Annotated in this window: 59 protein-coding genes, 1 pseudogene and 1 riboswitch (1 of these 61 only partly in view); of the genes and pseudogenes, 12 read left to right on the forward strand and 48 right to left on the reverse strand. The window is 38.9% G+C overall.

What is annotated here, in order from left to right; translation table 11 throughout:
• The 9 genes from AC1TO6_RS14120 to AC1TO6_RS14160 all read right to left on the reverse strand — a co-directional run.
• Positions 1-268, reverse strand: partial view of a methionine ABC transporter permease gene (locus AC1TO6_RS14120; RefSeq protein ID WP_482102257.1) — the 5' portion only. 401 nt of this gene lie to the left of the window's left edge; the window shows 268 of its 669 coding nt (coding positions 1-268); the start codon lies at positions 266-268; its stop codon lies beyond the left edge, outside the window.
• Entirely contained in the window at positions 261-1,286 is a 1,026-nt protein-coding gene (locus AC1TO6_RS14125; RefSeq protein ID WP_482102258.1) for a methionine ABC transporter ATP-binding protein, read from the reverse strand. Before AC1TO6_RS14125 ends, AC1TO6_RS14120 begins: the two co-directional genes overlap by 8 nt.
• Positions 1,287-1,668: 382 nt before the next feature.
• A riboswitch (SAM riboswitch) is annotated at positions 1,669-1,779 on the reverse strand.
• Positions 1,780-1,833: 54 nt separating this feature from the next.
• Positions 1,834-2,133, reverse strand: coding sequence for a thioredoxin family protein (locus AC1TO6_RS14130; RefSeq protein ID WP_482102259.1), 300 nt, complete (start codon positions 2,131-2,133; stop codon positions 1,834-1,836).
• A gap of 14 nt (positions 2,134-2,147) precedes the next feature.
• On the reverse strand, positions 2,148-2,489 hold the full coding sequence (locus tag AC1TO6_RS14135; RefSeq protein ID WP_482102260.1) for a toprim domain-containing protein: 342 nt from the start codon (positions 2,487-2,489) through the stop codon (positions 2,148-2,150).
• A 207-nt stretch (positions 2,490-2,696) separates the two neighbouring features.
• A complete protein-coding gene (gcvH, locus tag AC1TO6_RS14140; protein ID WP_482102261.1) occupies positions 2,697-3,080 on the reverse strand; it encodes a glycine cleavage system protein GcvH in 384 nt (127 codons plus the stop codon).
• A 74-nt stretch (positions 3,081-3,154) separates the two neighbouring features.
• Entirely contained in the window at positions 3,155-3,514 is a 360-nt protein-coding gene (locus tag AC1TO6_RS14145) for an arsenate reductase family protein (RefSeq protein WP_482102262.1), read from the reverse strand.
• Between the two features lie 811 nt (positions 3,515-4,325).
• Positions 4,326-6,113, reverse strand: coding sequence for an acyl-CoA dehydrogenase family protein (locus AC1TO6_RS14150; RefSeq protein WP_482102263.1), 1,788 nt, complete (start codon positions 6,111-6,113; stop codon positions 4,326-4,328).
• Positions 6,114-6,371: 258 nt separating this feature from the next.
• Positions 6,372-7,547 (reverse strand): acetyl-CoA C-acetyltransferase, encoded by a 1,176-nt coding sequence (locus tag AC1TO6_RS14155; protein WP_482102264.1) that lies wholly within the window; start codon positions 7,545-7,547, stop codon positions 6,372-6,374.
• Between the two features lie 35 nt (positions 7,548-7,582).
• On the reverse strand, positions 7,583-9,967 hold the full coding sequence (locus AC1TO6_RS14160) for a 3-hydroxyacyl-CoA dehydrogenase/enoyl-CoA hydratase family protein (protein WP_482102265.1): 2,385 nt from the start codon (positions 9,965-9,967) through the stop codon (positions 7,583-7,585).
• A 224-nt stretch (positions 9,968-10,191) separates the two neighbouring features.
• On the opposite strand from AC1TO6_RS14160, the gene AC1TO6_RS14165 reads away from it, so the two are divergent.
• The 3 genes from AC1TO6_RS14165 (at position 10,192) to AC1TO6_RS14175 (ending at position 11,897) form a co-directional block, all read left to right on the forward strand.
• Entirely contained in the window at positions 10,192-10,512 is a 321-nt protein-coding gene (locus tag AC1TO6_RS14165) for a thioredoxin family protein (protein WP_482102266.1), read from the forward strand.
• Between the two features lie 112 nt (positions 10,513-10,624).
• Complete coding sequence (locus AC1TO6_RS14170; protein ID WP_482102267.1) at positions 10,625-11,089, forward strand: STAS domain-containing protein; 465 nt, start codon at positions 10,625-10,627, stop codon at positions 11,087-11,089.
• Between the two features lie 295 nt (positions 11,090-11,384).
• A complete protein-coding gene (locus AC1TO6_RS14175; RefSeq protein ID WP_482102268.1) occupies positions 11,385-11,897 on the forward strand; it encodes a cysteine peptidase family C39 domain-containing protein in 513 nt (170 codons plus the stop codon).
• Positions 11,898-12,541: 644 nt separating this feature from the next.
• Here AC1TO6_RS14175 and AC1TO6_RS14180 read toward each other — a convergent pair.
• Positions 12,542-13,429, reverse strand: coding sequence for a 5'-3' exonuclease (locus AC1TO6_RS14180; protein WP_482102269.1), 888 nt, complete (start codon positions 13,427-13,429; stop codon positions 12,542-12,544).
• A 118-nt stretch (positions 13,430-13,547) separates the two neighbouring features.
• On the opposite strand from AC1TO6_RS14180, the gene AC1TO6_RS14185 reads away from it, so the two are divergent.
• Positions 13,548-14,786, forward strand: a complete 1,239-nt coding sequence (locus tag AC1TO6_RS14185; protein ID WP_482102270.1) for an NAD(P)/FAD-dependent oxidoreductase — start codon at positions 13,548-13,550, stop codon at positions 14,784-14,786.
• 33 nt (positions 14,787-14,819) lie between these two features.
• Here AC1TO6_RS14185 and hutH read toward each other — a convergent pair whose 3' ends face one another.
• A complete protein-coding gene (gene hutH / locus AC1TO6_RS14190; RefSeq protein WP_482102271.1) occupies positions 14,820-16,298 on the reverse strand; it encodes a histidine ammonia-lyase in 1,479 nt (492 codons plus the stop codon).
• A gap of 292 nt (positions 16,299-16,590) precedes the next feature.
• On the opposite strand from hutH, the gene AC1TO6_RS14195 reads away from it, so the two are divergent.
• On the forward strand, positions 16,591-17,310 hold the full coding sequence (locus AC1TO6_RS14195; protein ID WP_482102272.1) for a hypothetical protein: 720 nt from the start codon (positions 16,591-16,593) through the stop codon (positions 17,308-17,310).
• Positions 17,311-17,524: 214 nt separating this feature from the next.
• The gene (locus tag AC1TO6_RS14200) at positions 17,525-19,042 is read left to right on the forward strand and encodes a glycine betaine uptake BCCT transporter (protein WP_482102358.1); all 1,518 of its coding nucleotides are present in this window, start codon (positions 17,525-17,527) and stop codon (positions 19,040-19,042) included.
• Between the two features lie 195 nt (positions 19,043-19,237).
• On the opposite strand, the gene AC1TO6_RS14205 is transcribed toward AC1TO6_RS14200, so the two are convergent.
• From AC1TO6_RS14205 to AC1TO6_RS14250, 10 genes are all read right to left on the reverse strand, one after another.
• Positions 19,238-20,227: a polysaccharide deacetylase family protein gene (locus tag AC1TO6_RS14205; RefSeq protein ID WP_482102273.1), complete on the reverse strand. Its 990-nt coding sequence runs from the start codon at positions 20,225-20,227 to the stop codon at positions 19,238-19,240.
• A complete protein-coding gene (locus AC1TO6_RS14210; RefSeq protein ID WP_482102274.1) occupies positions 20,224-20,967 on the reverse strand; it encodes a hypothetical protein in 744 nt (247 codons plus the stop codon). The genes AC1TO6_RS14205 and AC1TO6_RS14210 overlap by 4 nt, the downstream gene beginning before the upstream one ends.
• 42 nt (positions 20,968-21,009) lie before the next feature.
• Positions 21,010-22,683 (reverse strand): GNAT family N-acetyltransferase, encoded by a 1,674-nt coding sequence (locus tag AC1TO6_RS14215; RefSeq protein ID WP_482102275.1) that lies wholly within the window; start codon positions 22,681-22,683, stop codon positions 21,010-21,012.
• 270 nt (positions 22,684-22,953) lie between these two features.
• On the reverse strand, positions 22,954-24,420 hold the full coding sequence (locus tag AC1TO6_RS14220) for a lipopolysaccharide biosynthesis protein (protein ID WP_482102276.1): 1,467 nt from the start codon (positions 24,418-24,420) through the stop codon (positions 22,954-22,956).
• A gap of 114 nt (positions 24,421-24,534) precedes the next feature.
• Positions 24,535-25,344 (reverse strand): glycosyltransferase, encoded by an 810-nt coding sequence (locus tag AC1TO6_RS14225; RefSeq protein WP_482102277.1) that lies wholly within the window; start codon positions 25,342-25,344, stop codon positions 24,535-24,537.
• A gap of 88 nt (positions 25,345-25,432) precedes the next feature.
• Positions 25,433-26,368, reverse strand: coding sequence for an NAD-dependent epimerase/dehydratase family protein (locus tag AC1TO6_RS14230; RefSeq protein WP_482102278.1), 936 nt, complete (start codon positions 26,366-26,368; stop codon positions 25,433-25,435).
• Positions 26,365-27,498, reverse strand: a complete 1,134-nt coding sequence (locus AC1TO6_RS14235) for a glycosyltransferase family 4 protein (protein WP_482102279.1) — start codon at positions 27,496-27,498, stop codon at positions 26,365-26,367. The genes AC1TO6_RS14230 and AC1TO6_RS14235 overlap by 4 nt, the downstream gene beginning before the upstream one ends.
• Before the next feature lie 14 nt (positions 27,499-27,512).
• On the reverse strand, positions 27,513-28,694 hold the full coding sequence (locus AC1TO6_RS14240) for an O-antigen ligase family protein (protein ID WP_482102280.1): 1,182 nt from the start codon (positions 28,692-28,694) through the stop codon (positions 27,513-27,515).
• 79 nt (positions 28,695-28,773) lie between these two features.
• Entirely contained in the window at positions 28,774-30,114 is a 1,341-nt protein-coding gene (locus tag AC1TO6_RS14245) for a tyrosine-protein kinase domain-containing protein (RefSeq protein ID WP_482102281.1), read from the reverse strand.
• Positions 30,115-30,154: 40 nt separating this feature from the next.
• Complete coding sequence (locus AC1TO6_RS14250) at positions 30,155-30,862, reverse strand: sugar transferase (RefSeq protein ID WP_482102282.1); 708 nt, start codon at positions 30,860-30,862, stop codon at positions 30,155-30,157.
• Positions 30,863-31,104: 242 nt separating this feature from the next.
• Here AC1TO6_RS14250 and AC1TO6_RS14255 point away from each other — a divergent pair, with 242 nt between their 5' ends.
• Positions 31,105-31,803 carry a ZIP family metal transporter gene (locus AC1TO6_RS14255; protein WP_482102359.1) on the forward strand — a complete coding sequence of 233 codons (699 nt, stop codon included), beginning with the start codon at positions 31,105-31,107 and terminating at the stop codon, positions 31,801-31,803.
• 190 nt (positions 31,804-31,993) lie between these two features.
• Here AC1TO6_RS14255 and AC1TO6_RS14260 read toward each other — a convergent pair whose 3' ends face one another.
• From AC1TO6_RS14260 to AC1TO6_RS14360, 21 genes are all read right to left on the reverse strand, one after another.
• Entirely contained in the window at positions 31,994-32,491 is a 498-nt protein-coding gene (locus tag AC1TO6_RS14260; protein ID WP_482102283.1) for an LURP-one-related/scramblase family protein, read from the reverse strand.
• Between the two features lie 125 nt (positions 32,492-32,616).
• Positions 32,617-33,084: an immunoglobulin domain-containing family protein gene (locus tag AC1TO6_RS14265; protein ID WP_482102284.1), complete on the reverse strand. Its 468-nt coding sequence runs from the start codon at positions 33,082-33,084 to the stop codon at positions 32,617-32,619.
• 656 nt (positions 33,085-33,740) lie between these two features.
• On the reverse strand, positions 33,741-34,154 hold the full coding sequence (locus AC1TO6_RS14270; protein ID WP_482102285.1) for a DUF4275 family protein: 414 nt from the start codon (positions 34,152-34,154) through the stop codon (positions 33,741-33,743).
• 139 nt (positions 34,155-34,293) lie between these two features.
• Complete coding sequence (locus AC1TO6_RS14275) at positions 34,294-35,001, reverse strand: FAD-dependent oxidoreductase (RefSeq protein WP_482102286.1); 708 nt, start codon at positions 34,999-35,001, stop codon at positions 34,294-34,296.
• A gap of 123 nt (positions 35,002-35,124) precedes the next feature.
• Positions 35,125-35,535, reverse strand: a complete 411-nt coding sequence (locus AC1TO6_RS14280; RefSeq protein ID WP_482102287.1) for an SRPBCC family protein — start codon at positions 35,533-35,535, stop codon at positions 35,125-35,127.
• 3 nt (positions 35,536-35,538) lie between these two features.
• Positions 35,539-35,862, reverse strand: coding sequence for an ArsR/SmtB family transcription factor (locus AC1TO6_RS14285; protein WP_482102288.1), 324 nt, complete (start codon positions 35,860-35,862; stop codon positions 35,539-35,541).
• A 624-nt stretch (positions 35,863-36,486) separates the two neighbouring features.
• Positions 36,487-36,900, reverse strand: coding sequence for a DUF4181 domain-containing protein (locus tag AC1TO6_RS14290; protein ID WP_482102289.1), 414 nt, complete (start codon positions 36,898-36,900; stop codon positions 36,487-36,489).
• Between the two features lie 160 nt (positions 36,901-37,060).
• Entirely contained in the window at positions 37,061-37,360 is a 300-nt protein-coding gene (locus AC1TO6_RS14295) for a hypothetical protein (protein ID WP_482102290.1), read from the reverse strand.
• A gap of 98 nt (positions 37,361-37,458) precedes the next feature.
• Positions 37,459-37,638 (reverse strand): hypothetical protein, encoded by a 180-nt coding sequence (locus AC1TO6_RS14300; RefSeq protein ID WP_482102291.1) that lies wholly within the window; start codon positions 37,636-37,638, stop codon positions 37,459-37,461.
• Positions 37,639-37,773: 135 nt separating this feature from the next.
• Positions 37,774-38,142, reverse strand: coding sequence for a DUF4181 domain-containing protein (locus tag AC1TO6_RS14305; protein ID WP_482102292.1), 369 nt, complete (start codon positions 38,140-38,142; stop codon positions 37,774-37,776).
• A gap of 533 nt (positions 38,143-38,675) precedes the next feature.
• Complete coding sequence (locus AC1TO6_RS14310) at positions 38,676-39,599, reverse strand: hypothetical protein (RefSeq protein ID WP_482102293.1); 924 nt, start codon at positions 39,597-39,599, stop codon at positions 38,676-38,678.
• 137 nt (positions 39,600-39,736) lie between these two features.
• Entirely contained in the window at positions 39,737-39,880 is a 144-nt protein-coding gene (locus AC1TO6_RS14315; protein WP_482102294.1) for a hypothetical protein, read from the reverse strand.
• Between the two features lie 305 nt (positions 39,881-40,185).
• Positions 40,186-41,406 (reverse strand): hypothetical protein, encoded by a 1,221-nt coding sequence (locus AC1TO6_RS14320; protein WP_482102295.1) that lies wholly within the window; start codon positions 41,404-41,406, stop codon positions 40,186-40,188.
• A 13-nt stretch (positions 41,407-41,419) separates the two neighbouring features.
• Complete coding sequence (locus AC1TO6_RS14325) at positions 41,420-42,253, reverse strand: hypothetical protein (RefSeq protein WP_482102296.1); 834 nt, start codon at positions 42,251-42,253, stop codon at positions 41,420-41,422.
• The gene (locus AC1TO6_RS14330) at positions 42,250-42,939 is read right to left on the reverse strand and encodes an ATP-binding cassette domain-containing protein (protein ID WP_482102297.1); all 690 of its coding nucleotides are present in this window, start codon (positions 42,937-42,939) and stop codon (positions 42,250-42,252) included. The genes AC1TO6_RS14325 and AC1TO6_RS14330 overlap by 4 nt, the downstream gene beginning before the upstream one ends.
• 2 nt (positions 42,940-42,941) lie before the next feature.
• Positions 42,942-43,325, reverse strand: a complete 384-nt coding sequence (locus tag AC1TO6_RS14335) for a GntR family transcriptional regulator (protein WP_482102298.1) — start codon at positions 43,323-43,325, stop codon at positions 42,942-42,944.
• Between the two features lie 491 nt (positions 43,326-43,816).
• On the reverse strand, positions 43,817-44,326 hold the full coding sequence (locus tag AC1TO6_RS14340) for a YfiT family bacillithiol transferase (protein ID WP_482102299.1): 510 nt from the start codon (positions 44,324-44,326) through the stop codon (positions 43,817-43,819).
• Positions 44,327-44,565: 239 nt separating this feature from the next.
• Complete coding sequence (locus tag AC1TO6_RS14345; protein ID WP_482102300.1) at positions 44,566-45,207, reverse strand: HD domain-containing protein; 642 nt, start codon at positions 45,205-45,207, stop codon at positions 44,566-44,568.
• A 550-nt stretch (positions 45,208-45,757) separates the two neighbouring features.
• On the reverse strand, positions 45,758-46,156 hold the full coding sequence (locus AC1TO6_RS14350; protein WP_482102301.1) for a VOC family protein: 399 nt from the start codon (positions 46,154-46,156) through the stop codon (positions 45,758-45,760).
• Between the two features lie 186 nt (positions 46,157-46,342).
• Complete coding sequence (locus tag AC1TO6_RS14355; RefSeq protein WP_482102302.1) at positions 46,343-46,840, reverse strand: SRPBCC family protein; 498 nt, start codon at positions 46,838-46,840, stop codon at positions 46,343-46,345.
• A 20-nt stretch (positions 46,841-46,860) separates the two neighbouring features.
• A complete protein-coding gene (locus tag AC1TO6_RS14360) occupies positions 46,861-47,226 on the reverse strand; it encodes an ArsR/SmtB family transcription factor (protein ID WP_482102303.1) in 366 nt (121 codons plus the stop codon).
• Positions 47,227-47,595: 369 nt separating this feature from the next.
• Here AC1TO6_RS14360 and AC1TO6_RS14365 point away from each other — a divergent pair, with 369 nt between their 5' ends.
• Together AC1TO6_RS14365 and AC1TO6_RS14370 are read left to right on the forward strand one after the other, a co-directional pair.
• Entirely contained in the window at positions 47,596-48,573 is a 978-nt protein-coding gene (locus AC1TO6_RS14365) for a tRNA dihydrouridine synthase (protein WP_482102304.1), read from the forward strand.
• 150 nt (positions 48,574-48,723) lie between these two features.
• On the forward strand, positions 48,724-49,101 hold the full coding sequence (locus AC1TO6_RS14370; RefSeq protein ID WP_482102305.1) for an SLAP domain-containing protein: 378 nt from the start codon (positions 48,724-48,726) through the stop codon (positions 49,099-49,101).
• Positions 49,102-49,602: 501 nt separating this feature from the next.
• Here the strand turns inward: AC1TO6_RS14370 and AC1TO6_RS14375 are convergent.
• From AC1TO6_RS14375 to AC1TO6_RS14385, 3 genes are all read right to left on the reverse strand, one after another.
• Positions 49,603-50,115 carry a DinB family protein gene (locus tag AC1TO6_RS14375; protein ID WP_482102306.1) on the reverse strand — a complete coding sequence of 171 codons (513 nt, stop codon included), beginning with the start codon at positions 50,113-50,115 and terminating at the stop codon, positions 49,603-49,605.
• Positions 50,116-50,668: 553 nt separating this feature from the next.
• Positions 50,669-51,160: a hypothetical protein gene (locus AC1TO6_RS14380; RefSeq protein WP_482102307.1), complete on the reverse strand. Its 492-nt coding sequence runs from the start codon at positions 51,158-51,160 to the stop codon at positions 50,669-50,671.
• 1,025 nt (positions 51,161-52,185) lie between these two features.
• Positions 52,186-52,437 carry a hypothetical protein gene (locus tag AC1TO6_RS14385; protein ID WP_482102308.1) on the reverse strand — a complete coding sequence of 84 codons (252 nt, stop codon included), beginning with the start codon at positions 52,435-52,437 and terminating at the stop codon, positions 52,186-52,188.
• Positions 52,438-52,630: 193 nt separating this feature from the next.
• Between AC1TO6_RS14385 and AC1TO6_RS14390 the strand changes: the two are divergent.
• Positions 52,631-52,708 (forward strand): annotated as a pseudogene (locus AC1TO6_RS14390) (IS3 family transposase); the annotation flags it as partial.
• 142 nt (positions 52,709-52,850) lie between these two features.
• Here AC1TO6_RS14390 and AC1TO6_RS14395 read toward each other — a convergent pair.
• Positions 52,851-53,213 (reverse strand): winged helix-turn-helix transcriptional regulator, encoded by a 363-nt coding sequence (locus AC1TO6_RS14395; protein WP_482102309.1) that lies wholly within the window; start codon positions 53,211-53,213, stop codon positions 52,851-52,853.
• 224 nt (positions 53,214-53,437) lie between these two features.
• On the opposite strand from AC1TO6_RS14395, the gene AC1TO6_RS14400 reads away from it, so the two are divergent.
• Positions 53,438-54,277 carry a pirin family protein gene (locus AC1TO6_RS14400; protein ID WP_482102360.1) on the forward strand — a complete coding sequence of 280 codons (840 nt, stop codon included), beginning with the start codon at positions 53,438-53,440 and terminating at the stop codon, positions 54,275-54,277.
• A gap of 37 nt (positions 54,278-54,314) precedes the next feature.
• A complete protein-coding gene (locus AC1TO6_RS14405; protein WP_482102310.1) occupies positions 54,315-55,487 on the forward strand; it encodes an MFS transporter in 1,173 nt (390 codons plus the stop codon).
• Positions 55,488-55,819: 332 nt separating this feature from the next.
• On the opposite strand, the gene AC1TO6_RS14410 is transcribed toward AC1TO6_RS14405, so the two are convergent.
• On the reverse strand, positions 55,820-56,269 hold the full coding sequence (locus tag AC1TO6_RS14410; RefSeq protein WP_482102311.1) for an SRPBCC family protein: 450 nt from the start codon (positions 56,267-56,269) through the stop codon (positions 55,820-55,822).
• A 278-nt stretch (positions 56,270-56,547) separates the two neighbouring features.
• Positions 56,548-57,513 (reverse strand): aromatic acid exporter family protein, encoded by a 966-nt coding sequence (locus tag AC1TO6_RS14415; protein WP_482102312.1) that lies wholly within the window; start codon positions 57,511-57,513, stop codon positions 56,548-56,550.
• Positions 57,514-57,671 lie beyond the last annotated feature (158 nt).

Genomic DNA, 57,671 nt, shown 5'->3' on the forward strand with positions numbered 1-57,671 from the left:
TGCCAAGAAGAAATTTCGTAAACGGAATAAGCAATATGATTAATATGATAAACGGAATTGATCTAAAAATATTGACGAATGCCCCTGAAATAACATTGACCAACTTATTCGACCACAGTTGTCCGGGACTTGTTAGGAAGAGTATGATTCCGAGTCCGAGTCCAATAATCAATGTGAACAGTGTTGAAATTGCTGTCATATAGAGCGTTTCTGCTGTCGCTTCCCACATCTTAGTCCAATCAACATTCGGAAAAAGGTTTTCAATCATTACCGATCACCTCTGTCTGAACATCATTTTCATTGAGGTATTGAATTGCTTCCTCAATAATTGTTGAATCTCCAAGGAGCTGGAGGATAAGTGAGCCATATGCTCCACCATGTGTATGGGAAATGTTTCCTTGGACGATATTGACACCCACATCGTATTTCCGAATGAGACTTGCGAGCACAGGTTGTTCCGTCTGCTCACCAACGAACACAAGCTTGATAAGTGTACCTGTTGGAAATTCATCCTTAATATGCGCCATTGCCTGCTTCGCTTCCGCGGGCTCCGTCACTTGAGAAACAAATCGCTTCGTAATGGCCTCTTTTGGCGATTGGAACACATCGAGTACGTCCCCCATCTCGACAACTTTCCCAGCTTCCATGACTGCAACCCTATGGCAGATTTTCCGGATTACGTGCATTTCATGTGTGATGAGAACAATCGTCAGTCCAAGCCTTTCATTAATACCAGTCAGAAGATCCAGTATCGAATCCGTCGTTTCCGGATCAAGAGCAGAAGTCGCCTCGTCGCAAAGTAGGACTTCAGGGTCGTTTGCAAGTGCACGAGCTATCCCTACACGCTGTTTCTGACCGCCCGACAATTCTGATGGATATGCATTTTCTCGACCAGTCAAACCAACCAGTTCAATCAGTTCCGCCACTTTCTTTTCGCGCTCGGCTTTTCGCACACCCGCGATTTCAAGAGGGAATGCAATATTGTCTTTCACCGTCCGCGACCACAGCAAGTTGAAATGTTGAAAAATCATACTCACTTTCTGCCGCGCTTCCCTCAACGCTTTGCCTTTGATAGCCGACATTTCCAAACCGCCGATATTCACACTTCCTGAAGTAGGCATTTCTAGACCGTTCAACAGTCGAATCAAAGTACTTTTTCCAGCGCCACTATAACCGATCACACCGAAAATTTCACCATCAGCTATTTCGAGTGATACATTTTCAACCGCTGTAATACTGCCGGGTCCTTCACCGAACCGTTTATTAATATCCGTTAATTGAATCATTGATTTCACCTCTGAAATTTTGTCTATGTAAATTAAAATTAAGAATTCTTTCGTTGTCTTATGCCTGTCGGGGGCCGGCAGGATGCAGGTCATGCAACCGTTGCGACAGGACGTCGCGAACTTAGGTTGCGTTCCTTTAGCGGCGCCTTCTGCTTTTCTGGTGTCTAGCTACAGGCGCCAGCCCCTCGGGTCATAAGCCATACCGGCTGTGCGGCAAAGTGCGCCGCTTCGCCAGCATGTCTTATGCCTGTCGGGCCTAACCGGCGCCTTCCGCTTTTCATGTGTCTAGCTGCAGGCGCCTTCCGCTTTTCTGTACAAAAAAAACCTTCCTGCAGACGGGCAGAAAGGCTTTACGTTATCATAAAATAAACGTTTGTCCAATCTCTCATCTCTCAAAGTATGCTATGCACTTTGTGTGATTTGGCACCATTTCACTTTCGTGACGGTTGCCGGGCTTCGTAGGGCACTATCCCTCCACCTCTCTTAATAAGAGCGACTTATTCAATTGTTGGTTAAGTCGTATTATATCAAATTCCTGTCTTGATTGTCAATCAATCAATTCCAACAGATACGGGACTGACTGAAAAGCATAGACTTTATGTTGTAAAACGCCATCCTTCTGTATCAACAAGCAAGGAACGCTTTCAATTTCATAGTCAATTGCCATAGATTGCACATAGTTCAAATCCGCTTTCCCGATTGGCATTTCCGGTTTCATGACAGAAATGACGTTCATCATTTTAGAAGCGACTGCACATGTACCACACATCGGTGTATATAAATAAAACGCAGAATCGGGTGAGTCCTTCAAAGTTGCCTCCCACTGTTCGCGTGTCCAATTTTCCATTTATCTTACATCCTTTAAAGTAAAAATTCGGGTCGGATTTTGAATTCCGCATCTTGTAGTATTTCAGCTAACACTTTATACGGGGTCGTCTCCACTTCCCGGTACTCTTTTTCTGTATATAGATGGATTGCTGCTGGAAATTCTCTTTTAAATAATATACGCGTTTTTTCACCATCTTCATCAGCATCGACAAAAACATACAGGTCCTGTTCTTCATAGGGCGCAAGCAACTCTTCAAGCCGATATGGGCTTACTGTACCGTTCGTACAAATGATTTTGACTGACTCCGCAAGTATACGCGCTAATCTTTTTCTATCCGAACCGCCCTCTACTATGATGATTTTTTCATCCGACAAGAGAGTTCCTCCTTCGCAAATCGACAGTAAGATGCAAAAAACGCCGGAATTATTCCGGCGCTCAGTTAAATCAAATACGCCTCGGCGTATTTGCGCCCAGATTTTGAATTGAGCTTGCTCAATTCACTCCTTTCAAAATCTGTAGCATCCGCCGGAGGCTTGAAATTTATTCAGCAAGGTTTTGAACTACTGCTGAATAATTTTCAATTATTCTCCGATTGTCATTTTATCATACGCTTCTGCAGACATAAGTTCGTCCAACTCAGAAGTGTTAGAAGGTTCAACGACGACCATCCATGCATTTTCATACGGTGATTCATTGACGAATTCAGGGCTGTCTTCTAGTCCTTCGTTCACTTCAAGTACTTTACCGCTGATTGGAGCATATAATTCAGATACTGTTTTAACCGACTCAACGCTTCCGAAAGGCTCGTCCGCTTTGATTTCATCGCCAACAGATGGAAGTTCAACGAATACGATATCTCCAAGTTCAGATTGTGCAAAGTGTGTAATACCGATGCGGTAATTACCGTTTTCTTCCTTTACCCATTCGTGTTCTTCAGAATAACGCAGATCTTTTGGTGTGCTCATTTATACCCCTCCAAATAAATAGTTTCATTCTCTTCAATTCTGTCATATTTCTCTGATAAAGACAAGACTGTAACTTAATTGCCCCAGACTTTATTAAATTCTTCTTCCTTGAAACCGACAGTTACTTTTCCTTCTCCATAAACAATCGGTCTTTTGATGAGCATACCGTCTGATGATAGCAAACTAATTTTTTCTTCATCGGACATTGTAGGCAGTTTGTCTTTCAAATTAAGCTCTCTATATTTCATGCCGCTGACATTGAAAAACTTTTTCAATTCCAAATCAGAAGCTGCAATCATCTTTCCAAGTTCCTCTTCTGACGGAGGAGCTTCCGCAATGTTCACTTCTTGAAAGTCCAAGTTATTCGTTTCAAGCCACTTTTTCGCTTTTCTACACGTCCCGCATTTCGGGTAACCGTAGTAAATTAATCCCATACCGCAACGCCTCCATTTTTCACAGTATAACAGAAAAAACTACCTGGCATATATAGACAGCAGGATCTCAGTGTGAAATCTGCAATTTTACTTCATTAATATGTCACGTCTGTTGAATAACCATATACTTGCATAAAAAGCAGATGAGAAGGGCTGGAATACTGCCATTTTCACTGGATAATTTTCGGCCCGCTTTCGGCGAATTAATTACGACCCTTTTACCGAGGAATAGTTTTGGCTAGAAGTGACTCCGTCACTTCTAGCCACACCCTTTGGGGTAATATTCTTGTGATTAATTGCCTGTCGCGTTCCTACAAAATTCAAGTGAAAAAAGTGGTTGCTTTGGAAGAAAAGAATAGATGATCTTCTATAAGAGTGTAAGTGCCCGAAGATGCAATTTCGGTCACTCTAGCACCTTGTACATTGAATTCTTCACTAACTTTCAGCAAAGATTATGTGATGTTCTATTAGAAATTGACACTTCCTTTATATAGTAATAGGGATCCAATAGTAGAAGGTTTGAGCGGCCAAAATTGTATCTTTGGCCGCTTCTCTCCAAGTAAGAAGCGAGCTATTCTTTCGTCCCGAAACACTTCGGCACTTCTTGTATTTGTGTCTTTGGAGAGCGACGGATGAACAACCACCATAAGATTACCAAAATGATAAATAGGGATGCGACGAAGTCGCATCCCTATTTATTAAGACATCTCGGTAATGGTATAGAGGTCTTTCAATCCTAAGCGATTCAAAGACAACCATACTCGTAGTGCCCAGTGTGATTAAGTTATTTATCGGTTAATCGGTAGGAATGTTAAACGATAAACTTCTCTGCTTCGATTAGCTTAACTGAAGCTTCGCGTTTTTTAGCGATGATATTATAAGGATTTGAACGTGTTAATTTACGCAATGCAGAAATCATCATACGCTGGTTATCTCCGTCTACTGCTGCCAGAATCGTTTCTTTCGCATCTCGCTCGATGTCTTGAAAAGCTTCTTGACAGAAAATTTGTGTGTAAAGGATTTTTTGTTGAGACTTCTCTTCACCTACGCGTGCAATCGCTTTTTCCGATCGGAGAAGCGCGGATTCCATGGCAAAGATATTATTAGCGATGTCCGCAATGTTGACTAGCACCTCTTGCTCGGCTTCAAGCTTCGTGCCGAAACGCTGTGCAGCTAGACCTGCCGCAAGTAAACCAATCTTTTTAGCATTTTTAACGAGTACTTTCTCTTGTGCAAGTACTTCATCACCAATTTCCTCAGGCATCATCATAAGAAGTTCTTCTTGAAGCGCTTGTGCTTGTTGAAGCAATGGTAGTTCGCCTTTCATCGCTTTTTTCAGGAACGTCCCCGGAACAAGTAGACGGTTGATTTCATTAGTTCCTTCAAAAATACGGTTGATGCGTGAATCGCGGTAAATACGCTCTACTTCGTATTCTGCCATAAAGCCGTATCCACCGTGGAGTTGAACCGCTTCGTCGACAATGTAATCCAACACTTCGGACCCGACGACTTTGTTGATGGAACATTCGATTGCATATTCCGCAATTGCCGCTGCAATCGCTTTTCCATCTTTTTGCTCAGCAGGGCTCAACTGGCTTTGTCGCTCTTCAAAGTAGCCAACCGTACGGTAAATCAAACTTTCTGCTGCATATAGCCTGGATGCCATCGTCGCCAGTTTTTGTTTAGTCAAGTTGAATGAAGAAATTGGTGTTTTGAATTGCTGGCGCTGGTTCGTATAAGTAATTGCAAGTTCAAGCGCACGTTTAGATCCACCAATTGTGCCAACTCCCAATTTGTACCGTCCGATATTCAAGATATTGAACGCGATAATATGACCGCGACCGATTTCACCTAATAAGTTTTCTACAGGTACTTCAGCATCTTGTAAAATTAATGTACGTGTTGATGAAGATTTGATACCCATCTTTTTCTCTTCAGCTCCGACAGATACACCTGGGAATTCTTTTTCGACGATAAATGCAGAGAACTTATCGCCATCGATTTTCGCGTAAACAACAAATATATCTGCGAATCCGGCATTCGTAATCCACTGTTTTTCACCATTTAAGATGTAGTGTGTTCCAGCAGCATTCAATTTTGCATTTGTTTTCGCACCCAATGCGTCAGAACCAGAACCTGGCTCAGTCAGTGCATATGCAGAGATTTTGTCACCTGATACAGAGTTTTCCAAATACTTTTTCTTCTGTTCTTCATTTCCGAAAAGTACGATTGGTAATGTTCCGATACCAACATGTGCGCCATGAGTAATCGAGAATCCGCCTGCTACAGACATCTTTTCTGAGATAAGTGCAGACGCGATTTTGTCGAGTCCAAGACCACCGTATTCTTCTGGTACATCCGCTCCTAGAAGTCCTAGATCCCCCGCAGATTTAAGTAGTCTTACAGAGTGCTCGAATTCATGGTTTTCAAGATTTTCCACGACAGGTGTAACTTCATTTTTCACGTAGTCTTCTGCTGTTTTTGCAATCATTTTCTGTTCATCAGTAAAGTCTTCAGGGGTAAATACACGGTTTGCCTCAATGTCTTCTGTTAGGAAAGCTCCGCCTTTTATCAGTTCGTTCGTTTTTAATTCAGTCAATTTAGTTTCCTCCTTTTTTTCTTGAAAGATTGTCAGTTTTCATTGTCTAGCTCCGAGCGCCAGCCCCTCGGGGTCACAAGTCATTTCGCTAGAGAGGCTGAGGTGCGCCTCTTAGCAAACTGTCTTGTGCCTGTCGGGGCTAGACGGCGCCCTCCGCTTTTCTATTTGTCTAGCTCCGAGCGCCAGCCCCTCGGGCCTACAGGATGTAGGTCATGCAGTCGTTGCGACAGGACGTCGCGACCTTAGACTGCGTTCCTTCTATATAAGTTCAAATACGCCCGCTGCGCCCATTCCGCCGCCGATACACATTGTAACGACGCCGAACTGTTTACCTTGTCGTTTTAATTCACTCATCATGCGTATTGTTAATATCGTTCCTGTTGCGCCAAGTGGATGCCCAAGGGAGATTGCTCCGCCGTTGAAATTTACTTTATCGATATCAAGGCCTAAATGGCGAATAACTTGAAGTGATTGAGACGCAAACGCTTCATTCAACTCCCAGACATCGATATCTTCAATTGAAAGTCCTGCCAGTTTAAGCGCTTTTGGTATTGCCACGATCGGGCCGATGCCCATCACTTCAGGAGGCACGCCGCCCACTGCAAATGACAAGAACTTCGCGATTGGTTTCAAGCCTTGTGCTTCAGCCACTTCACGGTCCATAACAAGTACAGAACCTGCTCCGTCCGATGTTTGTGATGAGTTCCCCGCAGTAACAGTACCTGTCACTGAGAATGCCGGACGCAATTTAGCCAATCCCTCCACGCTTGTTCCGTGACGAACGCCTTCGTCCATTTCAAACATGAACTTCTTCTCGCTATACTTCCCGTTATCATCTACAGTACGTTTCACGATTTCGACGGGTACGATTTCATCATCGAATTTCCCAGCTGCAATCGCCGCCCCCGCTTTTTGGTGGGATAAAACAGCAAATTCATCCTGGTCTTGACGCGTAATGCCATATTTTACCGCAACTTGCTCAGCAGTGTGACCCATACCCATATAGTACTGAGGAGCCGTTTCCGCTAAGTGCGCATTCGGTCTAATTGTATTTCCCATCATGGGCACCATACTCATTGACTCGACGCCACCAGCGATAATTGCTTGTGAAGAGCCCAGCATTATACGCTCAGCCGCATAGGCAATTGACTGTAGTCCTGATGAACAGTACCGGTTTATTGTAATGGCAGGCGTCGTATCTGGAAGACCTGCAAGTGCGCCTATATTGCGAGCAACGTTCAATCCTTGTTCCGCTTCAGGCATTGCACAGCCAATGATTAGGTCGTCAATTGGTCCGTCATAACCACCCGCACGTTTCAATGTTTCTTTAATCACAAGTGCCCCTAAATCATCCGGGCGTACTGTTGCAAGTGTGCCTCTGCCCGATTTCCCAACCGGCGTCCGTGCACCGGCTACTATTACTGCTTCACGCATTGAATTTCCTCCTCTTTGCTATATACAATCCAACATTAATTGCGCAGTGGTTTTCCTTTTACGAGCATATGTTGCATACGTTGCTGTGATTTCGGTTCCGCCACAAGGCTAAGGAACGCTTCACGTTCAAGATCCAACATATATTGTTCCTCAACAAGTGTTCCGTACGGCACTTTTCCGCCCGATAAAACAAACGCCAGCTTCTTCGCAATTTCCAAATCGTATTCACTGATATAACCAGATAAGAACATGCCTTCTGCACCTAACAGCATCGTCGCATAACCAGAATCGCCTGTAACAGGGATTTTTTCACGTTGAGGCGCTTTATAGCCCATATCAAATAATGCAATTGCTGCCTGTTTCGCATCATAGATTAAGTGATCAGCGTTAACACTGATACCATCCGCGAAATCAAGGAAGTTGTTTTCACGTGCTTCTTCACCCGACGCGGAAACTTTTGCAGTTGCAATGGATTCGAATACTTTGTTAGCAACAAATTGATAGTCAATATGGACGCCATTCGGCAATCCTTTCAAATGTTTCGTATATAGCCCGACGTTTCCTCCACCACCTGGTGTCAAACCTACACCGGCTTCTACAAGCCCCATATACGTTTCCATTGAAGCTTGAATATGCGCGGCTGGCAGACAAACCTCCGCCCCGCCCCCAAGCGTCATTGCGAACGGCGCAGCGACAACAGGTTTTGAGGAATATTTGATTTTCATCATGGCATTTTGGAATGAACGTATGATGTAATCGAGTTCAAAGATATTATCATCTTGTGCTTCCATAAGAATCATCCCAAGGTTTGCGCCTACGCAGAAGTTTTTGCCTTGATTTCCGATAACGAGTCCTTTAAAGTTCTTCTCCACTTCATCCACAGCGAAATTGATCATTTGAATGATGTCGGGACCGATTGAATTCGATTGCGAATGGAATTCAAGAAGTGCCACACCATCGCCAAGGTCGATTAAACTAGCGCCAGAATTCTTTTTGATGACACCGTGTTTTTTCTTATACCGTTTCAAATCGATACTTTTTTCATTTATTGGAACAAGCTTATAATCCTCGCCATCAAAGAAGTAGCGTTCACTGTCTTCTTCTCTGTAAAAAGTTTCATAGCCTTTAGCTAGCAAACTTTGAACAAAAGAAGGAATTTCATAGCCTTCTTCCTTCATTCTAGTAACGGATTGTTCAACGCCGATTGCATCCCATATCTCAAAAGGCCCTTGCTGCCATCCAAAGCCCCACTTCATGGCATTGTCGAGTGCCACGATATCGTCTGCAATTTCACCGTGCAATTGTGCCGAATAGAGCATTGTCGGAGCAAGGATGTTCCAAAGAATTTCTCCTGTACGGTCATCCGCATAGACAAGGGTTTTCACCTTACGAGCAAGCCCTTTTTGTTGTTTTGCCATTTCAATAGAAGGCGTTTTCAATTTTTTAGCCGGACTGTATTCAAAGGTCTCCGTGTCCAGTTCAAGAATTTCTTTTCCTTGTTTCAAATAGAATCCTTGTTTCGCCTTAGCACCAATCCAGCCGTTTTCAATCATTTTCTTCATAAATGGCGGCAATTCAAATACCTTTTGCTCTTCGCCCTCTGTTTTATCGTAGACGTTTTTAGCTACATGCATGAAAGTATCTAGCCCTACAACGTCAAGCGTGCGGAATGTAGCCGAAGTAGGACGACCAATCAAAGTCCCTGTAACCGAATCGACTTCACCGATAGAAAACCCACGTTTCTCCATCTCACGTACCGTGATTAGAAGACCATACGTACCTATCCGATTGGCGATAAAGTTAGGTGTGTCTTTAGCGATTACAACTCCTTTTCCAAGGACATCTTCCCCAAAACGAGTCATGAACTCAATGACTTCCGGAGCTGTTGTACTAGCCGGAATGACTTCAAGTAATTTCAAGTAGCGTGGTGGATTGAAAAAGTGCGTTCCTAGGAAGTGCTTTTGGAAGTCTTCCGAACGTCCCTCTGCCATCGCTTCAATGCTGATACCTGATGTATTTGAAGTGATAATTGTGCCTGTTTTACGAACCGCATCTATTTTTTCATATAACCCTTTTTTCACATCCAGATTTTCAACAATTACTTCTATAATCCAATCAACGTCTTTTAATTTGTCTAAATCATCTTCAAAATTTCCTGCTTCTATGAGAGACAGATTGCTTTTCTTAGTCAGTGGCGCAGGTTTTTGTTTCAATAGTTTCTGTAATGCGCCTGCTGCAAACTTGTTACGTACCCCGCTACTTTCAAGTGTAAGCCCTTTAGCCACTTCCTCATCAGTTAACTTTCCAGGAATGATGTCGAGTAACAGGACGGGAATCCCAATATTTGCGAGATGGGCTGCTATGCCCGATCCCATGACGCCTGAACCTAAAACTGCCGCTTTTTTAATTTGATAAGCCACGTGTAAAGCCTCCCTTTTCCATTTGAATGAACACTCATTCATTTTATGGGCAAAAAAAATAGAAACTACTTCTATGACTCTTAGTGTAAAACACATTCACCATTTTCGCAATATTTAAATCGACTTTTCTCAATTTAAACGTTACCCTAACTACTCGAAACAGATTATTACCAGTCTACAGTGATAACGTTGTACAATATACCTATGAAGGAGGCTAATAAATTATGAAATCAATTACAACAGTAGAACAATTTAACGAAGTTATTTCAGGAGATTCTAAAGCACTTGTCAAATTCCAAGCAGGATGGTGCCCAGACTGCACACGTATGGATATGTTCATTGATCCGATCGTTGAAAAGTATGACACATACACATGGTATGATGTAGACCGCGACGTGTTGCCTGAAATCGCAGATAAGTATGAAGTTATGGGTATCCCAAGTCTTTTAATTTTCCAGAACGGTGAAAAACAAGCGCACTTACATAGTGCGAATGCAAAATCACCTTCACAAGTTACTGATTTTCTAGATAGCGTAAAAGCTTAAGCAATGAGTATGTTACAAAAGCGGTGGACAAATGTCTAACCGCTTTTGTATTTTAATAGACCTTTTTACCATTTGAAGTATAATAGTAAAAAACGGTATTGAGGTGCGTACATTGGATTATGAAAATGAAATCAGTCAGCTTAAAGCTAAAATTGCATCTTATGAAAGAATTCTACTGGATTCAGCTGCACCGATAATTCCATCAATCGTCGAAAATACAATTTTGGTCCCTATTTCAGGACATACCGGAAAAGATCGTTTTGATTTAATACGTACCCGTGTCCTCGGCTATGTTGGAGAGAATAAAGACACAGAATGTGTTGTATTTGATTTTACTGGCGTAAGCCCAAGTGATATTGAGGATTTCGATTTTAACCTCCTTACACTTGAAATCAACCAACTCAATGAAAGCTTAAAACTAATGGGTATTCGCCCTATCTTCGTCGGTTTCAATCCACTTATCGTCAGGGAAGTTGTTCATGCTGGCATTCATTTGGATATTGAAACCTATGTGAATTTCAGAACTTCAATAAAGATATTATTGTCAAAAAACGGTCAAACACTTCACTCTCGCTGATGAAGCATTTTTTTCTGATAATGCTACATAACAAGCACTCATTAAAAACTTACTAAACGATTTCTCTCAAATTGAAATTCGCGATATTGTCGGACGCGTGATTGCTAACTTCTATCAAGCAGATGAAGAGCTTTGCAATGCTCTTGCAAAAGGTTCAAATGTAGAAGTCCAAAAATAGCTATAATTGATATTCATAATAGAAGTAGTCTCCTTGTAGACTGCTTCTTTTTTTGTTGACTGTCTCTAGATCGTTTCGGAAATAACTTGCGTATAATTGCTTTAGGAGGTGTGTATAGTGAAAAAGGTGCTGAATGTGATTGGGAAATCACAATATGATAATGATATTAAAGAGTCATTCCGGGGTTCTGCATGTGGCCCCGTCACTGCGCGTGTTCTGATGGATCAGATTTCCCCAGATGCATACCCTAATGACATAAACGACTTATATAAACTTCTTGGAACAACAAGAATCGGACTTTTAAAAAGACACTTCATCCGTAATATGCGCAAACTAATTGGAAGTGATTGGAATGTAGTTGAATGTGGTATTGATGAAGTGAAAAGACAAATCGATAATGACCGACTTGTTGCCGCCAAGTTTGATAAATGGTTTAGTTTGCGTTGGCGCGGAAGTTTTGAATTCAATTATCACTGGGTACCTGTTATCGGTTATGAAGTTCTAGATGACGATATTACTCTATTTATCCATGATAACGGGGGAAGGAATCGGAATAGTCGCGTCCGGTCAGTTTCCTACAATCGAAACCGCTCGATATTATCTTTTGTAAAAATTGAACCTAGAGAATAGTGAGTTCAAAAAGCTCCGATTGTGCTGAGAAAGGCTTGAAAACCTATATTTTCACTGGATTGTTTTCGGCCCGCTTTCGGCGAATAAATCAGGACAATTTTACCGGGAGGGCAAGCGTTGCAAGGAGTGACTCTGTCACTCCTTGCAACGCTCTTTTCGGTTTTACTGTTGTGATTAATTGCCTGTCGCGCTCCTACAATAATCGAGTGAAAAATGCAGTTGCTCTGAAAGAAAAAAATAGATGACATTCTATAAAGAGTGTAAGTGCCCGAAGATGAAATTTCGGGCACTCTAGCACGTTGTACATAGTATTTTCTTCTAACTTTATAAGTAGGTGACACTTCCCTAAGTTGAAAATAGAGAAACTATATTAAAAGGTTAGAGCGGTCAAAATTGTATCTTTGACCGCTACTCTCAAGGTAAGAAGCAAGCTATGCTTTCGTCAAAAAAAGCTTCAGCACTTCATGTACTTATGTTTTTGGAGAGCGACGGATGAACAACCACCATACGATTACCGAAAAAATTGGAGGGGATGCGACAAAGTCGCATCCCCTCTAATTAAGACATCTCGATAAGCGTATAGAAGTTTGTTCAATCCAAAGCGATTCAAAAACAACTATGCTCATAATGCCCAGTGTGTGATTTTATAAAAACAGTGAATCTGCTTGTTTTACAATCATCGAATACCCTTCTTTTTCTATCAATTCCCTCACTACATTATCATAAATAGGAATTTCCAACTCTTCAATCGAACCTTTCATTTCTACTTCACAATGAATTTCCGCCAGTTTTTTAGAGAGTAACAGCATGTCCATCTCTTCTTCTATTTTCTTCCGAATCGCGGGCGTCAGTTCATGAAGCGAATCAATCACACCTTCAACTGTCCCGTGTTCTTTAATCAATTTAAGGGCAGTTTTCGGTCCAATTCCTTTCACGCCGGGATAGCCATCGCTAGTATCCCCTGTAAATGCTTTTGTGTCGATGAACTGGATTGGTGTAATTCCGTATTCTTCTATAAAACGCTCTTCTGTATAAATGTCGTAAATGGCATATCCTTTTTTCGTGAATGCAATTCGGACACCCGGTCTAAGTAGCTGAAGCATATCTTTATCTCCAGTCACAATTGTGATATCCGCTTTATCGCTCCATGTTTTTACGAATGAACCAATTAGATCATCCGCTTCCATGCCAGGAACGCCATAGTTCTTCCAATTGATCATTTCGGAAACACTTCTAGCCATATCAAACTGTGGCACTAGTTCCGGTGCAGGTGCTGGTCTGTTCGCTTTGTATCCTTCAAATAATTCATTCCTAAATGTTTGCGAACCCATATCCCAGCAAACTGCCATATGTGTCGGTTTAAATAGTGACATCGCTGTCATCGTATGACGGGCAAATCCTTGAACCCCATTTGTTGGGACCCCCGATTCATTAGGAAAGTAATGTCCCATAGCTGATGTTGCAAAAAAAGAGCGGAATAAGAGAGCCATTCCGTCTACTAGTAAAATATGTGGTTTTTCTGCAGTAGTCATTAAATTTATTTCCCCTATCTGTCTTCCTATTCTTTCAAGACTTCTATCTATAATAGCATGCTTTCAATCTGTTCATTGCGGGTAAAGAATATTAGATTACATATAGGAGGTTGTAAATATGCATATTCACGAAGGTTCTTTGTACTGGCCTGAAACGATCCCGGTCCCCCCCGAACGAAAAAAGGTAGAAATCGCGTCACATTATGATGTCATTATTGTAGGTGGGGGGATGTCGGGAGCTCTTTCAGCACTTGCATTGGCTGACAAAGGTCTGTCCATCGCAGTGCTCGACAAACGGCAGATGGCTACGGGCAGTACAATGGCGAATACGGGGTTGCTTCAATATTCAAATGACATCATGCTTCATGAATTAATCGAACAAATCGGAGAAAAGGACGCTGTACGTTTTTATCAGTTATGTTTGGAATCGATGGAAGAACTAAAACAAACAGCTGAACGGTTGCCAATTGACCCTGATTTCATCAGCCGGCCAAGTGTTTATTATGCAAGTGACGAAAATGATTTAAAACGGATTAAGAAAGAGTATGAAACATTAAAGATTTATGGATTTCCTTGCGATTATTGGAACGAAGAAGAAATCCGCATGCATCTCCCCTTTTCAAAACCTGGGGCAATCGTGACATATGGCGATGCTGAAGTGAACCCCTATAAATTCGTCAATGGACTGTTACAATTAGTCGAGAAAATGGATGTCCATCTCTTTGAATATACGGCAGTGAATGGCGTAACCGAAGAAAATGGGCTGTTGCACGTTTCTACATCGTTAGGTGAATTCCATACGGATAAAGTTCTTTTTACAACTGGATATGAGACGTTTCCAGTAGGAAAACGGATTGGTGCTGACATTAACCGTTCGTATGTCATTGTCACTAAACCACTAGACACTTCCCCGATTTGGCATAAAAATGCGCTGATTTGGGAATCTAAGCGTCCTTATCTTTACATGCGGACAACAATCGACAACCGAATCATTGTAGGCGGGCTCGACGAGGATAAACCCCAAGCTCCTCTTTCAAATGAATCCATTATGAAACGCGGAAAAAACTTAAAAAAACAACTAGAGGCACTTTTTCCAGAAATTCCGATTGAAATTGACTACGCTTATTGTGCAACATTTGGAGAGTCGCTAGATAACTTACCATTCATCGGAGAGCATCCGGCAAAAGGTAATCATTATTATCTACTTGGATATGGAGGAAATGGAACTGTTTACAGTATGCTAGGTTCAAAAATTATCGCCGATATTATGACAGGCAATGTGAATCCCGATGCTCATATCGTACAACTCGAACGATACGACAACGCTTTAACCGGTAGAAGAAGCGGAATTGCCTAACCAATCAACACGATGACAACTTGGCTTACTACTTCACCCAAGCAGAAATTGAGCGAGCTTTTCAATATCCGGCGTAAAAATACGATCTTCTTCAATCGGACGTACGATTTTCAACAATTGGTCGAACTTGACACGGGTTTTCGGCGCCATCTGTTCGGGTCCGCGGATATGACAACCTGTCATTGCACACAGTGCTTCAATTGCAAGGACATTTCTCGCATTTTTAATGATTTCATGTGCATGCCTTGCACCGATTGTTCCCATTGAAACATGGTCTTCCTGGTTACCCGATGACGGTATCGAATCGACGGATGCAGGGTGTGCGAGTGTTTTATTTTCTGATACCAGGCTTGCGGCTGAATACTGCAAAATCATGGCACCTGACTGCAGTCCTGGTTCGGGACTTAGGAATGGCGGTAATCCTTCATTCAATTGCGGATTAACGAGCCGTTCGATACGCCGTTCGGAAATACTGGCAAGTTCCGCCACCCCTAGTTTCAAGAAATCCATCGCAAAGGCAATCGGCTGTCCATGGAAATTCCCCCCTGATACAACCGTGTCGCCATTATTAAAAATGAGCGGATTATCCGTTGCTGCGTTCATCTCAATCTCTAGTTTTTCTTTTACATAACCAAGTACCTGCCAGCTTGCACCGTGCACTTGTGGAATGCAACGAATGGAATAAGCATCTTGGACACGCTTTTCCCCTTGGATCGTAGTAAGAAGACTTCCATCTAACCAACCCAACATCCTCGCCGCCACATCTACTTGTTCAGGATAACCGCGTGCTTCATGTATGCTTGGATGAAATGCGTCTGTGATTCCATATAATGCTTCCATTGTCATAGCCGCTATCCACTCACTGACAAAGGCAAGTGATTCTGCCTCTAAATAATTGACTATACCTTGTGCAGTCATCGCTTGCGTTCCATTGATGAGCGCAAGCCCTTCTTTCGCTTCAAGTACGATGGGCTCCATTCCATGCTTTTTCCACACATCTGCAGAAGGTGTATGCAATCCGTCTTGCCACACAAACCCTTCGCCTAGCAATACGAGTGCTAAATGAGCGAGAGGTGCAAGATCTCCTGATGCACCGAGTGAGCCTTGCTGAGGAATGACTGGATGGATACGGTTATTCACCATATAAGCGAAGCGTTCCAGTACTTCAGCACGAATTCCTGAAAACCCCTTCAGCAAAGCATTCAAACGGAGAACGACCATTGCACGCGAAACGATTTCAGGGAACGCCTCTCCCACCCCACACGAATGCGAACGAATCAGGTGAAGTTGCAATGCTTTCGTATCCTTTTCATCGATTTTCACATCACTGAATTTGCCAAATCCAGTATTGATGCCATAAACAGTCCGGTCATCTCGCACAATTTTCTCGACAGCTTCACGACTTTTATGGACACGTTTCAATGCTTCACTGTTTAATGAAACGCCCACTTCTTTATAAAGTATTTCACTCATCTGATTTAGGCGGAGAGAGGAACCTGTTAATTCAATCATGTCACCCATCCTTTATCTAAAATTACTTAACCTAGTCTTATCGTACATTATTAAAACACATAAAGTAACACTTTTCAGAAAGTTTAGTCTGTTCTAACAAGGCGCTGTTGTAATGAGGTAAAGCATTAAATAAGTGAAAAAAGTTCTCAATAATGGATGTAAAAAAGTTCGGGGAAATTGTTGTCGATTTTGCTCAATTCTCCACCCTTTTCACAAATTATTATACGAATAGTCCACGCATTTCATTTATTGTCGCATAGGATAAGGGGAATCGCTTGGAAGGAGTGGAAGAATGGTTAACATGCAACCAGGTGGTCAAGGGGAGCAACAATGGTTCCCGAGATTACCTGATGGATATGAAGGTAATCCGTCTCAAGGAATGCAAGGATATGAGAATCAAAGCTGGCCGCCGGGCATGGGTATGCCTGGACAGGGAATGCAAGGATTTCCTTCGGGGCAAGGTGGGCAGGGATACGGAATGCCTGGATTCCCACCAGGGCAAGGTGGGCAGGGATACGGAATGCCTGGGTTCCCACCAGGGCAAGGCGGGCAAGGGTTTGGGATGCCAGATCCACCGGGGCAAGGTGGGCAAGGGTTCGGGATACCAGGTTTCCCAGGGCAAGGCGGTCCAGGATTCGGAGGGCCAGGTTTCCCAGGGCAAGGTGGTCCAGGATTCGGGGGGCCAGGTTTTCCAGGGCAAGGTGGACCAGGTTTCCCACCTGGGCGAGGCGGCGGTCAAGGACAACAGCAAGGACAGCGGGCTCCTAGCTCACCACCTCCAAACCGAATACCGGAATATCCTAGTACTTCATTGTTCGCAGTAGACCCCGGGGCAATCCGCGGTTGTCTATTCCGCTACACTTTTATCTGGACATCGAGAAGACAAGGTTTTTGGTTCTTCCCGGTCTTCGTCGGTCGGACTTCAGTTGCGGGCTATAGATGGCGCAGCAGACAAAGAAGATGGCAATACATGGGCATGGACCTTAACCAAATTGACAGATTTACCTGCTAGAAATGCACGACCTTCATAATTATAACAACTTACTTTTCAAATAATATATTCATATTTAACAAAGCGATTCCAATCGTCATCTGGAATCGCTTTTTAACTGTTTAACTATGATTACCAAAGGGTATATGGATATAATGAATGCACAAGAGGAGTAATGGGTATGATTACTCCAAAAGATATGTACCAAAACCCCATTAGAAACAGAGGTGATTTGATGAAAAAAGTATCTAACGTATTTTGGATTACCTTAGCACTTGTAGTAGTGACAGTTTTATACGGTGCTATCTCGCCGGAAAGCTTCGAAATAGTTACTAACAATATGAAGAATTTTATCACATCATCGTTCGGTTGGTATTATCTACTAGTAGTCACCGGGATTGTTTTGTTCTGTCTGTTCTTTATAGTCAGTCCAATGGGGCAGATTACACTAGGTAAGCCCGACGAAAAACCTGAGTATTCTCGTTTAAGCTGGTTTTCAATGCTATTTTCAGCAGGGATGGGGATAGGACTTGTTTTCTGGGGAGCAGCAGAACCTTTATCTCACTTTGCCATCAACCCAGCAACTGAACAACCAGAAACAGCCGCGGCCTTCCGTGAATCAATGCGCTTCACTTTTTTCCATTGGGGAATTCATGCATGGGCGATTTACGCTGTCGTCGCCATGACTCTTGCCTATTTCCAATTCCGTAAAGGAGAGCCCGGTTTGATATCTTCAACAATGAAACCGCTATTTGGAAAACGAATGGACGGTTGGTTAGGTACTCTGATTAATGTTCTTGCTGTTTTCGCGACAGTATTCGGTGTCGCAACGACACTAGGATTTGGCGCCATTCAAATTAACGGAGGATTAGCTTATCTATTCGATTTGCCCATCAGTTTCCCTATTCAAGTTGCCATTATCATTATTGTTACAATTTTGTTTGTTGCGTCTTCATGGTCAGGTCTAAGCAAAGGGATTAAATATTTGTCTAACATCAATATGATTCTCGCATTAGTATTACTTATCCTTGTTGTTATACTTGGGCCAACCTTGTTAATTTTCAATACGTTTACTGATACAATCGGTACTTATTTGCAAAACTTGATACGGATGAGTTTCCGGGCAGCACCTGTTAATGAAAGTCATCGTGCATGGATTAATGACTGGACCATTTTTTACTGGGCATGGTGGATTTCATGGGCTCCTTTCGTCGGTATATTCATCGCGCGTGTATCGCGTGGTCGAACGATCCGGGAATTCCTTGTCGGTGTCCTGATGTTACCAACCCTACTAAGCCTCTTCTGGTTTTCCGTTTTCGGTACGACTGCAATAGATGTACAAACGAAAGGAACCGATCTGTCCGGACTAAAAACAGAGGAAACGCTTTTCGCCGTTTTCAATGCGATGCCAATGTCGATGACGCTATCGATTATCGCAGTCATTCTCGTTGCAATCTTTTTCATCACTTCCGCAGATTCTGCAACATTCGTACTTGGAATGCAGTCGACATACGGATCACTCAATCCGCCGAACACAGTGAAACTAACATGGGGTATCGCTCAGGCTGCTGTTGCCATGATTCTACTCTCTGCCAATGGACTAACTGCACTTCAGAATGCATTAATCATAGCAGCATTGCCCCTCTCCTTTATCATAATCCTTATGATGATTTCGTTTTATAAGGCGCTTGATAAAGAACGTAAGGAGATGGGGCTGATGGTAAGGCCTTATGATAAGAAGCGGAAAAAGTGATTTGAAATGCTGACGTTAGTTACCAACCCAATCCATCGGTTATCTTACAAATTGCATACATGTCGATTGATTGGTGTTATGACAGAACCGCCACCTCTTTCCAAAGCGTTTGTCATTAGGCATTCAAAATACGATGGTCAAGACAAAGTAAACCTTCACTTTAAATTAATTCTAAGTGGAGGTTTACTTTTCGTATTACTTATCATTTAACTTCAATACTAATGCAGATGCTTCAGCCATATTGAGACTTTCAAATCCGTACTCTTTCCGTAATTCTGCTACTAAGGAAAGAATTTCTGTCAAAAACTGAATGTTTTCATCGGTGTTTCTTCCGAAGTTATGAGGGTGCCACCAAAGATGAAACACTTCACCGTTCTTCGCCGCATGGATCATGCTTTTTTTAATCCTTTTTAGTCGCAATGGTTCGAATTTTTTTAACGACCGACTAACAGGTCTTAGAAATCTGCTTGATTGTAAGTTAACAAGTGGCTCTGATTCCACCTTATCTATGGCATACGTATGTTGTCCCGATATATTTATATAACAATCAAGCAAACGAAAAATCCTTTTTAACTGTCCCTGCTCTTTGAAACGACCCGCTTTGTATAGCCAACTTTCTTCGTTCCCCCGAAAACTATCGATGCCCGCGTCTTTACAAATTTGCAAGTAGTTTTCATTCAATTGGTTTCTTGGAAAAACAAGCGAGCGAATCGGCTGTTCATCAATACTGCAAACCTTAATGGATTGAGTAAGATCTGATGTAAACTGCCTCGCATCCTGTCCGTTTTCAAGACAGTAATAATGTGAGAAGGTGTGTGTTCCTATCTCCTGGTTTGGTACACTGGCAATTTGATGGACTAAGGATAAACCAAAATGGTAAGGATCTTGTTCTTCATTTTCCCCGACCATGTCTAGTTTCTTATAAGAGGAAAACTCTTCATTCTCGTACTCCGGTTGGAGGAGGGGAAGATTCTGCGTTAAATCTTCCTTATTGTCAAAACAAAGCATCCCCACTGTTGCCCAAGTCGCATGTATATCAAACTGTTGAAAAAGCTCTAGCATTCTTGGAATAGCTGTTCTGACACCTTTTAGGTTCTCACTATATTGCTCTAATGAAAAAACGTCATGGACTCCCCAATTCAGTTCGAAATCAAGCGATACAATGAATATCCCCTTTTTATTCACTGTATCCCCTTGGCACTAGCAGTGGCCAATTTCCAATTTCTTAGTTTCAGAATCCATTTTGCAATGTTTGAACTCGCTTCATAACCTGTAAAAACAGGGATGATTTCCCCACCGAATCCCTGTTTAAACCTACGAATGTTTTCGTTGTCCGATAATCCGCCCATGTCATATATTGTGTGTCCTTTATCTTTAAACCAGAGTATACACTGCCATATAAGAAGTCTATTGGCTTGGCTAAGAATCCTTTTTTCTTCGGAGCTCTCAACCATCCTAAAATGCGATGCAGAATACAAATTCATCACAATTCGACCATCCGTTATATAAACACGGTAACATAGAATATCTTTTTTCTTGTTTTGCATGTAAGTCAGTATCAGTGCCTGTTTATCACGAAGTAGTTTCATTGTTTGCATGTGGTACGCATTACAGGCATGTGTCTTCTTATTTTTTGCGAAATGATTGTAATAGGTTTGAAACTTTGCCATTTCATCATCTGAAGGTTTTTCAATAACGACATGCGTAAGTTCTCTTTCCAATGCACTTCTAATTTGCCTTCTGGTTGTTTTATGCATTTCCATTAGTAATGTATTTTCCTCTTTCAATAAATCGAGTTGAATGGTTTCGAGTCTTCTAAGAGAGTTTCCCGGGAAAATCGAATGGGAATACCCGATTAACTGAATATGAGGGTCTGATTGAATACTTTCGTTTGCAAAATAGACAGTCTTAATATTTACATTCAATATTTTTCTTTCGATTTCGAGTATAACTTTTCCTCCCCGCTATTATTCAGTAACCAAAAGCTTTCTAAAACCCATATAAGTTCTTTTATATATCTTCTTACATTTAGTAAACCCTAAATTCCCTAACAGGCTCTTAGGGGTTCCATTTTCATTCTTACTTGTTACATAAACCAATCTTGCATTGCTTTTTTGTTTTACGTATGAACAGACGTCTGCCAGATTACTCTCATTCCAATTCGATATATGGATAGAACTTTTTCGGAAGTTTTCAATATGAGAAATAGAATCGATTCTTAGCACCTTTTCGTTCGTCCAAATTATACTTTCAAAAGCTAAACTTCCTTTATGATAATATCCTTTGTATCCTCCATACATCCTCCGACAAACTTCCTTCATATGTTGTTTAGCAATTATTGGATCGTTTAATGCATCTTCTAATTTCAATTCGACAAACAAGTCCGGGTTAAGTGAATCAACAATATTCTTTTTTTCTATCTTGTAAACGTCAAACTGGTCACGTTCGTATATAATCTTTTTTGCCCAAATTAAGACTTTAGTGAACCCCTTCCAAATACTTGTCATTCCATTTTTATTGAATAAGTTTCTGAGGATATATAGTAGTTTCCCGATTTTATTTCGTTTAAATAATACGACTTTATGGTTTTTCTTAACGCGCTCAATAAGGACTTCCTTCATTGACATGATATAACGCAAAGTATTTGCACTGATCGTATCTGATGAAAAAATCATTTTTCGTGTATAATCAACATCCGTATTCCAGTCAAACTTATACGGTTCGTATCCAATACTTAAATCAAATTTTGAATAACCATCATTTTTACATTGTAAGATTTTTTCCTTTTCAAGAATACGCCCAGGACCAAAACCTTGAAAATCATTATCGAAACCTAGAACGTAACCCAAAAACCTCCCACGACAATTAAAACCATAATTAAAAGCAATCATTGTATCATTGATATACAATGAATCGATTTCGGTTTTCATAGGACCGTCTTTAATACGGGCAAGACTCCGGAAAAAATTCTTTTCTTTTTCATTTGTAAATCCACTTGTATCATGCTTCTTTTCCCATTGTTTTTTGTGCAGTTTAAATAACGTTTCCATTTCCCCCATGTTTGTTTGCACAACTAGGAAATCCCCAATTTCTCGAAGTTTCTTTTCTCTCCTGTCCAACCGGTGCAACCGTTGTCTTTCCGCCATATATTTATCTGTTTTTATCCTGTTGAGATCAATAAAAGGCGTAATTGTCCGATGAACGGAAAATGTAAATTCCCGTTTTTGTAAATAAGCTTCTAATCTTTCAGGAGTGTCACTACTTTCCAGCAATCCATGTAGGTAAAACACAACATTCTTTCTTGTTCTTATAATTTCATCAATTACAAACTCGATGGTTTCGTCAAGAACATTCTTTTTCGCAACGATATCCATATAGTTCGCCAGCCCGAATGCCATAAAATAATACTTGTAGGTCAACCATCCTTTTTCATAGACAAAAGGGAAAAACGCAACAGTTTTATCGTCCTTCCGAACATGGATAATTTCCACTGAGTACTCTTCGCCTAAATGCTTCCACCATTCATAAATCCATGCAAATTCGATAAAGGGATTCGTGTTTTGATTTTCATCCAGGATAGTAGACCAGTCCTGCTGGTATTCCATTAGTTGCTCCTTTGTAGAAATACGTATTAATTGCATGCTCTCGCCTTTCCTCCATTCGTACGATTCATCCGAAATCCACTTTACGACTTGTGAATAACTGACAATCCATCTTTAAAGGTACTAATCACAGTGCCTGCGTAATCCATTGATGCCGTGGGAAATAAATGATTCTATATAATCTGATGCGTTGGCGTCTACTGGGGGAGCCGAGGCAATAAGACTGACAGTGATTTTCTGTCGGACTTATTGTGGGAGGCATCCCCTAGCGCTAAGCGTTGTTAGTAGGATTCTTTAAGTTAACATATATTAGCGTTTCAACTTTTTTATTAACAAGATGACCAGCTGAAAAAGAGTATTTGCCTCCCGTATTCTAGCAATTTTACAAATTACGCCATAAGTTAAAACACCTATACTAATTTGGCAAGTTATTTTAACAAAAGGATCTGCAGACAATATACTATCCATCGAGTAGACCACAACCCCCATCACTAAAGTGCTTAAAAATGCTGGAAGTAAATCCTTTAACTGCTCCTTCATTAAATAACCTATTTCTTTAGCTGAGAAATAGGAATTTATCAATAATGAAATATAGGAATTTATAATCGATACCCAAATTAAACCAACAATTCCCCATTTAAACCACAAGGACATTACAATTAATATTGTTAATATAGACTTATTGATAATTTCCAACAGTAAAAATAAATCTGATCGGCCCTTTACTAGTAAAATATCTAGATTTATGGCATGGAGTGGGGATATCATGCCACCAATACAGAGGAGTTGAAAATAAATTACTGAAGGTAACCACTGTTCGCCAAATAATAGAAAGAATAGTGGTTCTGCTACAGATGCAAGACCTAGCATTAACGGGAAGTTCAAAAAAGCGAACATCTTAAAGATTTTTCTGAATCCATCTTTCAGCTTTATCTCATCTTCTTGAATACTACTAAGTACCGGAAATGAGACGCGTTGAACAGCTGTAGATATTGAATGAGTGGCAAGATCCCTAAACTTAATAGCGTGCGTATAAAGACCAAGCTGTTTTGTTGAATATAATTTCCCAATCACTAAAAAGTAGATATTATTGTAAAAAGTTTCAAGTAATCCTGCCAGTAATATCTTATATCCAAAAGTGAAAAACTTTTTGAACGACTTTCTTTTAAATATTAAAGAAGGAACCCATTTATTGAAAATCCATAAGCAAAATGTCTGGACAAATTGCAACGTTATTATATTTGCAACTAAACTCCATACGCCATAACCAAGTAATGCCATTGTAATCGTTATACTGCCTGAAAACATAATGGCTATGATACTTGCTTTTGTAATTGTTTTAAAATCAACTTTCTTTACAACCATTACTCTTTGGATAAGACCCAAAGAGTTTATGATAAGCACTAGAGAAAGAACTCTAATTATTTCAATCAACTGGGGTTCACCGTAGAAGTTGCTTATCACGCCAGCAGAAATATAAAACAAAAAATAGAGTACCAACGCTATCATTAGATTGAAATAAAAAACTGTTGAGTAGTCTTCCTGAGTCGAATTTTCGTCTCTTATCAATGCTTGTGAAAAACCACTATCGATTATGGTTTCTGAAATCGCTATAAACACTAATACCATCCCGATAAGTCCAAAATGCTCTGGCAGTAATAGTCTTGCAAGAATGATTTGAATAGAAAACTGTATACCCCGATTTACGAATAAATCTGCGAAGCTCCAAATCAAGCCAGTAATTGCTTTATTTTCAAGAGCTTTTAAATCCTGCATACTCTTCTCCTAAATCATTTTAATGACCCTATCCATGCTGATGGATGTACACATATTTATCTAGTTTTCGGTATATAGTTCACTCTAGGATTTTTTTCTTTTCCATAGACTCCATTAAAGGGTTTTTGAATATTTTTTCTTTCTAATATAGGAATATAAAAAACTAGGAACAAGCCCTACAAGTATAGGTCGACTAATATATATATAGTTTCTATATGGAATTCCTAGCATCCTAAAACCTCTATATTTAATAGAAGCCTCAATAAATCGATACTTCAACTTTCTCCTTCTAAGTGCATTTCGATCATCTTTGACAAGGTACAATGACTCTTGGATATTTTCCCCTGTAAAACCAGCTGCGTACATTCTAAACCATAAATCATAATCTTCAGCTCGCCAGGACTTTTTGCTAGCATCATATCCATTGACTGCGGAAAGTGCACTCATCTTCATCATTGAAGAACCATGGCAAAACGGAGATTCTCTAATGAAATCAAATTTAGTCGGAGTGACTGGTGACACTATTTCAGCCCAAACCCCTGTGTCATCAAAATGTCTTGTTCCAGTGCCTACGATGGACAACTCCTTATTGTTTAAAAAGTAATCGACTTGCTTTTGAATTCGATTTGGAATTGAAATATCATCCCCATCTTGTCTAGCAATCAAGCTTCCTGTTACACAGTCCAAGCATTTGTTCAACGAATACGCTAATCCTTCATTTTCATCATTTTTTAATACAATTATATTCTGATGGACGGTGGCGTATTGTACAGCTATTTTATATGTGCTATCAGTCGAACCATCATCACATAAAACAATTTCTATGTGTGGGTAGGTTTGAGCAAGTATGGAGTCGATTGCTTGTGGTAGGGTTAGTTCACAATTATAGATACCCATTATTACTGAAACTCTTGGTTGACTCATCAAACCCACCTCGGCCGATCAATATTTTGATCTTACTCGTGTGATCTTTTATCGGTCTGTTTTTTATTTTCCGTCACTAATTGCTAACTTAACGTTTTTGTTTTTGCGTTAAGTATCTTTTTGAATAGTATTCTATTGTCTCTTTCAATCCGATTGGCAATGTATACTGTACATCCCATTCAAATTCGCGGTATGCTTTCCGATTATCTAGTATGCTTCTTTCAATCTCACCAACCCTTTTTGATTTATAGAGAGGCTTCTTGCTTTCACCGATTTTATCCGTAATTAAATAATATAAATCATCTATTGTTGTTTCCGTGCAAGTACTAATATTAAATACCCCCGTCTGCTTTCCTTCCAGGGCAAGACGGCATGCTACGGCCACATCTTTCACGTATATGAAGTCGCGTGTCTGGCTACCGTCGTAAATACTAATAACTTCGTCTTCTAGGAGTCGGTTTATAAAAATGGAGATGACTCCCGCTTCGCCATTTGCATTTTGCCTCGGACCATAAACGTTTGAAAAGCGTAAAATAATGCTATCCAAACGTTTACGTGCATCAATGAATTGAATGTAACTTTCTGCTGTGTACTTTGATAATGCATAAAATGACTGTGGATTTACTGGTGTTTTTTCATCAATTGGAAAACGAGTAGGTTCACCGTAAACGGCAGCGGTAGAGGCAAATAAAAACTTTTTAACTTGATATTTTTCTGCTAACAGCATCGTTCTGACAGTGCCGACCGTATTCGTAGAGAAGTCTAAATAAGGGTCATTCATTGATGCTGTGACTGAAGCCTGTGCAGCCAAATGGATGACATACTCCGGCTTCTCTTGTTCAAAAACATTTTCTAATGCAGAATCACTCAAATCCATCTGATACAACTTCACTTCTTGTAACAAATTTCTTGGAAAACCTGTCACTAAATTATCAATTACAACAACTTCATAATGATTTTTTATTAATTCTTCTATTACATGAGAGCCTATAAATCCTGCACCACCAGTAACTAAAACCTTCAAACATTCGTCTCCTTTACCCTGTTTTTATATCGTTTCTTGTTAATCACTTGTTTATAATAGGACAACGTTTTTTCATGCATAAGATCGAAAGTGAAGTTTTTTTCATAAAGTAACCTGCTTTCATTCCCCATTTTAGCCCGCAAAGATGGGTCCGTTAACAAAAGTGTTAACTTATTGATTAAGTCAGTATCATCGCCCCGAGGGATTACATATCCATTAATCGATTGGATGACCGCCTCTTTTACTCCCCCCACATCAGAAGCCACTATGGGCAAACCACATCTCATCGCTTCAAGAATACTTAAAGGAAGTCCTTCCCAATCTGATAATAGGACAAATAGATGCGATTTATTTAATAGTTCAGCAATATCATTCCGGTTCCCCAAAAAATAGACCCTATTACTCAACTCTTCATTTTTGACAAACTTCCGTGCTTCTTTAAGTAATTCTCCTTCCCCCACAAAATACATTTTCCACTGGAGTTCTGTTAAGCATAATAATGCTTTCAACAACTGTAATTGCTTTTTGGGCGGTGAAAATCTTGCAACCATAATAATTATAGGTCTTTCATCTATCTGCTCTACCCTCCTATCCATAATGTCATGTACGCCATTATGAATGGTAACAATCTTCTGTGCCGGTAGAACTCTATACTGCAATGCCAAGCGTTTATCATACTCAGATACGGTGATGATCCCATCTGAAATCAAACCGATAGCTTTTTCAATAAGAATATAGGCTCTCTTTTTCCTTATCGGAATGCCTTCGGTAAATGACCAACCATGAACCGTAAATACCGTTGGAATACCAAGTGACCAACCCACAACTCTACCAATTATTCCGGCCTTAGAAGAATGGATGGCAAGTATGTCCGGACGAATCTTCTTTACTACTTTCCTGATTTCAAAAACAGCTTTAATATCAGATAGTACATTCAAATTACGTATTAAATGCTTACTAAAAATTTGATGTATTTTTCCTTCTTCAAATGATTCATGAACATTTTTTTCCCCGCCGGCCATTAAATAAATTGTATGTTTACTATTCTTCTGACCGTTTGCAATATCTCTGACATGTGCTTGTGCCCCACCAATCGTATCCATACGTGTTATGAGTTGGAAAATTTTCAAAGTGTGCTCTCCAATCAATCATCAGTATTTACTTTACCTTTTTCACTCTGTGCCACATTGGGTATCCATGAAATAGCTAGTAAAAACCATAAGTGCCTCCAGTGCAGGGTATCTATAAAAAAACTATTAAACGCCAACCCTATTAATGAAGCAAAAACAACGAGATAAAGAATACTTAGCTCATCATTCGATTGCAAGTAACTTTGAAAGGATTTGAACATGCTTGAGATTATTAGTATTAGAAAAGATACTAAGCCTACTATTCCATTCTCGGTAAAGATTCTTGCGTAAAGACTATGTGGTGATCTATTAAAATAGATATCTGATTGTCCTGGCCCTATACCTAAAGGATTGGAAAGTGCTGTGAGAAACGCATTTTTTTGTGTGTTAAAGCGACCATCGTCGTATCCTTGATAACCCAATCTTGAAATAAGCATGTCCTCAACTAGCGGCGATTGAACGAAAACAAGGAATACTGGAATTACTATCAATAGTAAAATAAATATTGTTTTTAACCTATTTTTCATAAATTCCTTTTTAACAACGAATAGATAAATGACAAGAGTAATGGCAAAATTACCCCATGCTGCTCTTGAAAAGCTGACTATAATACCAGCCGTTATTATCATAAAAATTATGAAATATACGATTTTCATTAGAATCGAGTTTTTCTGAATTTCTAACATATAAATCGCAAATATAGCAGGTATAACTAAAAATGGACCAAATACATTTGGGTCTTTAAAAAAGGCTGTTGCTCTCCCAAATAATAAAAAGTTATCGCTCGAAGGCAGTAAATAATAGTATGCGGATACACCTATAGCTGCTGATAAACAAGCAGAAAATAGATACCCTTTAAGTATAAATCTCAAGTGAATTCCATTTAAGATAGAGCCCATTCCTACCAAACATATCCATGTCATAATTAAATAAACAGTAATTCCTGTATATATGATTGACGGTTTGAATTCATTTACAAAGAACAATGACAGCAAATTACTACATAAAAATAGACATATGACCACTAAAGGAAAGACGGTTTCTTTTGTAAATGAAATAATTGAAAATAGGAATCCCATTGCTATAAATGAAATAAATAACAGATCGTAAGGTGCTGGCTCTATAGTTACAAAAGAACTAACTGCCATTGTTAGAAATAGGAAGTGAGATAGCCATTTTTTTGTGTTGTCATTCATCCTTTAACACCCCGTAAACATCCAATCCTACGAAAGGACCTAGGTACTCTTCATTATTCCGTCAAAGCATTTTAAAATTTTAATTTATATTTTTTTTATGACCGTTCAAAACCGCTCCTACGATATTTGTATTGAACTTCTTTAAATAATCTAATATATTCAGTGCTTTATCTAATTTTGTCTTTCTACTATGCGTGACAAAGATACATCCATCTACCGCTGTCATCAGATTGATGCCATCTGCTACATTCAACGCTGTTGAATCAATAATCACTACATCGAACATATTTCTGACATCATCTAATAGCTTATCCATACCATCCTCCACTAGGAATTTAACTGGATGAATTGCCTGAGGGCCCGTGCCGATAAACGATAAGTTCTCTATTTTTGTTTGCTGAATAACATTTTCCACCTTATAAAACCCAGAAATCACAGACGTGAGGCCTTTTTTATTTGGCAGGTTAAATAGAATGCGTCCGTCTGATTTTCTTAAGTCTGCATCCAAAAAAAGTGTCTTCTTTCCATCCAACGCAAGTTTTACTGCAATATTTCTGCCAATGAAAGTTTTTCCTTCTCCTGATACGGTACTAATCATCATGATTGTCTTCACTTTCTTTTGTTTTATAAGATGGTGAATATTTGCGGCTAGTTTGTTGAAATCTTCTCCTATAGCCCACGGGAATTCAGTCGTTAAATCAACTGGTGTGAGAGCGTCAGAAGAATGAGTAGATTTATATTTTTTTTTCTTCATTGAAATCGATCCTAAAAGTGGTATTCCTAATGATTTTTCTGCTTTTTGTGTTGAAGTTAAACGCGGAAAATAGACTTCTTCAATAATGACAAGGACAATACCTAACAAGAGTCCAATACTGAATGCTATAAAGAGGTAATATAGTAGGTACGGCTTTATCGCTTTTGTATCTGTCCCCACGATTACTTCCTTTAAAATTGTAATATTATCCAGGTTCATAAGCGTACGTATTTCTTCCTGGAACGTAATCGCATATTTGTTCGCAAGAACTGCGGCTTTTTCCGCAGTTCTATCACGTACTATAATCGAAATAATTTGCGAACCACTTCCGGTCTCGATTTTTACTATGTCTGCTATCTTTGTTTTTGTGTATGAATCATCCAAACTTCCACTCACTTTACTAACAAGCCGGTTACTTTTGAAAATAGCCGTATACGTTTCTATCAGTCGTAGATTGGTTTCTATCTCGCCTGTTGTCGAGGCGGTGTTTCCTTCTGTCTTCTTCAAGGAATTCACAAGTAAATCTATCTTCGCTTCATACGTAGGCGGAATAAAGTACCCTACAAAACCACCGATTAAAGTCAACAACAGAGCTATACCAAGAACAGCCACCCAACGTCTTCTAATCGCATACAGGAGATCTTTTACATCAATTACCCGTTTCATGTACTAATCACTAGGTTGGCTTTTCTAGCTCTAAACAAATTCAATAAGCCCCCTTCGCCCTAATAACGCAAATAATAGTTGCCGCAATAATTTTCAAATCAAATAGCAAACTGCAATTGTTTACATAGTAAAGATCATATTCAATTTTTGTGCCATGACTAATTTCTGAACGACCATTAATTTGGGCATAACCTGTGATTCCTGGCTTCACTAGCAACCTTTGTAACTGTTTGTTGTTATATAAGTCGGTTATAGAAGGCATTTCAGGACGCGGACCAACTAGGCTCATATGACCAGCGATTACATTAAACAGCTGAGGTAACTCATCCAAACTATATTTTCGTAAAATTTTTCCTATTGGTGTAACTGACGAATCTCGTTCATTTTTAAATTGAAAATTTTCCGGAACTCCTTCCTTCCAATTATAATCGTGCCTTTTTTCATTTTTTTTCGAGACCGTCATCGTGCGGAATTTTAACATTCGAAACCTTTTGTTATCTAAACCTGTCCTTGTCTGTATGAAGAAAACTGGGCCTCTTGAAAAAATCTTAATAAGAATTGGCAACAAAATGAACAAAGGAAGACAACAAAAAAAAATACCAAAACTGATGATAATGTCAACTAGCCTTTTCCATACGTGGTAACGATGTATTGCTCTGTTTGTCATGGACACGTGCTTACTTACCTGCTGCGTTTGCTCTTTCTCTACTTTCTGCTGATGAGTTTGAGTGGACAATATACTATTCACACCTTCCCCTTCATCCCTAACCCTATCTCTGACTATCTAATACTATTGTACTCACTGACTGTAGGCAGACAGAACCAATATCTTTACCAAATGCTTATTTTTTTTTTACAACAAATAGAAAATAATTTAAATCAAGTAAATCAGACTAGTTAAACGGAGTAATATACGACTAAATAATCATACATTCCAGCAAATCGCATAAATTTTGTAAAGAGTTATCACAAAATCTTATGGGCGGGGTGATGAAGTTGAGTCCCATCATACTAGGTGTATTACTATTTTCAAGTGTGTGTTCTGGCGCCGGTCTAGCTTGGTTTGTATCCCTGATCTTCCAAAATTCAGCTGTGGGATTGTCACTCATATGTGGCGGATTTTTAGTAGGGTTGCTAGCTTTTGACATCATTCCTAGCGCATTTATGATATACAACTCTTTCGGAATTATTTTAGGCGTAATAATTGGCTATCTATTCTTTTTGGTACTTCATAGTTTATTCCATCCATCGAATCCTAATAGTCCAACCGTTTACCTACTCCTGTTTGCTTTTGTAATTCATACGATTCCGCTAAGCATGACTATCGGAAACTTGATAGGGCATTCAACGATTGGCATTACGATTACAGCTTCAATTATTCTTCATCATATTCCGGAAGGTTTTGCACTAACAACAGCTTTCCTTTCACAAGGAGAAAAGTTATGGAGGTTGTTTATTTGTTTTATAGTTTTATCGATATTCTTTAGTCTTTTTATTGGGGTAGGATATTACATGAATCTCACAACAAAGGAGCAAGGTGTACTAATCGGTATTTCCATTGGTCTGATAGCCGCTACAAGCATCAGCGAATTCATCTTACATAACATTAAAGTTGTTCCTTTCAAGACATTTATAACGTACATTCTTATAGGTTATCTACTGAGCAATTTATTTCAATTGTTGCTTTAGGTTTTACAATCAAAAAAGACGACTTCATCTATAATTAGATGAAGTCGTCTTCGTTATTTATAATGTCGCCACATGTCACTTATCGTTGTAATTTCGAGGACCAGGTTCAAATTTAAATTAGAGTAGAATAAGAACCTGGTACCCTAAACTTCATACCCTAGACCCCCACTACTATAATCGTCTTGTCCTGTTATGCCCCGCCCCCAGCCGCCGCAGCAGACTGAGCCGCTTTTGCGCAGTCAATTGCCACAACGAGCGCCACGAGTAGTGGTTCTATCTCAACATCTAGAACTTCCAACTCGTAGCTATCGCCCCATGTGAACCACTTTTTGCTGACAGCGCCAATCAGTTCCCCATGTCGGTACACTTCGAAATCCATATCCCACCAATTTCCCTGTACTACTATTCCTGCCGCGTCAATTGAATAACGCGCTTTTAAAAAGGAAAATTCCTTTTTTATCGTTACCGTTTCTTGGCCGTGTACTTCGGCAAAAAAAGTCGGTAGGAAACTAAACGTTTTTTTTGTGATCATCGCCACTTCTTCCAAAGCCACATCCATAATCGAAAACGTCTTCGGTATTTTCATGAAGCTTCCTTCTACGAAATACACTTCATTCTCTTCTGCATCCTTCACCGAAAACTTACCACTCAGACTAAATACCTTTTGCTTGATATACAAATGTCTCATGCGATCCCTCCTCGTACTAGAAGACTCTTTTCAGTTAAACCCGTTATCTCTAATACGTATCGGATGACAAAACGTTTCACTTTCTCCTTAGAAATGAGCAATACATTTAGTCTTGCTACTCCCACTCAAGCCCGCAACCGTGCCAACACCCGCTCCCCCGCCCTAGCATGACCTAAATAATATGAATACGCGACAACTTTGTTGCGGTGGAAATATAATATATTCACAGCATCCGTTTCATCGAAATGAAAAAGCTTCGCCATTAAATAGGAGGCATTCGTCAATCGTTTTGGCGTCTCTCGGAACAAGTCCTGACGGAGTGCGTGCGCTTCCAAAACATTTTCACTGAAATAAAATGCGAATCGATCTGGCCTTGTTGTTTCGGCAACGTACAACTTAATCTTGCCAATACTTAACTGATTTCGTGCAACCATTTTCAAAATCGCCTCTTCGTCATAATCGATGGCATCTAGTCGCTCGGAACCTTCCTCCACTTTTACTTTACCCTCGGCAATTGCCCAAAAAATCCGATGTGCCAAGTGCACCATGTCCATTTCAATCGCCAACTGAAACACTTCTTGTACAGATACCATGTTCACGCTTCCCTTCCTTTTAGCCTAGGTAGTTATAAAATCTCGTACCGAGAGTAAACTTGTATAAAGTGATTTGTCGTTTAGGCTCCGGGCGCCAGCCCTCGGGACATAAGCAATCCAATATATTTTGTAAACCCACTTATGCCCATCCCGAACATTTGGCGAGATGAGCTATCTAAAATGCAGTTGCTGCAGTAAAATGGCCGCGTTTAATCCAACTTGCATCGCAAGCGACGGAATTACCTGAAGCGGTGACTCTTTGATTAATAAATTCATCACGAATCCTCCTTTGGTGAATAGCAACAAAAGCGTAAGCGCATGGTCAAGGGCGATAAACACATTTCTACCTACTAACGAGTGTTTTTGAAGACAGCAAGACGTCTCTTGCCTGAACGAACGATGCTTTCACCCTATATATAGACAAACCATTCGAAAAAGGGGACAACGTGATGAATTTTTTTTACGTTAGTCATGATTACGGCCAGAAGAATGTACCACTCGTTGCCAATAAGTCTACCAATGGGGTAACATCATGAAAGTGCAAATTTACAACGTTAAGGATTTTGAAAGATAAAAAAAGCCTAACTCCTCCGTATCTTAAACGAGAAATTAGGCTTGTGATTTTCTACAGTCGCATCCGTTTGTAGTAGTAGATTTTAAGGTCTTTGAATAAAATATGGTCCAATCCAGCCATTTTCATGCGTTATTATAAAGGTCCAGTTATTTTCCCAATCCATAACGTAAATGTCTCTGTAATCCATATCCCAATCATCATATGGCAAGTCCTTCAGTTTAAGATTTTTAGCATTTTGAACTAAGAATGCTTCATTCGTGAATTCATAAAAGATCGTACATTGATTCTTTTTTTGCCTATCGAATGCTTTTATGGCCTCTTCCTTTTCAAGACAAATCACCTTTTCGTAACTGCAAAGATGCCATAAAAATGAATCCATATATATTTCCTTTTGTTCTTCATTTGTTAGATGACCAGCAAAGTTTTCTAGCCATTTACCACGTAAATAGCGTCCCCACTTCGGTATTTCCAACACCTTTAATTCTTTATTTTTCATTTTAATTAACCTCTCTCAACAAGTATCAAGTGATAATTATTCAGCAAGACCAACTTCATACTTTCTCGTACTTCTTATTCGCAATCTGGCACATATTTTTAGTTAGCTAAAACGCCCGATTGCCTGTATTATTTTCTTGTTAATACCCAAAAAAGGCATCCTTTTTGATATCTCGTTTTGGAATATTATTATTTAGTAAGTAAGTAGAAATTGCATCCACCATTGACTTCGGTCCCGCGATATAGTATTTACCACTGTTCTTATATAAGTTGGTAAACTTGTCTACCTCCTGATGTAATTCATCCCTTGAATCAACGTAAGTTACACCTATTGAAGTATTGTCAGCAATTTCATCAAGTTCGCCTTTAAATATAAATGATTTATCGCTATCCAAATAAAGCAGATGTATTTTATTATCCCGTCCATTCTCTTCTGCCTCTAATTGTTTTAATATCGACCGAAATGGTGTTATCCCGATCCCGCCTGCAATCAGAAGTGAAGGACTGTTATCTTTAAGATAAAAACCCCCTACTGGCCCACTCATTTTAACTTGCATCCCCTGTTCTAATTCCAACATGGCTTTCTTAAAATCACTTGGTTGATCACTAATACGCATTGTTAGTCTAACCATATTCTCAGTGGGAGCAGATGCTATAGTGAATGGTCGTATAGGATTTTTTATCTTCTTATGGGTAATGTTAAACAGACCATGTTGCCCTGCTTTCCAGGTTAAACCCTTCTCTTTTTCAAATAGAAAGGAATATACATCTTCAGACTCTTTATTGCTTTCTAAAAATAGTAATTCTCTCTTTTTGAATATTGATAATGTATCTTGAATAAAGCTCATAATCCTCATCTCCTAAATCGAAAAACAGATCACTAATTGGCAATGTGGACCATTTAGTGATCTGCTTAACGTTGCCTATTATATACTACTTGAACCCATTCATTTAAATGAAGCAAAATGCGGTTATTGTTCCAACATTTTTTTGAGTTGCTCACCAAAATTCATCCAACTATATTTGGCTCCCTCAATAGCTCCTTTGGTTGCTTTTGTTTCCTTACTGAAACCAGTTTGTTCAAAATGCAAATGTGTAGCACCATCTGAACCTGTTTTCAATGTCCATGTAATCGTAGTGGTTTCTCCAGCACTTGCCCACGTGTAAGATAATATACGAGGCTCCTCTACTTCGAGTACCTCACCATTAACGATTCCATCCCACCATTCATTTGGCTCAGAACGGAATTGGAATTTTTCTCCGACAACTGGTTTAAAGTCATTTTTCCATATCCATTTTGCTAGCATATCTGAATCTGTTAATGCCTTCCACACTTGCTCAATTGAACTTGTAAATTGAAAATCTAATGTTACGTCTGCCATTGTCTATTCCTCCGATAACAGTTTTTTTAAATGTGACACTTTTTCCATCCAAAAATTCTCATAAAAGGATACCCAGTCTTTTATTTCTTGCAAGGGAGCTGCATTTATTCGATACCTTGTTTCCCTTCCAACCTTTCGAACCGTGACCAGACCAGCTTCTTTAAGGATAGCCAAATGTTTAGAAACTGCAGTACGCCCCATTTGAAATTGGGCAGTCAGTTCGTACAAAGGCAATTCCCCTGCATCTGCCAACAAACGTAGCAATTGACGTCTTGTTGGGTCTGCGATTGCTGCATACACATCACGCTCTTGTTTTTTCTCGCTCAAAACCTCCCCCCTTACGGATAGGACACCAATTAGTGTCTTTATTATACGTCACCAATTGGTGTCACGTCAATGTTTATTATTAGCATAATCGCCGTAGATTTATTCACTCGTCATTAAGTAAATTCTTGAACCAACCTTTCCTGTTAGTACATTTCTTCACATTCCCCAATTTTCACCAATCACTACTAAACAACTAGTCCAAATCTAAAAGGGCACAGATCCTTAGTCAGGAAATGTGCCCTTTTGTTGAATAATTTCGAGTACCAGGTTCTAAAACAATTTAGAATTTGATGAGAACTTGGTACCCTTCACTTATAAAATCATCAGAACCCACCACACCTCTTCGCATGCGGACCAAAGTGGGTCATTTTTTTATATTTGGAGAAGCTTTAATTTGGTCCCTTCAGAAATACGTATTGGAAAACCAAACAGCCCGATTGAGGCGTCACCTCTTGTGTCCGGTACCCATGCAATTCAAAGACCTTTCGGAAGTAGTGCTTGAATTGATTATCACACAGTCACTGCATACCTATTCAGCAAGACCAACTTATATTTTCTCGTATTTCTTATTTGCAATCTGGCCTTATTGTGGCACATATTTGTTCAGCTATCGCATCCGTTTGTTTAAACGAATAATTCAAATTGAAATATGATTATTATTGCTATTAAAACTAAAAACATCTCCGTTAAAGTTAAAATAGACTGTTTTGGATACTGTGTATATCTCCACTCAAAAAATGCTCTTACCAGGTAGTCCAACACCGCAAAAATGATGATTGCAAATAAAATCAGGTAATTCAACTCTTCATCGTACTCTCCAAAATTAAACCACATTACACCAATTAGAACTATCATAGTAGCCATGGCAAAGAGTTTCAAACCCTTATCCACTTTCCGATGTAGCCCATTTATATAATTATAAGAAAAAAACTCTTTTTTCACTTTCTCAATTTTGAAAAGCTTCCTCAGAAGAAGCTTAGCTATTGAAGTACAAACCAAAACTAGTACCACAATCAAACCATATTTTATCCAAAACACAGAATCCCCTCCACAATTTGACCCGTTTATTATATTTAGTTGCCTCTAAGTCATCCCATCATCTCAAGGCGGTTTATTCAATAATCACGCCTGTTTGCTAAAAAACTACTAATAGAGTCCAGTACCAGATAATTGTAGCAATGTAAGTACTATGTATTTTTTACCATCTCATAATCATCAAATTTTTTTCATGGGAGATATAACCTCTCTCTCTAAAAAAGGTATACCATTTACCTTCTTCCTCAAAAAAATGGAAGCCTTCCGCCATAGAATATCTACTCGTTGAATCACTCTGTGGGATACCATTGATTGCGATATATTCATATACTTCTTCTTTACTAACCGTAAATACTTTAGAGTACTTATGGTGTCTCATATTTTTAACACCCAGAGTTTCACAAGCAAAATCTAATGCATTTCCATAAAGCAGTATCTTTATCTGCGTTTCTTTGTCAACCAAAAACAACAACTCCTTATAGGACTTATATGCACTAATCCGCTACCTTAATAAATCATTGAAATATTATCCTTAATAACCACTAATAATATTTGCACTGCTCAATCTTCTTTCCTGAAAAGGTCCTTTACTGTTACAACAAACAAGTACAGTGAAACGATAAGGAACAGAAGCGCAAATAATTTAGAAACCCAAATGTCCCTTCTCAAGAATTCACTAAGTGATATCCAAATGACCAATAGGGATATCACCAAAACAACCGTATCCTTCTTCTTAGACATGACCCTATCTCCTAATGAACAATTTCACTCCTAGACTTGCCTAATAAACAAAGAGGCTTAGAATTACTACCAAGAGTTCTCCGATTAAATGACCCGGATTCAGCAGATATTTCCTCAACTATCGCTCCCGATTTCTTAAATGACATTATAGTAATCTGTTACCCCATAAGTAATCAATCCTAAAGTAAATAAAACACAAGTTACAGCACTAAGAAGATATGTTTTACTTTCTCTTGTGAAAATCCATTCCATTATGGTGCGAAAAGCAAACACAACAACGATACCCACAAAAATCAATATTCTAAGATGTAGGAATTCATTTACTACTATAATCATCACAACAAAACTAGTCCAATAGAGTATCCCCTCAACATACTTATGTAATTTGTTTACGTATTTTTTATTTAATTCAGATTCCTCTATATTCAACTTTGTTATTAGCTTTCGAATGATAATTTGATTTGAAATTAGAATAGCAACTAGAATGGTTATAATGACTATCATTTTAAGTGTTCCCCCTATAAGCCATCCTCCTACTTCATTAGTGTAAATGGCATTTTTACATAATCTGGCCTAAATGCTGAATAGGCGCATATCCTTAAACTCCGGAAATGCGCCCATTTATCGAACGATTTGATACTTATTTTTTTGGCATCGCGAATGTCACAAAAATATTATTATTATTGATTTCCATAAATATTTAAATTCGACTACCTATTCCGACTATTATCTGTAATTATACGGTAGGGACTCGTTATTTACTACTTTTACTAATTTCCTTAAGATTTTATGGCTGTTTCTATACTTGGTATCTCAAAATTTTTTTTCAGTATTAACTTGAAATATCTAATAATAAAATTCCCAATACAAAATGTTTCCGATGCCTGTGCGCGATGCAAATCAAGAAGCTTTCGGAAGTAGTGCTTGAATTGAATATCACACAGCCACTACTTACCTAAAAAGCAACTCTACGTCCCGATTTCGAATGTAGGTGGTACGTCCAATTGACTGACTATGCGCACAACAGCTGCTTTTCGTCACGCGCCCGATTTTGCTTCATACATATACAGCTCGTCTCCGTCCAAAAACAGTAGCATGCTCTCCCGGTTGCTCACTAATTGCGGTTCGACAGGCGTCCCATCTGGCTTCATCAGCTCGATTTCACGGACAGTCTTATATTCATCGCCTTTACGCTGCAGCTCAATTAGTTTCCTCCCTCCTTTACCGCGGTGCGCAACGATCGTCTTTCCGTTCACCGCAAACGCCCGGAAAGCAATATCTTCGGGCGAATAATACAATGTCCGTCCCTCTTTCCGCACTCCTATCTTCGATTCAATGCTAAAGAAAAACAAAATCCCGCTGTCAGCTGCACCATTCAGCGCCAAACACTCAAAAATGGAATATTCTCTGTCCTCCTCAAGCGAATCCATCTTACGGCCAGACGCATCCCAACCAACGAGACCGCTGCAGCCGACCGGTTCCTCCCAGCCATAATTTCCGAAAACCCCTTCATCAAAGTACCCTGTCCAAATCTCCTGATTCTTTGTCACATACACATGCTCAACGCCGTCGCCTAAACAAAATGACCGGATCAAATGTCCATTTTTATCATACACTCGTGCGTTTTCTTCAATATTCTGCGCGTCATGGTAATATGACCGCGCACAGACAAGCAGTATATGCCCTTCATCAATCGGCTGTACGTAATGATAATTCCACGTCTCTTCCGACAAGTCCAGCACAGTCTTCCGCCCATCCTTCAGATGAATGACTTGATAACTGTAGCTATTTTCCGTAACCGTTGCAGGGAACATCCCGTTAATTAAAGGAGGCTGCTCTTCCGCCAGAAGAACGAATACATCGTTATGATGTCCGATTGCAATCGAAAGCGGAGTCGCGTGTTTCATCTCTTCATGCAGGTTCGCTATGGGGGTTATGGGTATTTTGAGTGTTGATTTCATTTTCTTTCAGCCGCCTTTCCTGGATTGACATACACGGTTTCCGTAAATGAAAAAACAGGTATTTTCTTAATTCTGTTAACGCTACCGATTACAGAATGTAAAGTATTTGGTATAAATAAAGCCACTTATATCAAACTTTACTTTTCAATCGGTACTTCGGTTTCAGTGCCGCTTTGCGTAATAACTACCTTCTTTATATCTTTAGATATGTCTTTATCGCCCTGAATGACAAAAGTTCTTGGTGTGGCATCCGAAGTACAATCACCATCATGTTCTGTCAAAGAACATGCAAATCTTCATTGTTAGAATTCAATTTAATGTTTTCTTAGGGCAACTGCGAGATTTATTTTTCTCATAGTTTGCACTCCTTTCTACATTCGACGACATTTATTTTTAAAAGTTACAAATTGAACGTTGGCAGGCGCAAATTCTTATTTTAAATTGCGCCTGCCAACGTTAATAAAGATTAAAAGTCATTTTCAAGAGAGACAGAGGACAGGATCGATACCATTGAAAAGGTCAATTTGTCACTTTAAACCAGACAAAAGGACTTGCTATAGAATCTATAGCAAGTCCGTTTAATAACTTATTTGATCATCATATCATATAAATATAATTCAAATTGTTCTGCACTTTCAGGGTAATCTTTTCTGATTACTTCACCCTGGTAAATTGTATTCATAGTTTTCAAATCAATAACAGTGATGCTAGCCTTTGTTTTAAAATTCGTTACATGTGTTGTCACATATAACTTACCGTCTTTCATGATAATAATTGGTGGTTCACCATTACTTGTTTCGTGTGATAGCTGTATAGTAAGTTCATTACCAACTTGATTGTTCTCAATACTATAAGGAGTTACAACCAAATTTTCCTCACTTAATTTCGAGAAATAAATCGTTGAACCATCAAAAAAACTGATTTGATTATCTTTCAAACTGTCCGGCAATTCAATTTTCTCTTTTTCTTTTGTTTTTAAATTGTAATAAATTAACTCCTGAATTGTTTCTTCTAGCCTATCCGATTCTTCATCTTGTATCATTTTCTCTTGAGTTTGTATGAATATAAGATTTTCATTCGCTTGATTATGGCTTGTTTGAATTAGGTCTGCATAGGTATGGTCATTGTCTTGTTGTTCAGGGATGGATAAAATCGTTTCATTACTGTTTATTTTTCCAGTAGATATGTCGAAAGAGTAGATATGTTTTTCATTAATATATTTGTCATTCTCTCTAATACTATTATGGGTAATCACTTTTAGTTCGTTATCAACCACCTGGACGTCTTCAACAAATATATGTTCAATTGCTGAGCTGTCTGGAACTTCAATAGAGAAGGAAGATGTACTGCCATTATCTTTGTCTAATATGGATATGGCGAATTTGAAATCTCTATTTTTAAATGAACCTGTTTTATACTTCACATCTGCATAAGATAGCAACTTATTGTTCTCAAAAAACGAAACTACGCTTTGGCCTTTCCCTCTCATGAAATTACGATGTTTCTCCTGTAACTCCTGAACCATTGGTGCGGGGTGTCCTATAACCGAGTCAATAATCGAACTCTCGTTTCTATAATCCGAACCATCAGAGGTAATTTTCAAGTGAGTGTTTACATAACTCATAGATCCACCTTCATGATAGAATCCTTCCAGCGCCAAAGGTTTTATTTCTTCAGCATCACCGCTCTTCTTAATAATCACAAACTCAGGATATTGTGTTGCCGAATTAGCAGCACTAACATAAAACGTTCCAATGCTTAGCATAATAACTGCAATAATTGAAGTAAACTTCCAATACTTTTTCATCTCCACACACTCCTTATACAGTTATCTTGTTTTTTAATAAGAATCCACTCGTCCAAATGGATCCTGCGAGTACGATTAATCCCATTACTATTTCAAGTACAAATAATTCTAGTGGATAGAAATAGTCATTTAGTGCAAATTCTTGCAAAAGAAGAGGTGATATAAATACAGCAACAGCTACTAGGCTGAACAAAATCCCAACAAAAATGCCCTTCCACCTAAAGCTTCTTTCAAATAAGATTGCAGTAAATAGAATTGACACAACCATTAACCCTGCTCCATAATACAATATCATTTCAAGAAAATTATTTGGAAAAAGTATTTGTAATTCAGGCATGCTGCTAACAATCTCTTTGACGCTCATATCCACTCGGAATTCCTTTGGCAGCATCCATCTAAAAACCATTGTCTCTATTGGAATCAAAATAAGTTGAAATGCCACAAAGCCAAACGTCGCTAGTAGAATATTTGTTATCTTTGCGTAGAAAACATTCAATCTAGTTGTTGGTAGCATTAATAATCGATAAATAAATGTATTTTTTCCAAACCAATCGCGATACCAGATCAGGAAAATATAGAACCCAACACCGGCAATACATAAAGCGATTGGACCAAGGAACCATACGCTTCTGATAACCGCCAGGAAACTCATTTGGCCATAGTTTAATAAGAATTCTGCTTTGGGCATAAACTCCTCATATATTTTTTCATTGGCCATGTTTAGGTAGATTTTCGACAACACAATGACTCCAGCAATTTGTACAACTAGCGTAATGCTTAGTAGGACTGCAAATATTTTTGCAAAACGATTGAATTCAAAATTGACCAGCTTCAAGTAGCTCTTCATTTCTGATACACCTCTCTCATAACATCCACCACAGATTTCCCTTCGTTTTCACGAGCTTCTTCCGCGCTGAACTCCTTGATAACAATCCCTTCATCTAATAGCACAACCTTATCGATTAAATGTTCGATATCACCTATTTCATGTGTCGTTATGATAACGCCTCTATTTTCAATTAAATGACTCGTGAACACTTTGGCAATTTCTTCACGACTAAACATGTCAATTCCTGAAAATGGCTCATCCATTAATACAAAGTCAACATCCATTGCTAAACCCAGTAACAAATTGACCTTTGCCGTATTTCCTTTTGATAAGGAAGATATTCTATCCTGCTCATTTAATCTTAAAAAACCAAGCAGTTCTGTTGCACGTTTCTGGTTCCAACATGTATAAAAATCATTCATAAAATCCATTGCCTCAGAGATTTTCATCTGTGGCAGCATCGTTATTGCATCAGGAATAAAAGTGATTTTTTCAAACATGTTTTTATTAATGGTTTCTCCGTTGATTAATATTTGCCCTTTGTTAATCGGGGTAAGTGCCATAATGGCATTTAAAATGGTTGTTTTGCCAACACCGTTAATTCCAAGTAAACAAGTTATTTCACCTTTGTTGGCTGTAAAAGACACACCTTTTAATATTTTTTTCCGGCCATAGTTCTTTGTAATCTCTTTTACTTCAATCATTTTTATACCCCCTTATCATCGTTATTATCTGTGTACTTTGTTCTTACCAAGTTCAATAATTCATCAACTGGAACTTTAATAGACCGAACGGATGTTACAAACGTTTCAACTGCCTCAACAAGCAACTCTTCTCTAACCTTACCTAGTATCTTTTCATCCGTTGTTATTTTGCTCGGATGATTCCGTTCGGTATGGATCAAACCCTGTTCCTCCATTTCCTTATACGCTCGTTGTGCGGTATTAGGGTTTATCTTCACCCTGTTTGCCAACTCCCGTCTAGATGGTATTTCTTCACCAGGTACTAATTCGCCTATTGCAATTTTTTCTTTAAAATACCGAACAACCTGCAAATAGACCGGGTCGCGATTGTTAAAATTTACATTCATCGAAACAACTCCTATACGTTCTTGGGTGCATACACATGATTTTCTAGTGTATGTACTAAGTGGTTCATACACATTAAGTGTATTATATGGTTCATACACAAGGTTGTCAATCCTGTTTTAGAAAAGTGCCCGATTATGAAAACCTTTTAATTTTATTTTTGGTCACAATTAGAGCCCTTTTCTATCACACACACTTGCTCTTATTGTTTTTTTCATCTTTTCCCCCATATTTTTCTTGAAAACCTCCTGTGTTATTCAACAATCGATGGTCCGATGAACCTGAAAAGGACGATACAATTATATGGGAGGATTATTTACTACAATTTCTAATTTCATTCGATACTTTATGCATCCTATGAATTGTTCGTTTTCTCATTCACCATCTATATATTTCACCTTTAATAATCTTATGGCACATTTTATAATTCCTTACTTTTTAAAAAATAAATTGGCTTATCGAAGTTCGACAAGCCAATTTCATACATACTATATTACTTTGATAATGCGATTTTTATATGGGCTAAGTGGTGCTCTTCGTGCCAAGCTAATTTTGCAACTTTTGTTGCAACCGTTATTTCACCGTTTTTCTGGTGAGTAAAAACTCGATCTAATTGCGCTTCAGTTAAGCTATTTCCTAAAGATACGATGCGCTCATTTATACCTTCTAGCATCTTAATAGAACTTTCTACAGGAAGCTTTGTATCCGGTTGAATTGCCCACTTTTCTTGATCAAAATCTGGTACTGTTGGATTCTCATCTGTTAATGCCAACTTCAAACGTTGATACATGTTCAACTGAGAATCTGCAATGTGATGAACAAGTTGACGAACTGTCCAGCTACCCTCACGATAGGTTCTGCTTAACTCCTCATCACTTAATGAGTCAATAGTTTCTCTTAACCGATTCGTGTAAGTAGCAGTTTCCTTTAGCCATTCTTGAATGTTTTCTAACTTTACCTTTTCTGGAACTTGTAACTCCCCAATTGGAAATCTTACATTCATTTTCAATCCCCTTTTCCCTAATCGTTATTTTTCCCACTTTTTATTACTACACAAATTAATTCATAATTCTAATTATAGTTTAACATACATATCTACTTTATTTTATGATTATGCCGAGAACACCCGTGACTTCAGTCGTGGGAGGTTCATTAAGTGTTATTCAAGAAATTAGCCCCATTATGGAAGTTTAGCATTGTACGTTGGTTTGCTTTAGAACTGGCTATTTTTATGTATTTTTTTCAACCTCCATGTTCTTCAATTATCCGCATTGCAATACCCGTCAACTCGCCATGTTCAGTAAATCGTTCACTCAGCATATCCGTTAGAATATGTTCTAGGAAGTATTCTACACAGTTCATATCTTGAAACAGCAGTATTGTCCTTAATGCTTCTTCGTATATCTCTATGAACAATGGCTCTGGATTATCCTTTTGAATCTCACCAAATGCTTCATAAAGCAAATCTATTTTATCAGCAACAGATAATATGCGCCCTTCCAATGTCTCATCTTTACCCTCTTTAAGTCGCTCCAAATAAATGGCTTGAAACTCATATGGTAATTCCTTTTCTACAAACTTTCTTGTCATTTCTTCCTCTACTTCACTGAATAGTTGCTTCAACTCTTTCGAAGCATATTTTACAGGCGTCTTTATATCTCCTGTAAAAAGTTCCGCGTAATCATGGTTCAATGCCTTTTCATATAAGATTCTCCAATCCACTTTCTGTCCAGATTCCTCTTCGACTGTTCCAAGAAATTGAGCAATTTTCGTAACTTTAAATGAATGACTGGCGACAGAATGCTCCTGAAATTTAAACTTTCCTGGACAACGAATAATTTGTTCTAAATCAGATAAGCTTTTAAAGTATTGATGTACACCCATCTTATTCATCACCTTTCTATACTTTTTGGGGCTATCGTATTAAAAACTAATCATACACACGATTATTTATGCCTTTTTAACAGTGCTATGTTTACTTTAAGCAGTGTCTATCATTACTTTCCCTTATTCTCACTAAGTTATGCAGGAAAAGGATTAACATCATACAACCAAGAATTTACTAGGTCAATTTAGTCACATTCACATGCTTTGATATTCCGTTCTGCTACTTCTTAATAATAGAATGAACTGGGGCATCTGTGCTTTTTTCATGTTTATTGAGTTGTTGTCTTTGTGCAACGCAAAGGTGCCTAAAATTAATTAGTTATCCCATTTGATCACTTCCCCAAGAGAAGTAATTAAATAGTTGTTTAGTATAATGCATAATACAAAAAAGCCAAAAAGTTATATAAAATAACCCTGTGGCTCAAATACAATTATTATTAATTCTTTTTCCTTCTTAGCGGTATATCACATTCTGGCCTGTTTCTGACACAAAATCATTTCAATCATGCTCGTTTGTGAAATATCTCATATATCATTTGCAACCAGATTACTCTGGTAAGTTCAACTGCCAGGATATGCCAAACTGGTCATTCAGCCATCCGAATTTTTTGCTGAACCCATAGTTATTGATAGGCATGAGTGCTGTGCCATTTTGCATCATTTTATCATAAAGGCTGTCAATTTCCTCTTCGGTATCACACGTTAGAAAGATAGAAAAAGACGGGGTAAACGCAAATTCATGATCAACATGGCTGTCGATACACATGAACTCCTGCCCCTTTAACGAGAATACAGCTTGTACAACTGTACCTTCTTTTCCAGGTCCATCAGCCCCGTATCGAGTAATGCTTTTGATTTCTGAATCCTCGATGAGTGATATGTAATAATTCATAGCCTCTTCTGCAATACCGCCTTGAAACATTAAAAATGGTGTAACCTTTTTCATATTTAACTTTCCCTTCTTCACATAGACTTTATTGTTGTTACCTTGTTTCAACTACCTGTTTACACCCCAAAAATATAAGAGCGAATGTTAATGAAAACTCGAGTAACTTCTCATCTTGAATCAAACGACACCCATTTGTTCATTAAACACGTTCATTGACACAGCTTTTAAGGTCTAAAATGTTTCTTAACCTGTATAGCTAATTTTTCCTGTCTCCAATAATTCCTTAAGCCCCATAAACATATAATTCCAGCCATGTTCAGTGCTATCATGCGTTTCGCCAAGAGCTTTTTCGATATCGGACTCTGTCCAATTCTCTTCTTGAGAAACATGGATCGCTTGTGTGAACGTCATCTCACAGCCTTGCTGGAGTTCTTTTAGCTCAACTGTAATCGTATCTTCTAATTCGCTGAATTGTGGCATCTTAAAGGTGAATACGATTTTTTTCGGAGGATCAATTTCAAGGTACTCCCCAATCGCACGGTAATCTTGTCCTTCCCGATGGTCAACAATTTCCCAAGTACCGCCTACTTGAGGATTATTTTGCGTCACCTTATTCGTGCCTTCCAATGTAAAAAACCATTTTCTCATCATTTCTGGATTCAGCCATGCGTCGAAAACTCTTTCAGGTTTTACATTAAATTCTCTTTTCATTACTAATGATGTAGTTGAGATGTTGTTCATAAAATTCCCCTTCCGATGATTTAGTGCTCCTTCTTCTTGGCTTTCAATAACTCACTTTCCAGAATATCAAAACGATTACTCCAAAACTTTTCATAAAAACGGAGCCATTCAGTAGCCTGAGACAATGACTCTGCATTTAAGCTACAGATATGCGTCCTTCCCGTTACACTCCTCTCTACTAAATTTGCTCGTTCCAGAACCTTTATATGTTTAGATATAGCTGCTAAAGACATATCAAAAGGCTCTGCTAACTCTGAAACTGTCCTTGCTTTTTGAGCCATCATATGAACGATTTCTCTTCTTGTTGGATCAGCTAAAGCTTGAAAAATTACATTTAATTGATTTTCATCATGGTTAACCATGTAGTTAAATATAACAAACTTCACATTCGTATTCAACCTTTTGGTTAAATATAAATCATTCTATCTCATCACTATTTATTGCCCTATTTCCAAAGAGATATGCATTTCGAATCCTCTCCAATCGGTCCCGATTCTGGAGGACGCAGTTTTTATCCAGTTTTCGCGCCTGATTGTAATATAGATAGATATTCCTTTCCTTACGACCTTTTCTTCAAAGACAGCAATTCCTCTAGATAGCCTACCAAGCTAATGGGTGCTTGAGTAAAAACGAGAGGCGAGTATTCGGGAAGTGTATCAGTGCATCCAACTACAATAAATGATAATATATATGATGAGTAAAAGATCTTGCAATAGATGAATATTGTTTTTTTTGTTGCAACAGGAGGATATATAATGAGTAACGAAGATAATTTTTGGCTTGATTTACCGAAGCCGTTTTTTATATTAGCACCAATGGAAGATGTCACAGACGTTGTGTTTCGCCACGTCATTAGTGAAGCAGCAGCACCCGATGTATTTTTCACAGAATTCACAAATACAGAAAGTTATTGTCACCCTCAAGGAAGAGACAGTGTACGTGGGCGATTAACTTTCACAGAAGATGAGCAACCGATTGTCGCTCATATTTGGGGCAATAAACCTGAGTTTTTTAAACAGATGAGTATTGATATGAAAAAACTCGGGTTTAGAGGTATCGATTTAAACATGGGATGTCCAGTACAAAACGTCGCAGCCAATGGCAAAGGTTCTGGATTAATACGGCATCCTGAAGTTGCAGCAGAAATTATTCAAGCAGCAAAAGCAGGTGGCTTACCAGTTAGTGTTAAAACCAGATTGGGTTACACATTTGTGGACGAGTGGCGCGAGTGGTTAGGACATATATTGAAACAAGATATCGCGAATCTTTCCATTCACCTTCGTACAAAAAAAGAGATGAGTAAAGTAGATGCACACTGGGAACTAATCCCCGAAATCAAAAAACTACGAGACGAAATCGCTCCAAATACGTTACTAACCATTAACGGAGATATTCCTGACCGTGCAACCGGGTTAAAATTAGTAGAACAATACGGCGTTGACGGTGTCATGATTGGCCGCGGCGTTTTCACAAATCCATTTGCTTTTGAAAAAGAACCTAAAGAGCATAGTGTAAAAGAGTTTCTCAATTTATTACTTTTACAATTAGAACTTCACGATAAATATTCAACAGAAATCGAACCGCGTTCATTCAAGCAACTTCATCGTTTTTTCAAAATCTATGTTCGAGGATTTAGTGGCGCAGGCGAACTGAGAAACCAATTAATGAATACAAAATCAACGGATGAAGTCCGTCTTTTATTACAACCAGTTTTAGAATCAGAATTAGACTAAATACAGCACGGGACACGGAGATAGGTTCCGCGTCTCCCCCAAAAAACTGGAGATCAGAGAAATCTTCGCTAAAATCACTGCAATCATTTCAGAGCGTTCCCGCCGGAAGTACGGAGAAAGAGTTCGCCAACGATATTGAGAGGTAGGTGGATGACCACGACGATGCAAAAACTCTATTTTGAACCTGCATGGGACAAAACAATTGCCCCTACTGATCGCGAAAAAATGATGCATCATTTCCTACAACAAACAAAACAGCTACAAGACGGCCTCCATCTGTCATTCTTATGGAAAGCTCGCAATCATAGAGGTGAACAGCTGATTACCGTACTCATTCACAATTTCGAGGAGATAAATTTCCGCTTTGACAATACAGTCATTTCCTATAATGAACAAGGCAAACAACAAGCCAATGCTACGTTTAGCTTACCTTGTGAAATTCCCGGAAATACTTCTATGCCATGGACATTTATATTTTCAGAAATGAATGAAACAACTGTAAATCCGCAGTATACGATTTGGAATTAATACAAAACGGGGCCTACAAGGCAGCACATATTACAATAATCCAGAAAAAGCACTAGAAAGCTTGTGTAATATGCTTGATGACATGCAAATACGACCGTATGATGAATGAGCTACTTCGCTCACAACAGCCATAGAGAACAGAGATTCGACCTCTATCAACTCTAAGTAATGACAGATTCGTAGTCAAAAATAAAGGCGTATTAAACAAATTAAAAATAGTAGCACAAACCATGGCCATGGTTTGTGCTACTATTCTTTTAAAAACCCAATGAAATTGTGTGACATAATAAAATGTCGAAAACTAGCCTTATAAGTCTAATGCCATAGCTTTCCACAGATTATGAGCGACTACGGCTTATTTTTAACGATATATTAGAAGGGTTAGAGTATTTACATAAGGAGGGGTATTATCATAGAGCCCGTTACTTTAAGTACATTTCTTCAAAAGTTAAAATTCTTTTTCTACTTTACTTAAACAGAAATCTTTTGATAATCATAAGTTTAGTGCCTCGCATCTAAAAGTAATTTTATCTCTTTTATTTGTTCTGTGTGTCGCTGTTCATGCAAATATATCTGTTCAATCCATTGGTCAAGTGGTAATTCACCTAAGGCAGGATGCTTAAATGATTTTTCCACCAATAAATATTTATCTTCTATTGTACTAAGGAATGTCAGAAGTTTTTTTCTCGAATCGTTTAACAAATCAATGATTGACTGAACTTCAAATGGTTCTACATCTGGTTCAACGATTTCAGGAGCTTTAAACTTTTTCGTTCGATCCAACAAATAATGAACATTTTTACGTTCTGTTTGAGTATTATCAACCTTTTTTAATCCCCATGCAATAGCCTTTATTGTTGCCTGTTCCACTAAAACTAAGTGATGACAAACTTGTGCTATACTCCACATATTCATACCAAGCCTACCATTAAATTGAGAATTACTTAATGAAGTAATCTCCTTTACTAAGTTATTTCTCGTTTCATACAGATTGTCATTTACTAAATTACTCATGAAATTCTCCCTTCACCAGAAAGTAAATATCTAGCTTCCTATTCTGTATATATTCTCCCACGATGAAAAGTATTCTTTGAGTGTAAGTGAAGGGTACCAGGTTTTAATTCAACTCTGAATTAATTTAGAACCTGGTACTCGTTTTTTTTATTAAAAGTAATTTATTTACCGTTATCAAAGTGTCATCGATCAAGAGGCAAAACGAATTGACTGTAATTTGGTGATGACTGACTGATCAACTGGCCAAGAAAAAGTAATTGGTACAACAACGGTTGTATGCCCAGTGATTGAGACAAGGGGAGCATTACTTGTTGAACTGAACAAGAGCGAGGAATGGGAACAGGTTCAAAATGATTGGTTTTTTGGATTGGTTGGAACGCAGTATGAGGTGAAAGCCTCATGTACTTATGTGAACGCGGTGAAAAAGGAGCGATAACTTCAAAACCTGTCCTATTCGTATGAAGAAGGAATATCAATTTTATAGGGTTGTGGAAAGAACAAAATATTATTTGAAACTCGCCATAAACTGAACGAGTTTTAAATAATATTACGCCTAACACATAACGATTATTCTATAGGGTGTGGTCTGAGCAGGGATACTTCTGGTTGTAGGTCCATAAATAACAATTAGATCACGGTTCGCCGGATATCTTGAAAAGAGTTGCCCGTTTGTTAATATTATTTGGGTAAATGGAGATAAATTTAATTGTAATTGTCCGTCACTACTCACTAATTGGTTATTAAAGTAATTGACTTTTACATTTTGATTTGGGTTATCTTTTACCATAACAAGTGCCTGATATTGTGGTGGGTAAATAAGGAGAGCAGGTGCATCTCCGTCATAATATCCTGCCAAACGATCTCCTACTACTATCATTTCATGGTCAACAAAGTAAGTAGAGGGTGAAACGACGAAGTTTACGATTGCACCCAATTCATTTTCAACAGTAAATAATTTATAACAGCCTTCACTTTCACCATTTTGACCTGTTAAAAAATCACCAATCACCATGACAGTTCCATGAAAAGAATAAAAATTTGTCATACAATACCTCCAAAACTTTAAGTATGTTGAATAATGTTATATTTTAATACTAATCAAGTTAAGACTTTTTCAATATTTTAGTATGGTGTTGGGATAGGAGGACAAGCTACAGCATCTATATTTCTTGCATCAATTGCATAGTAAACCCAGACCGCGCCGTTCCATCTATATCCAGTTGCTCCTTCATACTCCACGCGAGTTGGGTAGAACCAGAACTGTTCTCCATTATTAAGCCATACATAAGTATATTGATATTGGCAGTCGATAATATACGATGTAGAAGGTTTTGATGGTCTATAGGAGGGGGGAGGAGATTGAGGTCTCATTGTCCCCTCTGATGGGAAATAACCCATGTTATTTCACTCCTTTTAATTAAGTTCTCATCATTATATGTTGAGAAGAAGCAAAACGATTATAAAACAGTTTACAGAAGTTAATTCGAAAAAATGTCGTAATTTTATTGAATAAGCCTACGGTAGCTTTGCAACAAACAACGACGAACACAATTGTATATAATACCAATAGAGATTAGATTATCATGTACCTATCTAATCTCCAGTTCATAAATATGTAATTGTAGTGATTTACCAGAATAGTTTCGTGCACAGGTACCTGAAAATTGTCTTGTGAAATTGCCGGCAATACTTCAATGCCATAGACTTTTATTTTTTCAGAAACGAACGAAACAAATGGTTGTCCGCAGTATACGATTTGGAATTAAGGAAAAAATAAAGAGTACCCGCCAACCATACAGATGTAAACCGTATGGTCGGTAGGCACTCTTATATTTACTTTGAAGCTATTCTCGTATTCAGGTAAAGAAAGATTGTATAGACCGCTTCCCAGAATGAGTTAAAGTGCCTGGATCCAAAATAGTTCTGAATTGTATTCGAACCAGGCACCTTTCTGAATGACGGTAGATTAGACAAGCACCTTGTCTTGTTTAATTTGACGCGCAATTTTCTCTGTTAAACGTGATGTAACTTTCGGCAACACCATTTTAAGAACAGGTGACAACACAGCACCTAGATAAGCCACCCGCATTTACTTCCTGTCATCGTTGTTTGCCCTGCTGTTTCCTCGGCAGAAAACTGTCCACTACCTGTGAAATTATCCGTTAACCCTTTTATTTCAAAACGAATCGTCGATGGCGCGTGAAATTCAGTAATGTCTAATTCCATTTTTACCGTCTTTTTTAGGCCCTTGAAGTTCCCTTCAAATGTCCAAACCGCCTTTTGTTCATCAATTTGTTCATACTCCTTATAAGCTGGGACCATCGTTGCCCAGTTTTCAATGTAACTAAAGTATTGTCATACGTTTCACTACCTTCTTTTCTATTTTCAATGTGGTTTAAAATTAAGTTTCAAGGGAATCTACTGCTATCATTCTCGTAGACTTAGTCTTTAAATTCACCGACCAGTATTATACCGCAACTGCCCATTATGTACATGAGTGAAGACTGCCACCACTAATCACCAACGAATCAAGACAAAACTAAAAGGCCTGAGCCCGGTACAATACCGTGTGCAGACCTTACAAGTTGCCTAACAATATAGCTGTCTAACTTTTCGGGGTCACTTCAAAATGGGGGGAATCCTTATTTATCAAGGGTTTTATCCTTATCGTAATGGTATCCTGTCAGGTGCTGGGACTTTCTGCACACTCCTGTATTAAAAGTAAGTGTCAATTGTTAACCATTGTCATTCTCAAACAGTTGTCGCGATTGCAACCCTTGCTTTCGTTCCATATGTGACACTCCCCAGTCATGCATCATATCAAGAACCGTCTGGAGCGATTCCCCGTATTCGGTCATCGAATATTCAACCTTCGGAGGAACTTGAGGGTAAACTACCCGCAAGATTACTCCTTCCTCCTCCAACTCTCGTAAGTGAGAAGTGAGCACTTTTGGAGTAACGGCGGGCATCACTTTTCGTAATTCACTAAACCTCATCGTCCCGTTATGAAGCAAATGAAGCATTATGGCGATTTTCCACTTGCCCACAATCATATCCAACGTTGTCGCGACTTTACAATTATCTGGTTTTTCATCCATTTTTGATTCCCCCAAGCTGTTGTCCAACCCATTGTATCGTAATTTCAATTTTAATACGCTGTAAAGGCGTCCAGAGGCTTTGTTAACCCGCAAGGTTACTTTAAAGATACGCGGTTTCATTATTGTGCGTACTTTTTAAATCATTCGATTCACTGCATAATGAATACATACCACCTAACACCTTTGTTAGTTAGTAATAAATAATTTACGGAAGGAAGATTATGATGACAAATCTAGATGTATTTAGTAGAGATATAGAAAGTGTCCGCACCCCTACCTTCGAACGAAATAGCGACATTCATACAATGGCATGGATAATTGAACCCGGTCATTGGGAAGCGCATGATCCTTTTCTGCTCATGGCACATGACCATATGCGCAGCGGAGTATTTGGCAAGCATCCTCATCGAGGAATGGAGACGGTCACTTTTTTGATTGACGGCAACCTTAACCATTATGACAGCAAGCATGGAACAGGTGTACTTCATGCCGGAGATGCACAATGGATGACTGCGGGCAGTGGCGTTGAACACCTCGAGGACGCGGCAAAGGGCGAGACAGTAAACCTTCTTCAATTGTGGGTAAACATTCCCTCGAAACAGAAGATGTCACCCTCCAGATACCAAGACTTGCGGAAGACCGATATGCCTGTCATCCATGAAAATGGGACTGAAATCCGTCTATTTTCCGGATCAGTTGGCGAACAGGACTCAGATACATTAAATATTATCCCTATTACGATGGCTGAAATCAATATGGAGAAGGGCGCAAACTACAAGTATGAACTTCCAGCGTCCTACAACGGGTTTCTGTATATTTTGGAAGGCGAAGGCTCCTTTGGGTCCGATAGTACACTAGGGAAACAAGGCCAGGTATTATGGATGGGATCTGCGGGAACTGCCGAGCGGAGCGAAATAAAGATTGAAGCACGCAGCAACATGCGTGTCATGTTGTATGCCGGCGAGCCGATTCGCGAAACTGTCGTTGCAAGAGGCCCCTTCGTCATGAACACCGAACAAGAGATCAAACAAGCTTATAGCGATTATAGGGATGGTAAATTTTAATTTATAATAATATCTCATAAGGAGAGATGAAATTTTCATGAAAAAAAGATATATTTTAATGATAATAGCTTTATTTATTGCATCTTTGAACTTGCGTCCGTCAATTAACTCAATCGCTCCATTGCTCGAAACGATTAGAACCAGCTTAGGAATGAGCGCCTCCGTAGCAAGTTTACTGACCTCAATCCCTGTTCTTTGCATGGGACTCTTCGCTCCTCTAGCCGTAAAGTTCAGCGGAAAGTGGGGTATTGAGCGGGTATTGGGATGGTCGCTCCTTGTCATCGGAGTCGGTACTATTCTTAGGTTCTTCACGCATTCAACCTCATTTTTGTTAATTACTGCTTTGATAGCAGGTATAGGGATTGCATTTGCCGGACCGCTTCTTCCAGGATTTATTAAGCGCCACTTCCCTAAGCATGTACCCTCGATGATTGCGATATACACGGTTGCGCTTACTCTAGGAGCAGCATTAAGTTCGAGCTTAATCGTACCGATGCAGAGTAGTATGAACTCTTGGCAGAACGCTCTCGGGATATGGGGGTTACTCGCATTCGTTGCAGTGCTGTTATGGTGGTTGTTCGTTATGCGACATATTAAACCGCAAGATCATCTTGCTTCAACCGGCACGAAGACGAGAATGCCATGGACAAATAAGAAAGCTTGGCTTCTTACACTGACGTTTGGCTTTATGGCCATGCTATTCTATTCATTCACAGCTTGGTTGCCAGAGATTATTCAAGGGATGGGCTATAGTAAGTCCTACGCTGCAAGCGCGCTTACGATTTTCGTCGTTGTTCAGATTCCCGTAAGTCTTGTTCTGCCAATCTTACTTCGTAAATTCCCTTCCCGTCGCCTTTGGCTAATGGTTTCAGCGCTGTTGCAACTGGTCGGGATTGTGATGCTTGCGTACTCATTTGAACCCTTAGTTGCCACGTTCTTTATTGGAATAGGCGCCGGCGGATTATTTTCTCTCAATCTACTACTGCCTTTGGATGCTACCGACAGTCCTCAGGAAGCGGCTGCTTGGTCTGCCATGACTCAATCAGTAGGCTATGTAATTGGGGCAACCGGCCCCCTTATTCTTGGATGGATTTACGATGCAACAGATAGCTTTTCATCAGCAATAGTGGGGCTGATTGTAATTAACTTAGCCATGATGGTCATGCAAATTGCTGCTACTGCCATAAAAAGAAAACAACAATTAGGATAAAATAAGCGGCCTAGGGAAAAAAACTCCTAGACTGCCGCTGATTTAATGAACTATTGTTTTCCGCTTAACAATACGACCAAATTATAGGTAAGTTGTTATTCCGAAATCAAGGCAGGTTGCTTCGATAAGAAGACACAAAATCACTTCAAACTTGTCGTGGAAGTATATATTTTCAAAAAAGAATGAAACAAATGGTTTCCCGCAGTATAAAACTGGGAATTAAGGAAAAAATAAAGAGTCCCTGCCAATCATACAAATGTAAACCGTATGGCCGGCAGGCACTCTTTTATTTACTTTGAAGCTATTCTTGTGTTCAGATATAGAAAAGTAGATTAGACAAGCACCTTGTCTTGTTTAATTTGACGCGCAATTTTCTCTGTTAAGCGTGATGTTACTTTCGGTAATACCATTTTAAGAACAGGTGACAACACTGCACCTGATAAGCCACCCGCATTTACCTCAATTGTCCCTGTCATCGTTGTTTGCTCTGCTGTTTCATCGGCAGTAAACTGTCCACTCCCAGTGAATTTATCCGTTAACCCTTTTATTTCAAAACGAATCGTCGATGGCGCGTGAAATTCAGTAATGTCTAATTCCATTTTTACCGTCTTTTTTAGGCCCTTGAAGTTTCCTTCAAATGTCCAAACCGACTTTTGTTCATCAATTTGTTCATGCTCCTTATAAGCTGGAACCATCGTTGCCCAGTTTTCAATGTGACTAACATATTCCCATACGTTCTCTACCGATGCTGAAATGTTTACGGAATGCGATGCGATTGCCATACGTTTCACTACTTTCGTTTCTATTTTCAATGTGTTTTAAAATTAAGCCTCAAGGGATTTTGCTATCATTCTCGTAGACTTATTCTATATATTCACCAACTAGTATTATACCGCAACTACCCATTATGTACATGAATGGAGGGTGCCACCACTCATCACAAACGAATCAAGGCAAAACGAAAAGGCCTGAACCCGGTGCAATACCGAATCCAGACCTTACAAGCTGCCTAATAAAATCGTGATGAATCATTTGAATACTCTCTCTCAGGATTCTTCCCCTATCGACTTCTTTTTGTAAAAAGTTTTCTCTTTATGTTTAAGTAGTTTTTCATTTCAAAAATCAAATAAAATAAATTCGCCCGTATTTCAAATTCTTCTCTTGTCTTCGGCAACTCCATCTCGCCGATTAAGGCATTTAATTCCTCTAACTCATTTAATGTTATGTCTGTTGTATCTCCTGAATGAACGTTCCGACTTAATTTCTCCAAGAAGTCTGCAAACATTTCTTTCTGTTTGACGTCTAGGCTGGAAGAAGAGAAAATAGCAACGATTTTCATCATATGTTTTAAGAGTTCCAGTTGATCCTCTCGCATTTCCAGATAATAATAATCTATATTCCGTTTTTGCAACAGACGATTTTCTTCATCTTGAATGGCAACGTTTTTGGATTGATTAATCAAATCTTCAACCTCAAGTATTTCTTTCCCGTCCCAGTTTCGCTCACTATCCCTTAAATGGGCAGAGAATTCAAAGAGAATAATTTCAAACTTTTGTTCAATCTCCTTCTTAAAGTTTTCAATATCTCGCTTGAAATTTGGCATGAAACTATTGACGAGAAGAGCAATTCCCATACCGATGAAAATAATATAGACCTCGTTCAGAAACAGAGCCCAGGTAGCATCCTCAACCGTATAAACATGTAATACGACAACCATGCTTGTGACAAAACCAGCCTGGATGTGAACTCTTACTAGGATTGGAATAAACAATAAAATAAATAAGGAAAAGACAATGGGATGATAACCTAATACTTCAAAAAACAAAGCACCAATCATCAAGGATAAGAGAGAGGAAAAGAATTTATCCTTCATTGTAATTAATGTCTTTTTCTTCGTTTTCTCGATACACATAATAACAATAATTCCTGCAAACGTTGCAAATTCCAAATCCAATAAACTCGCGATCCAAATTGCCAGCCCTGCTCCGACAGCAGTCTTGATCGTCCGATAGCCCATGCCAATCATGGAAGCACCACCTATTATTTTCTCAGTAACCCTTACAGGTTACCTTTTTTAAACATTCACGTTCATTCACATATGTGTACAATCACTGAAACCATAACCGGTTGGCATCTGCTTCGATGAATATCAATAAACTTGTTGTGTATTCTAAGAATAGTTCA

This window comes from Sporosarcina sp. Y352 (genome assembly GCF_056786535.1).

Excerpts from the sequence above, each read along its gene's own strand:
- AC1TO6_RS14185 (WP_482102270.1), top strand. The coding sequence starts at position 13,548 with ATGCATATTCACGAAGGTTCTTTGTACTGGCCTGAAACGATCCCGGTC.
- AC1TO6_RS14415 (WP_482102312.1), bottom strand. The coding sequence starts at position 57,513 with ATGATTGGCATGGGCTATCGGACGATCAAGACTGCTGTCGGAGCAGGG.
- AC1TO6_RS14345 (WP_482102300.1), bottom strand. The coding sequence starts at position 45,207 with ATGGGTGTACATCAATACTTTAAAAGCTTATCTGATTTAGAACAAATT.
- AC1TO6_RS14265 (WP_482102284.1), bottom strand. The coding sequence starts at position 33,084 with ATGGTATCTGTACAAGAAGTGTTTCAGTTGGCGATTGAAATGGACATG.
- AC1TO6_RS14270 (WP_482102285.1), bottom strand. The coding sequence starts at position 34,154 with ATGAAAAATAAAGAATTAAAGGTGTTGGAAATACCGAAGTGGGGACGC.
- AC1TO6_RS14195 (WP_482102272.1), top strand. The coding sequence starts at position 16,591 with ATGGTTAACATGCAACCAGGTGGTCAAGGGGAGCAACAATGGTTCCCG.
- AC1TO6_RS14200 (WP_482102358.1), top strand. The coding sequence starts at position 17,525 with ATGAAAAAAGTATCTAACGTATTTTGGATTACCTTAGCACTTGTAGTA.
- AC1TO6_RS14300 (WP_482102291.1), bottom strand. The coding sequence starts at position 37,638 with ATGTCTAAGAAGAAGGATACGGTTGTTTTGGTGATATCCCTATTGGTC.
- AC1TO6_RS14220 (WP_482102276.1), bottom strand. The coding sequence starts at position 24,420 with ATGCAGGATTTAAAAGCTCTTGAAAATAAAGCAATTACTGGCTTGATT.
- AC1TO6_RS14260 (WP_482102283.1), bottom strand. The coding sequence starts at position 32,491 with ATGAGACATTTGTATATCAAGCAAAAGGTATTTAGTCTGAGTGGTAAG.
- AC1TO6_RS14350 (WP_482102301.1), bottom strand. The coding sequence starts at position 46,156 with ATGAAAAAGGTTACACCATTTTTAATGTTTCAAGGCGGTATTGCAGAA.
- AC1TO6_RS14240 (WP_482102280.1), bottom strand. The coding sequence starts at position 28,694 with ATGAATGACAACACAAAAAAATGGCTATCTCACTTCCTATTTCTAACA.
- AC1TO6_RS14130 (WP_482102259.1), bottom strand. The coding sequence starts at position 2,133 with ATGGAAAATTGGACACGCGAACAGTGGGAGGCAACTTTGAAGGACTCA.
- AC1TO6_RS14275 (WP_482102286.1), bottom strand. The coding sequence starts at position 35,001 with ATGAGCTTTATTCAAGATACATTATCAATATTCAAAAAGAGAGAATTA.
- AC1TO6_RS14385 (WP_482102308.1), bottom strand. The coding sequence starts at position 52,437 with ATGGTCCCAGCTTATAAGGAGTATGAACAAATTGATGAACAAAAGGCG.
- AC1TO6_RS14365 (WP_482102304.1), top strand. The coding sequence starts at position 47,596 with ATGAGTAACGAAGATAATTTTTGGCTTGATTTACCGAAGCCGTTTTTT.
- AC1TO6_RS14395 (WP_482102309.1), bottom strand. The coding sequence starts at position 53,213 with ATGGATGAAAAACCAGATAATTGTAAAGTCGCGACAACGTTGGATATG.
- AC1TO6_RS14165 (WP_482102266.1), top strand. The coding sequence starts at position 10,192 with ATGAAATCAATTACAACAGTAGAACAATTTAACGAAGTTATTTCAGGA.
- AC1TO6_RS14400 (WP_482102360.1), top strand. The coding sequence starts at position 53,438 with ATGACAAATCTAGATGTATTTAGTAGAGATATAGAAAGTGTCCGCACC.
- AC1TO6_RS14330 (WP_482102297.1), bottom strand. The coding sequence starts at position 42,939 with ATGATTGAAGTAAAAGAGATTACAAAGAACTATGGCCGGAAAAAAATA.
- AC1TO6_RS14355 (WP_482102302.1), bottom strand. The coding sequence starts at position 46,840 with ATGAACAACATCTCAACTACATCATTAGTAATGAAAAGAGAATTTAAT.
- AC1TO6_RS14245 (WP_482102281.1), bottom strand. The coding sequence starts at position 30,114 with ATGAAACGGGTAATTGATGTAAAAGATCTCCTGTATGCGATTAGAAGA.
- AC1TO6_RS14410 (WP_482102311.1), bottom strand. The coding sequence starts at position 56,269 with ATGGCAATCGCATCGCATTCCGTAAACATTTCAGCATCGGTAGAGAAC.
- AC1TO6_RS14180 (WP_482102269.1), bottom strand. The coding sequence starts at position 13,429 with ATGACTACTGCAGAAAAACCACATATTTTACTAGTAGACGGAATGGCT.
- gcvH (WP_482102261.1), bottom strand. The coding sequence starts at position 3,080 with ATGAGCACACCAAAAGATCTGCGTTATTCTGAAGAACACGAATGGGTA.
- AC1TO6_RS14225 (WP_482102277.1), bottom strand. The coding sequence starts at position 25,344 with ATGAGTCAACCAAGAGTTTCAGTAATAATGGGTATCTATAATTGTGAA.
- AC1TO6_RS14405 (WP_482102310.1), top strand. The coding sequence starts at position 54,315 with ATGAAAAAAAGATATATTTTAATGATAATAGCTTTATTTATTGCATCT.
- AC1TO6_RS14370 (WP_482102305.1), top strand. The coding sequence starts at position 48,724 with ATGACCACGACGATGCAAAAACTCTATTTTGAACCTGCATGGGACAAA.
- AC1TO6_RS14310 (WP_482102293.1), bottom strand. The coding sequence starts at position 39,599 with ATGAAATCAACACTCAAAATACCCATAACCCCCATAGCGAACCTGCAT.
- AC1TO6_RS14125 (WP_482102258.1), bottom strand. The coding sequence starts at position 1,286 with ATGATTCAATTAACGGATATTAATAAACGGTTCGGTGAAGGACCCGGC.
- AC1TO6_RS14255 (WP_482102359.1), top strand. The coding sequence starts at position 31,105 with ATGAAGTTGAGTCCCATCATACTAGGTGTATTACTATTTTCAAGTGTG.
- AC1TO6_RS14280 (WP_482102287.1), bottom strand. The coding sequence starts at position 35,535 with ATGGCAGACGTAACATTAGATTTTCAATTTACAAGTTCAATTGAGCAA.
- AC1TO6_RS14375 (WP_482102306.1), bottom strand. The coding sequence starts at position 50,115 with ATGAGTAATTTAGTAAATGACAATCTGTATGAAACGAGAAATAACTTA.
- AC1TO6_RS14305 (WP_482102292.1), bottom strand. The coding sequence starts at position 38,142 with ATGATAGTCATTATAACCATTCTAGTTGCTATTCTAATTTCAAATCAA.
- AC1TO6_RS14145 (WP_482102262.1), bottom strand. The coding sequence starts at position 3,514 with ATGGGATTAATTTACTACGGTTACCCGAAATGCGGGACGTGTAGAAAA.
- AC1TO6_RS14325 (WP_482102296.1), bottom strand. The coding sequence starts at position 42,253 with ATGAAGAGCTACTTGAAGCTGGTCAATTTTGAATTCAATCGTTTTGCA.
- hutH (WP_482102271.1), bottom strand. The coding sequence starts at position 16,298 with ATGATTGAATTAACAGGTTCCTCTCTCCGCCTAAATCAGATGAGTGAA.
- AC1TO6_RS14155 (WP_482102264.1), bottom strand. The coding sequence starts at position 7,547 with ATGCGTGAAGCAGTAATAGTAGCCGGTGCACGGACGCCGGTTGGGAAA.
- AC1TO6_RS14335 (WP_482102298.1), bottom strand. The coding sequence starts at position 43,325 with ATGAATGTAAATTTTAACAATCGCGACCCGGTCTATTTGCAGGTTGTT.
- AC1TO6_RS14340 (WP_482102299.1), bottom strand. The coding sequence starts at position 44,326 with ATGAATGTAAGATTTCCAATTGGGGAGTTACAAGTTCCAGAAAAGGTA.
- AC1TO6_RS14380 (WP_482102307.1), bottom strand. The coding sequence starts at position 51,160 with ATGACAAATTTTTATTCTTTTCATGGAACTGTCATGGTGATTGGTGAT.
- AC1TO6_RS14215 (WP_482102275.1), bottom strand. The coding sequence starts at position 22,683 with ATGCAATTAATACGTATTTCTACAAAGGAGCAACTAATGGAATACCAG.
- AC1TO6_RS14320 (WP_482102295.1), bottom strand. The coding sequence starts at position 41,406 with ATGAAAAAGTATTGGAAGTTTACTTCAATTATTGCAGTTATTATGCTA.